A 57671-nucleotide genomic window follows, 5' to 3' on the forward strand; every position below is an offset into this window, starting at 1 on the left:
AGACGATCCAGGCGGCCGTCACGAACAGGAACACGGCGACCCCGGGCTGCTCCGCGAACCCGGTCCAGGTGGCCCACCCGGTGACCGCCGTCACGGCCAGGATGCCCAGGAAGACCGGGCTGATCCTCCGGTCGCTGCGACGGGTGGCGGCGGTGGTCATGGGGCTCCTCGGACGGTCGGGCGCACGCGGCGACGCGCGGGGACTGCCCGACGGTACCGGGCGCACGGTGAAAACGTCTCGCACGCGCCGCCGGTTCCGTGCAGGGTGGGAGCGCCCCCCGCAGCCCTTCGGCCCCGGTGACCGTCGCGACCGTCGCCGGAGAGAATGGACCCCGTGCGCTACCGCATCCTCGGCACCACCCAGGCACTCCGTCCCGACGGCACCGTCGTCCCGGTCGGCGGGGCGCGGCTGCGCGCCCTGCTGACCGTGCTCGCCCTGCGGGCCGGGCGCACCGTGCCCGTGGGCCTGCTGGTCGACGAGGTCTGGGGGGACGGCGATCCGCCGGCCGACGCGACCGGGGCCCTCCAGGCGCTGGTGGGGCGGCTGCGCCGGGCGCTCGGCGCGGACGAGATCGCCTCCGTCGACGGCGGCTACCGGCTGACCGCCGCGCCCGACGACGTCGACCTGCACCGTTTCGAGCGGCTGGCCGGCGACGGCCTGCGCGCCCTGGCCGACGGCGACCCGGCGAAGGCGGCCGCCGTACTGGACGACGCCCTCGCCCTGTGGCGCGGCCCCGCCCTCACCGGCCTGCCCGACCGCACCGCCGACGCGGCCCGCCTGCGGACCCGGCACCTGGACGTGCTGCGCGCCCGGCACGCCGCCGCCCTCGACCTCGGCGGCGCCGAGCAGTCCCTGCCCGAGCTGACCGCGCTGTGCGACGGACACCCCCTCGACGAACCCCTCCAGGCGCTGCGGCTGCGCGCCCTGCGCGACACGGGCCGCACCGCCGAGGCCCTGGCCGCCTTCGAGGACGTACGACGCCTGCTCGCGGACCGCCTCGGCTCCGACCCCGGCCCCGAACTGCGCGCACTGCACGCCGAGTTGCTGAGACCCGGGCCGGTGCCCGCCGGCCGGGCAGGCGCGCCGCCCGGCAACCTGCGGGCCCGGCTGACCTCGTTCGTCGGCCGGGAGGCCGACATCGAGACCATCCGCGCGGACCTCGCCGCCGCCCGCCTGGTGACCCTGCTCGGACCGGGCGGGGCCGGCAAGACCCGGCTGTCGCAGGAGGCCGCCGAGACCGTGCGGCAGAGCATCCCCGACGGCGTGTGGCTCGCCGAGCTCGCCCCGGTCGACGACCCCGACGCCGTGCCCGAGGCCGTCCTCACCGCCGTCGGCGCCCGCGAGACCGTGCTGTACGGCGCCGGCGCCGAGAGCATGCGGGCCGTCACCGACCGGCACGACGACCCGGTGGAACGCCTCGCCGAGCACTGCGGCCCGCGCCGCATGCTGCTGATCCTGGACAACTGCGAACACGTCGTCGAGGCCGCCGCCCACCTCGTCCAGGCGCTGCTGGAACGCTGCCCCCGGCTCACCGTCCTCGCCACCAGCCGCGAACCGCTCGGTGTGCGCGGGGAGTTGCTGCGGCCGGTGGAGCCGCTGCCCGAACCGGTCGCCCTGCGCCTGCTCGCCGACCGGGGGGCCGCCGCCCGCCCCGGCTTCCGCACCGACGCCGACGACGACACCGCGGCGGCCTGCGCGGAGATCTGCCGCCGCCTCGACGGACTGCCGCTGGCCATCGAACTCGCCGCCGCCCGGCTGCGGATGCTCACCCCGCGCCAGATCGCCGACCGGCTCGACGACCGCTTCCGGCTGCTCACCTCCGGCAGCCGCACCGTGCTCCCCCGGCAGCAGACCCTGCGGGCCGTCGTCGACTGGTCCTGGGACCTGCTCGACGAGGACGAACGCGACGTGCTGGGCCGGCTGTCGGTCTTCGCGGGCGGCTGCGGCCTCGCCGCCGCCGAGGCCGTGTGCGGACCGGCCGCGCTCGACGCGCTCGGCTCCCTCGTCGACAAGTCCCTGGTGGTGGCCGCCCCTTCGGGCGACGGCGAGATGCGCTACCGCCTCCTGGAGACCGTCGCCGAGTACGCCGGTGAACGCCTCGACGAGTCCGGCCGGCGCCCGGAGGCCGAGCGGGCGCACCTGACGTACTTCCGTGAAGTGGCCCGCACCACCGAGCCGATGCTGCGCGGCCCGCACCAGGTGGCCGCCATCGCCCTGCTGGAGCGGGAGTACGAGAACGTGCGCACGGCGCTGCGCCACGCCCTCGCCCTGCGCGACGAGCAGGAGGCGCTCTGCATCACCCTGTCGCTCGTCTGGTACTGGCAGATGCGCGATCTGCGCATCGAGGCCCGCAACTGGTGCGCCGAGGTCATGGCCCTCGCCCCCGACCCGTTCACCGAACCGGTGCGGCCCGCCGCCCCGCTGTGGCAGCGCTGCACCGACGCCCCGCCCCCGATGACCGGCGAGGTCCTCGCCGAGGCCCGCCGCGGGGTGCACCTGGCCCATCTGGCCCACATGGACACCGAACTCGACGACTGGCAGACCCCGCAGGCGCAGCACAAGCTGCGCCTCGTCGGCGCGACGTACGAGCCGGGCCTGCCGCAGGTCTGCCGGACGCCCGGCCTGCTCTGGGTGTTCGCCGTGATGCTGACCGGCGACATGGAGCGGCTGCGCCACGTGGTCGACGCGGCGATCCGCACCTGCCGGGCGAACCCCGGATTCGAGTGGGAGCTGGCCTCCAACCTCCAGCTGCGCGCCAACTTCCTGGCCAACCGCAGTGACTGGGCCGGCGACGCGCGCCGTGACGCCGACGAGGCCCTGGAGATCCACCGCCGGCTCGGCGACACCTGGGGCACCGCCGAGGCGCTCTCCGCGCGCGGCGAGGCCCGCGAACGCGCCGGCGCGTACCGGGAAGCCGCCGCGGACTACGAGGCGGCGATCGAGCACGCCGACCGCCTCGGCGCCCGTGCCCACACGGCCGTGCTCACCGCCCGGCTGGGCAGCGTGCTGCTGGAGGCGGGTGAGGCGGAGCGCGGTGAGCGGCTGCTGCGCGAGGTCATCGACGACACGAGGGGCCGGCACACCGAGGCCCTGCCCGCCGCCCGGCTCTTCCTGACCGGCTGGCTCTGCGCGACCGGGCGCACGGCGGAGGCGCGGGAGCACCTGCGGGCCCTGCGCCAGGAGTTCCGCATCGCGCACTACGTCGTCTTCGACGCGTTCATCCTCGGAGCCGAGGGCTGGCTGGAAGTGGCCGACGGCAACGACGAGCAGGCCCTGGTGGTCATCCGCGAGGCGCTCCGGCAGGCGGGCGACCCGCTCTCCGCCGCCATGGCGCCCCACATGCGCTCGGCGTACCTCACCCTGGGCGCCGTCGCCCTCGCCGGCGTCGACGGCGGGCGGCGGGCCCGGCAAGCGGCCCGCTGCCTCGGCGCGGCCGACTCCTGGCTGCCGCCCGAGCACCACGCCGGACTCGTGGAGCGCGAGGTGCGCGAACGGGCCGAGGCGCGCATCCGGGCGGCCCTCGGCGACCCGGCGTACGAGACCGCGTACGCCGAGGGCGCCGGCCTCCCCCAGGAGAACGCCGACGCCCTGCTCGGACCGGAGTGATCAGCTCTTCGTACGGAACTTGTGGATCGCGACCGGTGCCATCACCGCCGTGATCCCCACCGACCAGGCCAGCGTCAGCCACAGGTCGTGAGCGACCGGGCCACCCACCATCAGCCCGCGCGCGGCGTCCGCCAGCGCGGACAGCGGGTTGACCCGGGTGAAGGATTCCAGCCAGCCCGGCATCGACTCGGTCGGCGCGAAGATCGACGAGCCGAACTGCAGCGGCATCAGCACCAGGAAGCCCATCGCCTGCACCGACTGCGCGTTCTTCATCACCACACCCAGCGTGAGGAAGATCCACATCAGCGCCGAGCCGAACACGGCGGACAGTCCCACGGCGGCGAACAGCCCGGGCCAGTGGGTGATGTCGAAGCCGACGAGGACACCGACGACCATGAGGATGGCGGTGGCGATCAGCATCCGCATCATCTCGACCGAGATCTTCGCGAACAGCACCGAGCCACGCCCGATCGGCAGCGACCGGAAGCGGTCCATGACCCCGGTGTTGAAGTCCTGGTTGAACCCGGTGCCCACCCCCTGGGCCATGTTCATGCCCATCATGGCCATCAGGCCGGGCACGATGTACTGCACGTACGCCTCCTGTCCGCCGCCCAGCGACTGCCCGATCGAGCCGCCGAAGACGTACACGAACAGCAGGGTGAAGACGATCGGGAACAGCACGGCGTCGAACATCGACTCCGGGTCCTGCCGTATCCACAGCAGGTTGCGGCGCACCAGGGCACCGGTGTGGCGCAGATGCCCGCGCAGCGGGATACGGGCGTCCGCGCGGAGGTCGGTGGCGGTGGTGGTGGCGCTCATACGGCGACGGCCTCCTCGTGGGTCCCGGCGGGCACGGTGTCCTGCGGGGCGCCGGCGCGGTGACCGGTGAGGGACAGGAACACCTCGTCCAGGCTGGGCAGTTCGGTGGTGATGGAGCTGAGGGTGACACCGCGCGCGGTGACCGCGCCGACCACGGCGGTCAGTTGCTCGTCACTGAGCACGGGGACGAGCACGGCACCCCGCTCGGCGTCCACGGTGGTCGTGGCGAGTCCGGTGATGCCCAGCGCGTCGAGGTCGTCCGCCAGCGGGCGCAGCCGCAGCGGATCGGCCGGGCGGATGCGCAGCGTACGGCCGCCGACCTTGGCCTTCAGCTCCTCGATGCCGCCGCTCGCGATGACCTTGCCCCGGTCCACGACGGTCAGCTCGGAGGCGAGCTGCTCGGCCTCCTCCATGTACTGGGTGGTCAGCAGCACGGTCACCCCGTCCCCGACCAGCCGCTTGACCTCGTCCCACACCTCGTTGCGGGTGCGGGGGTCCAGTCCCGTGGTCGGCTCGTCCAGGTACAGCACGGCCGGCCGGCCGATCATCGAGGCGGCCAGGTCCAGGCGCCGCCGCATACCGCCGGAGTACGTGGCCGCCGGCCGCCGGGCCGCGTCGGTGAGCGAGAACCGCTCCAGCAGCTCGTCGGCGCGGGACCGGGCCTCCTTGCGGGACAGGTCGAGCAGCCGCCCGATCAGGTACAGGTTCTCCCAGCCCGGAAGCTTCTCGTCCACGGAGGCGTACTGCCCGGTCAGCCCGATCACCCGGCGCAGCTGCCTAGGCTGGCGGACCACGTCGTACCCGGCGACGGTGGCGTGCCCGGCGGTCGGCGTGAGAAGGGTGGACAGGATCCGTACCAGCGTGGTCTTCCCGGCCCCGTTCGGCCCGAGCACCCCCATCACGGTGCCCTCGCGCACATCCAGGTCGACCCCGTCCAGCGCCTTGGTCTCCCCGTAGTGCTTGACCAGCCCCCGCACGGTCACGGCGCTCCCCGCGCCCCCCAGGTCTTCGTCGTTTCGCGTCATGCCGAGGACTGTGCCAACCCCCACCGACAAACCCCCGACATCCCACCGACAAGCCAGCCGACGGCACCGACAACTCCCGCGTGGCCACCGCAACCATCAATTGAGGCACCCCGACGGCGCGCACCACCTCCGCGAGAGCGGCGCCGGTCCAGGCGCACAAAGGTGCCGGCCCCGCCGACGGGGGAAGATCGACGGGGCCGACAGGTGGTGCGGCAGTGGCTCAACGGCAGCAGAGCTGCTCAGTGCACGGAGTGCGCTTCCTGCGGGAACGTCCCGCCGACCACATCCTCGGCGAACGCCCTCGCCGCCCCGGTCATGACCTCACGCAGATCGGCGTACTGCTTCACGAACTTCGGCACCCGCCCCCCGGTCAGCCCCAGCATGTCGGTCCACACCAGCACCTGCGCGTCCGTGTCCGGCCCGGCCCCGATCCCGACGGTCGGAATGTGCAGCACCCGCGTCACCTCCGCCGCCAGCTCCGCCGGCACCAGCTCCAGCACCACCGCGAACGCCCCCGCGTCCTGCACGGCCTTGGCGTCCCGCAGCAGCTGCTGGGCCGCCTCCTCGCCCCGCCCCTGCACCCGGTAGCCCATCGCGTTCACCGACTGCGGCGTCAGCCCGATGTGGGCCATCACCGGAATCCCGGACTCCACCAGCAGCTCGATCTGCCGGTGCGACCGCTCGCCGCCCTCCAGCTTCACGGCGCCGACACCGGCCTCCTTCACCAGCCGGGTCGCCGAGCGCAGCGCCTGCACCGGACCCTCCTGGTAGGAGCCGAAGGGCAGGTCGCCCACGATCAGGGCGCGCGAGGTGCCCCGTACGACCGCGGCGGACAGCATGGTCATCTCGTCGAGGGTGACGGGCACGGTGGTCTCGTACCCCAGGTGGCAGTTGCCCGCGGAGTCGCCGACGAGCATCACCGGGATACCGGCCTCGTCGAACACGGACGCGGTCATCGCGTCGTACGCGGTGAGCATGGGCCACTTCTCGCCGCGCTCCTTGGCGGCTGCGATGTCGCGGACAGTGATACGGCGCGTGCCCTTGCCCCCGTACAGCGTCTTGCCGCCGGCGGAGGAACCGGACGTCGTCCCGGTCTGGGCAGCCGAAAGCTGCGTCATTGATCCGTCTCCCAACACGTCATCTCGAGGCGCCCTGACGGCGTCCCCGGACCATGTCCATGGTGGCACCTCGCCCCGACGAGGGCCAGAGGTCCCCCTGTGAGTTCCGCCCGCCACCCCGCACCTGCGTCCACACCGGGCAATGTCGGGCAAGATTTCGGCAAAACGCTTACGATACGAGACGGTATCGTATCGTAAATGGCTACTCTGGGTCGTATGACTTCTCCTGCCGTCCCTGCCCGCCGGGTCCCGGAAGCCGTGCACCGGCGCCGTTGGGCCATCCTCGGCGTACTGATGCTGAGCCTGCTGATCGTCGTGCTCGACAACTCGATCCTGAACGTCGCCATCAAGACGATCTCCACCCCCGCCCCCACCGGCCTGGGCGCCACACAGGGCGAGCTGGAGTGGGCGATCAACGCCTACACGCTCGTCTTCGCCGGTCTGCTCTTCAGCGCGGGTCTGCTGGGCGACCGGCTCGGCCGCAAGAAGGTGCTGATCGGCGGTCTCGTCGTGTTCGGCACGGGCTCGGCGCTCGCCGCGTTCTCCGGTTCCCCGGCCGGGCTGATCGGCTTCCGCGCGATGATGGGACTGGGCGCGGCCTTCGTCATGCCGGCCACCCTGGCCGTGCTGATGAACGTCTTCGAGCGTAACGAGCAGCCCAAGGCCATCGGCATCTGGACGGGTGGTGTGGGCCTCGCCATCGCCATCGGTCCGATCACCGGCGGAGTCCTCCTGGACCACTTCTGGTGGGGCTCGGTCTTCCTCGTCAACGTGCCCATCGTCGTCCTCGCCGTCGCCCTGATGCTGTGGCTGGTCCCCGACTCCCGCGACCCGGACCCGGGCCGGATCGACCCCGTCGGTGTCGTCCTGTCCGTGGCCGGACTGGTCCTGCTCGTCTACGGCATCATCGAGGGCGGCCGGCTCGCCGACTTCACCGACGTCACCGTGGTGTCGGCCGTCGGCGCCGGTCTCGCCGTGCTCGCCGCGTTCGTGGTGTTCGAGAAGCGCAGCGACCATCCGTCCGTCGACGTCACCCACTTCAGGAACAAGGTGTTCTCCGCCGCGATCACCGCGGTCGCGCTGGTCTTCTTCGCGCTGATGGGCGTGACGTTCTTCGCGGTGTTCTACACCCAGAGCGTGCGCGGCTACTCGCCGCTGGAGACCGGGCTGCTGCTGCTGCCGCTGGCCGCCACACAGATGCTCTTCGCGCCCCAGGCCCGCTTCCTGGTCGACCGCTTCGGCAACAGGGCCACCACCGCCGCCGGCCTGGTGGTGCTCGCGGCGACGCTGGCCGCGTTCGCCCTCCTGGACGGGGACACGCCGATCTGGCTGCTGGAAGTCGTCTTCTTCCTCATGGGCACCGCCATGGCGTGCGTCATGACGCCGGTCAGCGTCGTCATCATGCAGGCCCTGCCCCGCGAGAAGGCCGGCTCCGCCTCCGCCCTCAGCAACACCTTCCGCCAGGTCGGCGGCGCCCTCGGCATCGCCGTGCTCGGCTCGGTGCTCTCCACCGCCTACCGCAACGGCATCGAGGACGAACTCGGCCTGCTGCCGCCCGCCGCCCGGCACGCCGCCGGCGAGTCCATCGAGGCCACGCTGGCCGTGGCGGACCGGCTGGGCGCGCGCGGCGAGCCCCTGGTCGGCGCGGCCGACGCCGCGTTCCTGCACGCCATGCACGTCACGGCGCTGTGCGGAGCGGTCGTCGCGGTGCTGGGCGCGGTCGTCGCCGCCGTGTTCCTGCCCGGCCGTGCGCCGGCGTCCGAGGAGGACGAAGGGAAGCGGGAGCTGGTACCGGCGGCGGACCGATAAGCCCCGGGGCGGTGGACCGTTGCCACCGCCCACCGGGGAGAATCGTCCCAGCCCACCGAAAGGACCCGACGACGTGAGCCCGGACGGCACCGATCCCCGGCAGGGCGGCCCCGCACGGGGCCGTCCCCGCAGCGAGGCGGCCGAACGCGCCATCGGCGAGGGGGTGATGAAGCTCCTGGAGGACGGCGTGCCCCTCGCGGAGCTCTCCATCGAGCGCATCGCCCGCACCGCCGGCGTCGGCAAGGCCACCATCTACCGCCGCTGGAGCGGCAAGGAGCAGCTCCTCGCCGACGTCCTGCGCGCCGCCGAGCCCCCGGACCCCGAACTCCCCGGCACCTCCATGCGCGACGACCTGGTCGTCCTGCTGGAGTCGATGCGCCTGCGCGGCCTGGCCGGCCGGACCTCGGCGATCCTGCACAACGTGCGCGCCCAGATGAAGAGCAGCCCCCACCTCTGGGCCGCCTACCACGACAACGTCATCCTGCCGCGCCGCAGACTCGGCCTGGAGGTGCTGCGCCGGGGCCGGGAGAACGGCGAGCTGCGCGCCGACGTCGACCTGGAGATCCTCCACGACATCGTCGTGGGCCCCCTCCTCGTCCGCACCGTCCTGCGCCCCGACGCCGACCTCCCGGACGACCTCGCCGAACGCGTCGTGGACACGCTCCTCGAAGGCCTGCGCCCGCCCGGCGACTGAAAGCCCACCGGCCTCCCGCCGCGCAGAGCGCGATCACCCGCGGCCGGGGTCCGCCCCGAGCGACGGGTCGCGCCCCCTGCGGACGACCGTCGGCCACGGCATGCCGTACGTGTACGCGCAGTGCGGCGGCCCCGCCGACGGGCTCGTCCCACCGGCCGGGCCGGGGCGGCGAACGGCCGGCGGGAACCGGCGTCCACGAGTCGCCGGTCCACGACGGCCACCCGCGGCACGCCCACCTGACCCCGCGTCATCACCGTGCGCGTTTCGTCACAGAGGGCGCTTTCACCACCCCCGCCCGGAACTCCCCGGGCACCCCCGCGCGTCCTCGCCCCCGTACGGCCGTCGCGGGACGGCGGGAACGGAACCGATCATCCCCTAGGGTCTTACGGACACGGGGTGACGGTGTGCACGGCAGGTTGTGAGGCGACGGTATGGCGCAGCAGGCGTACATGACGGAGACGGACGACGACGGTTCGGGGCCCGAGCCGCGGCCAACCCGGCTCCGGCGCCTGCGCGAGCGCCTCACCAGGGGCTGGCGCGGCGACCGCCGCATCTGGCGCCGCGGCCTCGTCCTGGCCGCCTGCGCGGTCCTGACCGCCCTGGTCATGCTGGCCCACACCCACATCCCGAACGCGATCGGCAACCTGGGCAGCCTGGTGGACACCTTCCTCCCCTGGGTGGGCCTGATGATCCCCGTGCTGCTCGTCCTCGGCCTGATCCGCAAGTCGGCGACGGCGCTGATCGCGACGATCCTGCCGGCGGCCGTCTGGCTGAACCTCTTCGGCGGCCTGCTCACCGACAAGACCGGCACCGGCGGCGGCGACCTCACGGTGGCCACGCACAACGTCAACGCCGACAACCCGGACCCGTCCGCCACCGCCCGCGGCGTGGCCGCCTCGGGCGCGGACGTGCTGGCCCTCGAGGAGCTGAAGGCGTCGGAGGTCCCGACGTACGAGCGGGCGCTGGAGCCGACGTACAAGTACCACGAGGTGGTCGGCACCGTCGGCCTGTGGAGCAAGTACCCCCTGAGCGAGGTGAAGGCGGTCGACATCCGCCTCGGCTGGAAGCGCGCGATGCGTGCCACGGTGGCCGCTCCCGCCGGCCGGGTCGCGGTCTACGTCGCCCATCTCCCCTCGGTCCGGGTGAAGCTGGAGGCCGGTTTCACGGCCCGTCAGCGGGACAAGAGCGCCGACGCGCTGGGCGAGGCCATCGCCGATGAACCCCTGCCGAACGTCGTCCTGCTCGGCGACCTCAACGGCACGATGAACGACCGCGCCCTGAACGCGGTGACCTCCCAGATGCGCTCCACCCAGGGAGCCGTGGGCAGCGGCTTCGGTTTCAGCTGGCCGGCGTCGTTCCCGATGGCGCGGATCGACCAGATCCTGGTCAAGGGTGCGGAGCCGGAGAGCTCCTGGACCCTTCCGGCGACGGCGAGCGACCACCTCCCCATCGCGGCCCGGGTGAGAGTCACCGCACAGGGCGACTGAAAACCGCCTGGTGCGGTCAGGTGGGTGGCTCCGCGCGGCCCGGCGTCATGCGGGGCCCGCGGTGGTACCGGCCGGGGGTCGGCTTGCGTGGCCCGGTGCTGCGTGGGTGCGAGCCGGGGGGTGTTCACGCAGCCCGGCGTTTGCGGGGTGCCTCCCCCAGAGGGGGTACCCCCAGCGCCCACCCTCCCCCACTCTCGGCTCCTCCCCCACTCTCGGCTCCTCCCCCACTCTCGGCTTCGCTCGAGCGGGGGGACCCCCATGAGCGGGGGGACCCCCATCGCCCCAGCGGCACGACTGCCCGCGGGAGCGGCGGGGTGGCGGCGGGTGGCCGCGTACGGCGCGGAGGGGTCGGGGCGGGGGTGGCCGCCCGCAGTGGCCGGCGCGTCCGCGCCCCGCACCCCCTCCAGCAAGCCGATTCCGCGCCGGTCCGAGGACGGACACCCCCGACCCGGCCCCGCCCCACCCACCGACCGCAGGCGCTACGCCCGCACCCACCGGCCCGAACGCCGCGCCGCAGGCGTTCAACAGACGCGCGTCAGACGCGCGTCAGACGCGCATCCCCTCGCGCCAGCCGTTGGTGATCGGCAGCCGGCGGTCCTTGCCGAAGCCCTTCGGGGAGATCTTCGTACCCGGCGGGTACTGCCGCCGCTTGTACTCCGCCCGGTCCACCATCCGCAGCGTCTTCGTCACCAGCTCCGCGTCGAACCCGGCCGCGACGATCTCGTCCGCCCCCCGGTCCCGGTCCACGTACAGCGACAGGATCGCGTCCAGCACCGGATAGTCCGGCAGCGAGTCCGTGTCCACCTGCCCCGGCCGCAGCTCCGCGCTCGGCGGCTTCGAGATCGAGTTCTCCGGAATCGGCGGCGTCTGCCCCCGCTCCACCGCCGCCCGGTTGCGCCACTCCGCCAGCCGGAACACCGACGTCTTGTACACGTCCTTGATCGGCCCGTACGCCCCCACGGAGTCCCCGTACAGCGTCGAGTACCCCACCGCCAGCTCCGACTTGTTCCCCGGCGCCAGCACGATGTGCCCCTCCTGGTTGGAGATCGCCATCAGCAGCGTCCCCCGCAGCCGCGACTGCAGGTTCTCCTCCGCCAGCCCGGTCAGCCCCAGCGCCCCCATGTACGCATCGAACATCGGCTCGATCGCAACGGTCCGATAGTTCAGCCCGGTCCGCCGCGCCAGCTCCGCCGCGTCGTCCTTCGAGTGCTCGGACGAGTACTTCGACGGCATGGACACGCCGTACACGTTCTCCGCGCCCACCGCGTCGCAGGCGATCGCGGCGACCAGCGCCGAGTCGATCCCCCCGGACAACCCGATCAGCACCGACCGGAACCCGTTCTTCGCGACGTACGCCCGCAGCCCGACCACCAGCGCGGAGTACACCTCCTCGTCGTCGTCGAGCCGCTCGGCGTACCCCCCGGGCGACGAGGCCTCGTACGCGGGCACGGGCGCCTCCGACAGCACGACCCGGTCGATCCGCAGCCCGTCGTCGACGACCCCCGTCGGCGCGTCCGCCTCCGCCGCTGGAAGCTCGAGATCGACCACGACACACGCCTCGGCGAACTGCGGCGCACGCGTCACGACGCCGCCGTCACGGTCCACGACGATCGAGTCCCCGTCGAAGACCAACTCGTCCTGCCCGCCCATCATCGCGAGGTACGCGGTCGTGCACCCGGCCTCCTGCGCCCGCTTGCGCACCAGCTCCAGCCGGGTGTCGTCCTTGTCCCGCTCGTACGGCGAGGCGTTGATCGACAGGAGCAGCCCGGCCCGGGCCGACCGCGCCGCCGGTACCCGCCCCCCGTCCTGCCACAGGTCCTCACAGATGGCGAGGGCGACGTCGACGCCCCGCACCCGCACCACCGGCATGGTGTCACCGGGCACGAAGTACCGGAACTCGTCGAAGACGCCGTAGTTCGGCAGGTGGTGCTTGGCGAAGCTCAGCGCCACCTCACCCCCGTACAGCACGGCGCCCGCGTTCTGCGGCGCACCGGCCGGCTGCCCGTACCTCGGCTGGGCGGCGGCACTGCGGTCGAGGTACCCGACGATCACCGGGAGGTCCCCGAACCCCTCCTCGGCGAGCCGCGCGGCCAGCGAGCGCAGGGCCGCCCGCGACGCCTCCACGAAGGACGACCGCAGGGCGAGGTCCTCGACGGGATACCCGGTCAGCGCCATCTCGGGGAACGCCACGAGGTGCGCTCCCTGCTCGGCGGAGTGCCGGGTCCAGCGGACCACCGTTTCGGCGTTGCCGGCGAGGTCACCGACGCGCGAGTCGATCTGATTCAGGGCGAGACGTAGTTGAGGCACGGGCCCAGTGTAATCGTCAGAGCGACGCGATGTCCTGGAGCCCCGTCCGCCGCCCCCCGTCCGCCGCCCCCCGTCCGCCGCCCCCCGGCCACCGCCACCCCCGGCCACCGCACGCTAAGGCCTGGCCGCCGCCCCCCGCTCCTCCAGCATCCCCGCCATCAGCGCGATCTCCGACTCCTGCCCCTCCACCATCCCCCGCGCGAGCCGCTTCTCGACCCCCACCTCGCACGCCCGGACGCACGCCTGCGCCATGTGGACCCCGCCCTTGTGGTGGTCCGTCATGAGCTGCAGGTAGAAGACCTCCGCCCGCTCCCCGCTCAGCGACCCCAGCCGCTTCATCTCGGTGTTGGTCGCCATCCCCGGCATCAGCGCCCCGTCCTCGCCGGAGACCGTGTCCCCCATGCCCATCCAGGTCATCGGCGGATCCGCGGACACCTTGGGCAGCTCCCACAGGTCGAGCCAGCCCAGCAGCATGCCCCGCTGGTTGGCCTGCGTCTGGGCGATGTCGTAGGCGAGCCGCCGGACCTCCTCGTCGTCCGTGCGGTCCCGCACGACGTACGACATCTCGACGGCCTGCTGATGGTGCACGGCCATGTCCCGGGCGAACCCGGCGTCCGCGGACCCCGCGGACGGCACCGCGCCCGAGGAGCCGTCGTCCCCGGCCACCGCGTAGGTGATCGCCCCGGCCGCGATCAGCGCCGTGGCCGCGGCCCCCGCGATCAGCCCCGCCTGCCTCACTCGGAGAGCCCGTTGGTGCAGGCGGCCCCCGGCTCGGGCGTCTGCTCTCCCTGGACGAACTTCTCGAAGAACGCGTCCACGTTCGGGTCCTCCGCGCCGGTCACCGTGCGCTGGTGCCCCCAGGCGGACAGCATGATCGGGTCCTTCTGCCCGTCCACCGGGCTCATCAGCGTGTACGGCGTCTTCTTCACCTTCGCCGCGAGCGCGTCGACGTCCGCCTTGTCGGCCGAGGCGTTGTACGTCACCCACACGGCACCGTGCTCCAGCGAGTGCACGGCGTTGGTGTTGTCGATCTCGTCGGTGTAGACGTCCCCGTTGCAGTTCATCCACACCGGGTCGTGGTCGCCGCCGACCGGGGGCGAGACGGAGTACTTCACCGCCTTGGTCACGTGGTTGCGCCCCAGTTCGCCCTCCCACTTCCGTACGCCGTCGTCGCCCGTGACGAACTTGCCGGAGTTCTTCGCGTCGGCGGCCGCGCCGTCGTCGTCCGACTGGGACTGGACGAGCACCACACTGCCGGCGACGAGCCCGGCGACGACCACCACACTGGCGGCGATGACGAGGAGCCGGTTGCGGCGCTCGCGGGCCTTCTCGGCGCGCCGCATCTCCTCTATGCGTGCCGAACGTGCCGCGCTGCTCTTCTTGGCGGAGCCCATGGGAATGTCCTTCGGGAGAGGAGGAGTGGGACGAACGGATCAGCTGATCGTAATGGGGAAGGCGGGACGAGCCGTAGAGGGCCTGCGAACCCAGCCTGACACCCCCGCACGTCCCCCGCACACATCCTTCACGCCGGATAATTTGAACCCCGGATGCACATTACCTACCCTGCATGGTATGCGGCTCCTCCGCTCCACCGACCTTGCCCTGCGGGTCCTCATGCGCCTCGCCGTGGCCGGCGACTCCAACCCGACGACGCGCGACGTCTCGGAGGCCATGGGCGTGCCCTACACGCACGCCGCGAAGGTCGTCGCCGAGCTCCAGCACATGGGCCTGCTCACGGCCCGCCGCGGCCGGGGCGGCGGTCTGGGCCTCACGGAAGAGGGCCGTACCGCCTCGGTGGGCGCGGTGGTCCGGGCCTTCGAGGGCGAGGGGGACGTCGTCGACTGCGAGGGCACCCCCACCTCGTCCCCCTGTCCGCTGAGCCCGGCCTGCCGGCTGCGCGGAGCCCTGCGCGGAGCCCAGGAGGCGTTCTTCGCCTCGCTGGACCCGGTCACGGTGGCGGACATCGTCAGGGCCCCCACGGGTCCCCTCCTGCTGGGCATCTCCCCGAGTCCGTGAGCCGCCCGTTACGGATACCGGCCCGAACGGGCAAGATGGGCCCCGGAGCGGTACACCTGTCGTGTGCGAGGCGTTCAGGCCACGGCAAGCCGGCCGACCGAGGTCGGCAACGCGTGTGAAACGCTGGTGTGGTGGGATGCTCGGGATGCCCGACCGTCTCCCCGGGAGTGGGAGCGGACGGGCGGCCTGACCGGCAAGGATGGGGAAGCGGAAGATGGACAAGCAGCAGGAGTTCGTGCTCCGGACGTTGGAGGAGCGCGACATCCGGTTCGTGCGCCTGTGGTTCACCGACGTGCTGGGCTTCCTCAAGTCCGTGGCCGTCGCCCCCGCCGAGCTCGAGCAGGCGTTCGACGAGGGGATCGGCTTCGACGGCTCCGCCATCGAGGGCTTCGCCCGGGTCTACGAGTCCGACATGATCGCCAAGCCGGACCCGTCGACCTTCCAGATCCTCCCCTGGCGCGCCGAGGCCCCCGGCACGGCCCGCATGTTCTGCGACATCCTCATGCCGGACGGCTCCCCGTCCTTCGCGGACCCGCGCTTCGTCCTCAAGCGCGCCCTGGCCCGCACCTCCGACCTGGGCTTCACCTTCTACACCCACCCGGAGATCGAGTTCTTCCTGCTGAAGGACCGGCCGCTGGACGGCAGCCGCCCGACGCCCGCGGACAACTCCGGCTACTTCGACCACACCCCGCAGAACGTCGGCATGGACTTCCGCCGCCAGGCGATCACCATGCTGGAGTCGATGGGCATCTCGGTGGAGTTCTCCCACCACGAGGGCGCCCCCGGCCAGCAGGAGATCGACCTGCGCTACGCGGACGCGCTCTCCACGGCGGACAACATCATGACGTTCCGCCTGGTCATGAAGCAGGTGGCCCTCGAACAGGGCGTCCAGGCGACCTTCATGCCGAAGCCGTTCTCCGAATACCCGGGCTCCGGCATGCACACCCACCTCTCCCTCTTCGAGGGCGACCGCAACGCGTTCTATGAGTCCGGCGCGGAGTTCCAGCTCTCCAAGGTCGGCCGTTCCTTCATCGCGGGCCTGCTGCGGCACGCGGCGGAGGTCTCCGCGGTCACCAACCAGTGGGTCAACTCCTACAAGCGCATCTGGGGCGGCACGGAGCGCACGGCGGGCGCCGGCGGCGAGGCCCCGTCGTACATCTGCTGGGGCCACAACAACCGCTCGGCGCTGGTCCGCGTGCCCATGTACAAGCCCGGCAAGACCGGCTCGGCGCGCGTGGAGGTCCGCTCCATCGACTCCGGCGCCAACCCGTACCTGACCTACGCCGTCCTGCTGGCCGCCGGCCTGAAGGGCATCGAGGAGGGCTACGAGCTCCCGCCGGGCGCCGAGGACGACGTGTGGGCCCTGTCCGACGCGGAGCGCCGCGCGCTGGGCATCGAACCGCTGCCGCAGAACCTGGGCGAGGCGCTGACCCTGATGGAGCGCAGCGATCTGGTCGCCGAGACCCTCGGCGAGCACGTCTTCGACTTCTTCCTGCGCAACAAGCGCCAGGAGTGGGAGGAGTACCGCAGCGAGGTCACCGCCTTCGAGCTGCGCAAGAACCTGCCGGTGCTGTAGGCGCGGGCCGGAGCGGGTGCCCGGTCGAGCGGGCGCACGGGGCCGATGGCCGTGGACCTCGGCCCCGTCCGAGGGGTCGCCCGGCGGTCAGCCCATGCTCTTCGCGCCGTCCAGCGATTCGCGGATGATGTCGGCGTGGCCGGCGTGCTGGGCGGTCTCGGCGATGATGTGCAGCAGCGTCCTGCGGGCCGTCCACCGCGCGCCGGACTCGAACCACGGGGCCTTCGGCAGGGGCCATGCGGCGTCGAGGTCGGGCAGGGCCGCGACCAGGTCGTCGGTCCGGGCGGCCACGTCGGTGTAGTCGGCCAGCACGCCGGCCAGCGTCTCACCGGGCAGCATCCGGAACTCGTCGGCCCGCCGGGCCCAGTCGTCCTCGGTCATGGCCGTGAAGTCCCCCATCGCCGAGGGGCCGTTCAGGATGAAGTCCACCCAGTTCCGCTCGACCGAGGTGACGTGCTTGATCAGGCCGCCCAGGCAGAGCTCGCCGGCGGTCGTCCGCAGCCCGGCCTGCTCGTCGGTCAGATCACGGGTGGTGAAGCGCAGGAAGTGCCGGTGCTTGGCGAGCGTCTCCAGCAGATCGGCGCGCTCACCGGTCGTCGTCGGGCCCTCGGCAGGGTCGCTGGTGGTCGGATCGTTCACGGTCATGGTCTTTCGCCTTCCGCTGTTCCTGTTCCGCGGTCGAGGACCACGCTAGGAGCCGTCTAGGTCAGATCGTGACCTAGATCACGCGTCGCCCTCGCGGAGCCAGAAGCGGAAGTGGACATTCCGTAACTGCGCGGAACCTTGCCAGCCCCTCGGGCGTGGCCCTACTGTCGCGATGAACATACGGAAAGCGCTTTCTCACCCGATGGGTCCGGCCCGCCCCGCCCTCCCTCATCGGTTCTAGTGACATGCCCATGACATAAACCGGAACGACGAAAGGCGAGACGAGAATGAGGCGATCAGTCGCCGTGCGACTCTCCGCGTTACTGGCCACGGGGGCCCTCGCGGCCGCGACCGGCATGGCCCTGTCCACGTCCACGGCATCCGCCGCGACCGGCGGTGTCACCGGCTACGCCACCCAGAACGGCGGGACCACCGGCGGCGCGGGCGGCCAGACGGTCCGCGCCACCACCGGCACCGCGATCCACCAGGCCCTGTGCGGCCGGGCCAGCAGCTCCACCCCGATCGTCATCCAGGTCGAGGGCACCATCAACCACGGCAACACCGCCAAGGTGTCGGGCAGCAGCTGCAACACCGCGGCCGGCGTGATCGAGCTCAAGCAGATCAGCAACGTCACGATCGTCGGTGTCGGCAACGGCGCCGTCTTCGACCAGCTGGGCATCCACATCCGGGAGTCCAGCAACATCGTCATCCAGAACGTGACGATCCGGAACGTCAAGAAGTCGGGCTCGCCCACGTCGAACGGCGGAGACGCCATCGGCATGGAAAGCGGTGTCCGCAACGTCTGGGTCGACCACACCACGCTGGAGGCGTCCGGCGGCGAGTCGGAGGGCTACGACGGCCTCTTCGACATGAAGGACAACACCCAGTACGTGACGCTGTCCTACAGCATCCTGCGCAACTCCGGCCGCGGCGGCCTCATCGGCTCCAGCGAGAGCGACACCTCGAACGGGTACGTCACCTTCCACCACAACCTGTACGAGAACATCGACTCCCGCACGCCCCTGCTGCGCGGCGGCATCTCGCACATCTACAACAACCACTACAAGAGCCTGAACGAGTCCGGGATCAACTCCCGGGCCGGCGCCCGCGCGAAGGTGGACAACAACTACTTCGAGGACTCCAAGGACGTCCTCGGCACCTTCTACACCGACGCGGCCGGCTACTGGCAGGTCAGCGGCAACATCTTCGACAACGTGACCTGGTCCTCACGCAGCAGCGACCACAACCCGGCGGGTCCCGACCCCACGTCGAACACGTCGGTGAGCATCCCGTACGCGTACACCCTCGACGCGGCCACCTGCGTGCCGAGCGTGGTGAGCCAGACGGCGGGCGCCAACAAGGGCCTGAAGGTCTCGGACGGCAGCTGCACCCCGCAGACCCCGGACCCAACCGACCCCGACCCGACGGACCCGGACCCGACGGATCCGGACCCCACCGACCCGCCCACCGGCACCAACCTCAGCCTCGGCGCGGGCGCGGACGGCTCCTCCAAGGCCTCCGGGACGAGCTACGGCAACGTCGTCGACGGCAGCGCGAGCACGTACTGGTCGCCGTCCGGCTCGACCGGCTCCGTCTCGGTCAAGTGGGGCTCGGCCACCACGGTCTCCAAGATCAACATTCAGCAGGCGTCGGGCTCCGGCACCATCGGCTCCTACCGCGTCCTCAACCACGACACGGGCGCGGTCCTGGCCTCCGGCAGCGGAGCGGGCGTCATCAGCTTCTCCGCGACCTCCCTGAAGAAGATCACCTTCGAGATCACCAGCGCCTCGGGCACCCCGAGGATCGCCGAGTTCGAGACGTACGCGAGCTGACGCCTACCGGGGGCCGTCCTCGCGACGGCCCCCGGCCTCAGCCGGCGTGACGCGTCACGGAGCGGGCCCACGCCGCCGCCGTGAGGGTGAGACGGGGACCGTCGGGGGTCCTGGAGTCCCGGACGTGGACGGAGCACTGCCTCCGGCCCCGTCCGGGCGCCGGAGGCAGTGCGGCCGCGTCCCTCACGCGGGCCCGGAGCGGCCGCGGGTCTCGTCCTTGAGGCTGCGGCCGGAGTCGCGGGCCTGGTCGGTGACCTGGCCGGCCTGGTCGCGGGCCTCGTCCTGGGTGGTGCGGGCCGCCTGCTGGGCGGTGTCCTTCACCTCCGCGGCCGCGCTCTGCGCGGCCTCCTTGGCGTCTTCCTTCAGGTGCTGCGCGGACTCGGTGGCGGCCTGCTTGACCGGCTCCAGCGCCTCGGCGCCGCGTTCCATCAGCTCGGACGCCTTCTGCTGTTCCTTCTCGGAGGCGGGCAGCATCGAGGCGGCGAGCAGGCCGACGCCGAAGGCGACCAGGCCGGCGGCGATCGGGTTGCCCTCGGTCTGGCGGCGGGCCATCTCGGGCGCCTGCTGGACGGCCTGTCCCGCCTGGCCGGCGATCTCGCGCGCCGAGTCGGCCGCCTGTCCGGTGCCCTCCTGCACCGAGCCGACCGCCGAACCGGCCGCCGACTGCACCGAGCCGGCCGCCGAACCGGCCGCCGACTGCACCGAGCCGGCCGCCGACCGGGCGGTGTCGGCCATGCCGTGCGCCGTCTGCGAGGCGGTGCCCATGACGCGGTCCCGGACGCCCGACACCGTGCGGCGCATCCGCGCCCCGCGGCGGCGGACCATGCGGCGCGGGCTGGCCCGGTCGGCGAGCCGGTCCACGTCCGCGGACAGCTGGCTCCGCGTGGCCGCGATCTCGGCCCTCATGTGGTCGGGTGACGTGCCCATTCCGCATCCTCCTTCAGGCTCTGAACGGTCTGCTCGGGCTTCGGCGAGACGGTGCGCATCTTCGCGCGGCCCTTCTGGTACAGCACGGCCGCGGCGACGGCCCACAGCGCGGCGACGATCAGCGCGGCCCAGCCGCCGTCCATCACGTTGGCCAGGCCGAACACGGCCGCCAGCGACAGGAACAGCAGGACCATGTAGCCGGCGAAGCCGGCACCGCCGTACATCCCTGCCGCCTTGCCCGCCTTGGTGCCCTCCTCCTTGATCTCGGCCTTGGCCAGCTCCACCTCCTGACGGAAGAGGACCTGGAGGTCGGAGGCCACCTGCGACAGCAACTCGCCGGTGGAACGCTCCTCCTCGTACGGCTCGGTCGAACGGGCCCGGGGCCGCGGTGACATCGTGGCCATCTCACACCTCCGGGAACGGGCGGCCCGGCGTGCCGATGCTCGGCGGAGCGGACGGTGCGGGCGGCGCCGTACCCGGCGGGGGAGCGGCCGGCAGGGCCTCGGCGGCCGGGGCCGCGGTGACCTGCCGCTGTCCGTTCCCGCCGGCCCCGGCCGCCGTCTTCGTCACCTTCGCCAGGCGTCCGACGGCCAGTCCGGCCAGCAGCGCGCCGCCGAGGAAGGCGCCGGGGCGTCGGCGGGCGAAGCCCTGGAGGTCGGCGACGAGACCTTCGACCCCCTGCCGCTCCAGATAGTCGGCCGCCCGCTGCCCCTTGTCGCCGGCCCGGGCCGCCAGGCTGCGGGCGGGCGAGTCGCCCTCCGCGCGCGCGGCCAGGTCGGAGAAGTCGTTCGCCCACTGCCGCAGCGTGCCGGCCGCCCGCTTCGTCTGCCCGTCCGCCTCGTCGATCGCGCGGCCCCGCAGGTCCTCGATGACCGTGCCGGCCTGCTGCCGCGCCTCGCCCACGACGGTCCGGGCCTGTTCCGCCGCGGTGCCCGCGACCTGGCCGGCGGCCTGCCTGGCCTGGCCGGCCGTCGCGGAGGTCTCTGCCTTGACCTTCTCTCCGGTGCTCCCGGATCCGGTTCGTACGGACTCACTCATCGGCGACTTCCCCTCATCGGATGTGCTGGATGCGGCTCCTGCTCCCTGTGGGCCGACACACGCCGGAGGTCTGAATGCCGACCGTCACACGAAGCCGCTCGCGACATGACGAGTCGCCATTTGTCCAGCATTGACACATGATGACGAGATCGGATGTCGGGGTGGAACGAGCGCGGCGGATCGCCCGTCCGCCGTCATGTCTGCTCGGTGTGCGAGTCGTACCATGCGGACATGGCTCTGAGGCGTATCACCCTCTACGTCGACGACGGTGACCTGCTCCTGGCCAAGGAAGCCGCCGCCCGCCTGGGCGTGTCGGAGGCGGAAGTGATCCGCGAAGGCGTCCACCGGATCGCCGCGGCGCACTGTGCGGCACACCGTGTCGGGGACGAGCCGTTCGTGTCCGATGACGAGACCTTCGACCTCGGCGACGGCCGGGACGGGATCGGCTCGGCGGTGCCCGAGGGGTGTGCGGGGGGCGCTACAGATCGCCGGGCAGGAGCCGGAACGCCGGGTGTGCGGTGAGTGGGCGGATGGCGCGGAAGTCCTTCCGGTCGAGCGTAAGTACAGCGTCCGTCGCGTACTCGCGGGCCATGACCGCGATCACCGAGTCGGTCAGGTCGAGCGCGAGTTCCCGGTACCTGTGCTGAACGTGCCTGGCGTCCGCGAGGAGATCGGCGTGCGCGTCACCGAAGACGTAGCGCCCCCTCCTGGCCTGTGCCACGAGTGAGTCCATGACCTGCCCTGCGGCATCCTTGTTGAACCGGCGACTCAACAGATGGTCCAGTTCGGCGAGGACGAGTTGGGGGATCACCAGAAGGCCGGCCGTGTCCATCACGTGACGGGCGGTCCTGTGCTCGGGGCAGCTGTGATCGACGGAGGCGATGACCCCCGACGTGTCGGCGATGGCGATCACTTATGAGGCCTCGTTCCAGCGGCCGAAGCCCGTCTCACCCAGTATCTCGTCACCTCGCTCCGCGAAGGTGGGGTCGCCGCTGTCGAAGACGGGAAGCCCTGCGGGCTCGTCCCAGACGCGATTGCGGGCGATGGCGAGGCGGACCCCTTCGCGAATCAGTTCGGCTTCGCTGATTCCTCTCCGCGCGGCCGTGTCCTTGAGGTCATGGAGATCGTCTTCCTCGAGGTAGACCGTCGTTCTCTTGAGGCTCATGGTTGTATGGTACTCCTGCCATATGTTGCCCTATCCCCCCGCCCGGTCCCCCAGCACCTTGTGCAGCGGCTCCGTGGCCCGCCGCCGGTACTCCTGCACCGCCCAGCCGTTGCCGTCCGGGTCCGTGAAGTGCATGAAGGTGGCGCCGTCGGAGTCGGCGTACCGGACCGGTTCGGAGACGTCCAGGCCGCGGGCGGTCAGTTCCGCGCGGGCCGCCCCGATGTCGGCGACGCAGAGCTGGAGCCCCTGGTAGGAGCCGGGGGCCGGGGCGGGGCCGGGGGTCATCCTCCAGATGCTCTCGCCGAGGGCGATCGAGCAGCCGGAGCCGGGCGGGGTCAGCTGGACGATGCGCATGCCCGGCACGACCTCCTGGTCGATGTCGACGTGGAAGCCGACCTTGTCCCGGTAGAAGTCCCTGGCGCGGTCGATGTCGCTCACCGGCAGCGGGATCACTTCGAGGGTCATGTCCATGGAAATCCGGCTCCTCCGTCGGCGTGTCCGCTTCGCGCCGGCCGGACCGTCCCCGGTCCGGCCGAACGGCTCCCCCTCACCGAATCCGAAAACCGGCCGCCGCGCCACCGACATGCCCACAGCGGCATGTCACCGTGCCCCGGGCCGCGGGCCCGTACTCCGGATAGGCTCATGGCCGTACGACTCCGATCCGAGGCATGTGCACCAGGCACAGGCGCGAGGCACGAGGGAGGCCGGGGATGACGTCGGCGCCGGGGCGCAGGAGCAGTACCTTCACGCGGCTGCTGCGGCACGGCTTCACCGATCCGTCCGCCGCCGAGCGGCTGCTCGACAGCGCCGGACTCACGCTCGTGCGCAACGACCCCGTCCTGCTGGAAGCCCTCGGCCAGGCCGCCGACCCCGATCTCGCGCTGCGGGGGCTGGTGCGGCTGCTGGAGGCGCAGGACGGGACCACCGCCCGCCAGGAACTGCTGGACACGCTGATAGCCGCCAAGCCGCTGCGGGACCGGCTGCTCGGGGTGCTCGGCGCGTCCGAGGCGCTCGCCGACCACCTGGCCCGGCACCCGAGCGACTGGCAGGCCCTCGTCACCTACGAACCGCGCGACCTGCACCCGGGCGTCGAGGAGTTCGAGCGGGGCCTCGCCGGGGCCACCGACCCGGTCTCGCTCCGCGTGGCCTACCGGCGCTGTCTGCTCTCCATCGCCGCCCGTGACGTCTGCGGCACCATCGAGGTCGCCCAGACCGCCGCCGAGCTCGCCGACCTCGCCACCGCCACCCTGCGCGCCGCCCTCGCCCTCGCCGCGGCCGCCGCACCCGAGGACGCCGCCCTGTGCCGGCTCGCGGTGATCGCGATGGGCAAGTGCGGGGGACACGAGCTGAACTACGTCTCCGACGTCGACGTCATCTTCGTGGGCGAGGCGGCCGACGGGGCCGACGAGGACAAGGCGCTGCGCGCCGCGACCCGGCTCGCCTCGCACCTGATGCGGATCTGCTCCGAGACCACCGTCGAGGGCTCCATCTGGCCCGTCGACGCCAATCTGCGCCCCGAGGGCCGCAACGGGCCGCTCGTGCGCACCCTCGCCTCCCACCTCGCCTACTACCAGCGCTGGGCCAAGACCTGGGAGTTCCAGGCGCTGCTCAAGGCCCGCCCGGTCGCCGGCGACCCCGCGCTCGGCGAGGAGTACGCCGCCGCGCTCCAGCCGCTGGTGTGGCAGGCCGCCGAGCGGGAGAACTTCGTCGCCGACGTGCAGAAGATGCGCCGCCGGGTGGTGGAGAACATCCCCGCCGCCGAGATCGACCGCCAGCTGAAGCTGGGTCCGGGGGGCCTGCGGGACGTCGAGTTCGCGGTGCAGCTGCTCCAGCTGGTGCACGGCCGCTCCGACGCCTCGCTGCGCAGTGGCACCACCCTCGACGCGCTGAAGGCCCTCGCCGCCGGGGGCTACGTCGGCCGCGCGGACGCCGCCCAGCTCGACGACGCCTACCGCTTCCTGCGCTCCATGGAGCACCGCATCCAGCTCCACCGGCTGCGCCGCACCCACCTCGTCCCCGAGGACGAGGCCGACCTGCGCCGCCTGGGCCGCTCCCTCGGCCTGCGCACCGACCCGGTCGCCACCCTGAACCGCGAGTGGAAGCGGCACGCCTCCGTCGTACGGCGGCTGCACGAGAAGCTGTTCTACCGGCCGCTGCTGGACGCCGTCGCCGCGCTCGCCCCCGGCGAGGCCCGGCTCAGCGCCGAGGCCGCCCGGGAGCGGCTGATCGCGCTCGGGTACGCCGATCCGGCCGCCGCGCTGCGCCACCTGGAGGCGCTGGCGTCCGGCGTCACCCGCAAGGCCGCCATCCAGCGCACCCTGCTGCCGGTGCTGCTCGGCTGGTTCGCGGACTCCGCCGACCCGGACGCCGGGCTGCTCACCTTCCGCAACGTCTCCGACGCGCTCGGCAAGACGCCCTGGTACCTGCGGCTGCTGCGCGACGAGGGCGCCGCCGCCGAGAACCTGGCCCGCGTGCTGTCCGCCGGCCGGCTCGCCCCCGACCTGCTGATGCGCGCCCCCGAGGCGGTGGCGCTGCTCGGCGACGGCGGCGGGGGACTCGAGCCGCGCCCGCGCGCCCATCTGGAGCAGGAGATCCTCGCCGCCGTCCGCCGCGCCGACAACGCCCTCCAGGGCGTCACGGCCGCCCGCGGGGTGCGCCGCCGCGAGCTGTTCCGCACGTCCGCCGCCGACATCATCGGCTCCTACGGCACCGAGTCGCAGCCCGCCGAGGCCGACCAGGGCGCCCTGGTGGACCTGGTGGGCGGCGCGGTGTCCGACCTGACGGCCGCCACCCTCGCCGGCACGCTCCGCGCGGTGGTCCGGGAGGGCTGGGGGGACACCCTCCCCACCCGGTTCGCGATCATCGGCATGGGCCGCTTCGGCGGGCACGAGCTGGGCTACGGCTCCGACGCGGACGTCCTGTTCGTCCACGAACCGCGGGACGGCGTGGACGAGCGGGAGGCCGCCGAGGCGGCGGGCAAGGTGGTCGCCGAGATGCGCCGCCTGCTGCAGGCGCCCAGCGCCGACCCGCCCCTGCTCATCGACGCCGACCTGCGCCCGGAGGGCAAGTCGGGGCCGCTGGTGCGCACGCTCGGGTCGTACGAGGCGTACTACCGCCGCTGGTCGCTGGTGTGGGAGCGGCACGCGCTGCTGCGCGCCGAGCACGTCGCCGGGGACGAGGACCTGGGCCGCCGTTTCATCGGGCTGATCGACCCGCTGCGCTACCCGGCCGGCGGGCTCGACGAGGAGGCCGTCCGCGAGATCCGGCGGCTGAAGGCCCGTATGGAGTCGGAGCGGCTGCCGCGCGGCGCCGACCCCAAGCTGCACGCCAAGCTCGGGCCGGGCGGGCTGTCCGACGTGGAGTGGACCGTGCAGCTGCTCCAGCTGCGGCACGGCGCCGAGGAGCCGGGCCTGCGCACGACCCGCACCCGGCAGGCGCTGGCCGCCGCCCGCGAGGCCGGGCTGATCTCCGCGGAGGACGCCGGCACCCTCGACGAGGCCTGGGTGCTCGCCACCCGCGTGCGCAACGCGGTGATGCTGGTCCGGGGCCGGGCCGGGGACACCTTCCCCACCGTGCCCCGGGAGCTGGGCGCCGTCGGCCGCTACCTGGGCTACGGCCCCGGTCACGCCGGCGACATGCTCGACGCGTACCGGCGTACGGCGCGGCGGGCGCGGGGCGTGGTGGAGGAGCTGTTCTACGGGGGATCGTAGAAGCCCCCGCGGTCACTTCTGCTTCGGCACCGGGAGCCGCTCCGGCTCCCGTTTCCCCCGCTCGGGCACCTGCCTCGGCAGGGCGTACGGCCGGTGGCCGTACCAGACCAGGGCGATGCCGTAGCCGAAGGCCAGGCAGAGGACGCCGCCCACCGCGTCCAGCCAGAAGTGGTTGGCGGTGGCGACGATGACCACCAGCGTGGCCGCCGGGTAGACCAGGCCCAGCACCCGCACCCAGGGGACACTGGCCAGCGCGAAGATCGTCAGACCGCACCAGACCGACCAGCCGATGTGCATCGAGGGCATCGCGGCGTACTGGTTCGACATGTTCTTCAGGTCGCCGGAGGCCATCGAGCCCCACGTCTCGTGGACCAGGACGGTGTCGACGAAGTCCTGGCCGTTCATCAGCCGGGGCGGGGCGAGCGGATACAGGTAGTAACCGACGAGGGCGATGCCGGTGGTGGTGAAGAGGACCAGGCGGGCCGCCGCGTAGCGGCCGGGATGACCACGGTAGAGCCACACCAGGACACCCAGCGTCACCACGAAGTGCAGGGTGGCGTAGTAGTAGTTCATGCCGACGACGAGCCAGGTCACCGAGTTCACGGCCTGGTTGACGGACTCCTCGACGGCGAGTCCCAGCTGCTGCTCCAGCCGCCAGATCCAGTCGGCGTTGCGCAGCGCCTCGGACCGCTGCTCCGGCACGGCGTTGCGGACGAGCGAGTACGTCCAGTAACTCACCGCGATCAGCAGGATCTCGAACCACAGCCGGGGGCGGCGGGGTACGCGCAGAGCGCGCAGGCGACGCGGCCCCGTCTCCTCCGCGACGGGGTGCGCTGCGGCCTCTTCCCGGCCTTCCAGCGTTGTCACCGTCGTGTCACCCATGGGCCAGAGTCTGCCAGAAAAGACCCCCTCCTCAGATCATCCCCCGGTCGGGTCCGGCCCGCACGTCCTCTCCGCCGGAAGCAGGTCCGTCCCGTCCTCCCCCGGCAGTGCGCCGCAGGTCCCGTCCTCCGCCTCAGGGACGATTCCGGTCCCCGGGGGCGGAAGCGGTCGAACCGCGCACCACCAGCTCCGGCATGAACACGAACTCGCTGTGCGGCGCGGGCGTCCCGCCGATCTCCTCCAGCAGCGTGCGCACCGCGGCCTGGCCCATCGCCGGGACCGGCTTGCGGACCGTGGTCAGCGGCGGGTCGGTGAAGGCGATCAGCGGGGAGTCGTCGAAGCCGACCACCGAGATGTCCTTCGGCACGTCCAGACCGCGCTGCCGGGCCGCCCGTATCGCGCCCAGCGCCATCATGTCGCTCGCGCACACCACCGCCGTGCAGTCGCGGTCCATCAGCGCGCTGGCGGCGGCCTGGCCGCCCTCCAGCGTGTACAGCGAGTGCTGGACCAGCTCCGTCTCGACCGTCTCGGCGCTCAGTCCCAGCTGCTCCTGCATGGTGCGCACGAAGCCCTCGATCTTGCGCTGCACCGGCACGAACCGCTTCGGCCCGAGCGCGAGGCCGATACGGGTGTGGCCGAGGGAGGCGAGGTGGGTGACGGCGAGCGCCATCGCGGCCCGGTCGTCGGGGGAGATGAACGGCGCCTGCACCTTCGGCGAGAAGCCGTCCACGAGCACGAACGGCACGCCCTGCGCCCGCAGCCGCTCGTAGCGCTGGGTGTCGGCGGTGGTGTCGGCGTGCAGTCCGGAGACGTAGATGATGCCGGCCACCCCGCGGTCCACGAGCATCTCCGTCAGCTCGTCCTCCGTCGACCCGCCCGGGGTCTGGGTGGCGAGCACCGGCGTGTAGCCCTGGCGGGTCAGCGCCTGCCCGATGACCTGGGCCAGCGCGGGGAAGATCGGGTTCTCCAGCTCCGGGGTGATCAGACCGACCAGGCCCTCACTGCGCTGCCGCAGCCGCACCGGCCGCTCGTAGCCGAGGACGTCGAGGGCGGCGAGCACGGACTGGCGGGTGGTGGCGGCGACGCCCGGCTTGCCGTTGAGGACGCGGCTGACGGTCGCCTCGCTCACCCCCGCCTGAGCAGCGATGTCGGCAAGGCGTGTGGTCACAGGACTGGACTGTAGCCGCCGCTTCTCGCCTTGCACACCGATGGGACGCCTGGTGCGCGCCGTCGAACGGCCCGCTGCGGGCTGCTGGGTCATCGCGGTCCCTCACGTCGTGGTCGGCGTCCGTCCGCAAGGGATGATTCCCCCGGCGGCAACGGATGGCAAGTGCTTGCAGAGTCTTGCACAACAGTCCGAACCCCTGTCGTACGGGCGGAAACCCGAGTCTCCGAGCGGTCGGGAAGAGGTCACGGCGGGGTAACTCCCGGCGCCGCTTGCAAAACTTTTCTGCAAGGTCTTTCGAAACGGTTCCATCGCTGTTACGTTCACGTCGCCCGGCCGCCGCAACGGCGCAGTCGGCACTTCGCAGGACGGCAGACGGGGCCGCTCCTGCACTCACGGGCTTAACCCTCAAGGAGAACTCATGCGGCGTGGCATAGCGGCCACCGCGCTGGTGGCGTCCCTCGCCCTCGCGGCGACGGCCTGCGGCGGAGACAGCGACAGCGGCGACTCGGCCGGCGGCCCGGTCACCATCACCTGGTGGGACACCTCCAACGCGACCAACGAGGCGCCGACGTACCAGGCCCTGGTCAAGGAGTTCGAGGCCGCCAACAAGGACATCAAGGTCGAGTTCGTCAACGTCCCCTTCGACCAGGCGCAGAACAAGTTCGACACCGCCGCCGGTTCCAAGGGCGCCCCGGACGTGCTGCGCTCCGAGGTCGGCTGGACCCCCGCCTTCGCCAAGAAGGGCTTCTTCCTGCCGCTGGACGGCACCGAGGCCCTCGCCGAGCAGGACAAGTTCAAGCCCAACCTGATCGAGCAGGCCACGTACGAGGGCAAGACCTACGGCGTCCCGTTCACCACGGACACCCTCGCCTTCGTCTACAACAAGGAACTGTTCGCGAAGGCCGGCGTCGAGGCCCCCAAGACCTGGGACGACCTGAAGAAGGCCGCCGCCACCGTCAAGGAGAAGACGGGCGTCGACGGCTACTGGGGCTCCACCGCCGGCTACTACGCCCAGCCGTTCCTCTACGGCGAGGGCACCGACATGGTCGACGCCGACGCCAAGAAGATCACCGTGAAGTCGGCCGAGGCCGAGAAGGCCTACGGCACCTGGCTGGACCTCTTCGACGGCAAGGGCCTGCACAAGGCCGACGTCACCGCCGACGCCTACGCCCACATCCAGGACGCGTTCGTCAACGGCAAGGTCGCCTCGATCATCCAGGGCCCGTGGGAGATCACCAACTTCTACAAGGGCTCCGCCTTCAAGGACAAGAACAACCTCGGCATCGCCACCGTCCCGGCCGGCTCCGCCGGCACGGCGGGCGCCCCGACCGGCGGCCACAACCTCTCCGTCTACGCCGGCTCCAGCAAGGAGAAGCAGGAGGCCGCGCTGAAGTTCGTGAACTTCATGACCTCGGCCAAGGCGCAGGAGACCATCGCGCTGAAGAACTCCACGCTGCCCACGCGCGACGACGCCTACACCGACCAGGTCAAGGCCGACCCGGGCATCGCCGGCTACCAGACGGTCCTCTCCGCCGCCCAGCCGCGCCCGGCCCTGCCCGAGTACAGCTCGCTGTGGGCTCCGCTGGACGACGAGCTCCCGCAGATCGCGAGCGGCAAGGAGTCCCTGGACAAGGGCCTGGGTGACGCGGAGACCGCGATCGCCAAGCTGGTGCCGGACTTCAGCAAGTAATGCCCGCGTGGCCGCCGGACCCGCTTCCAGGAGGGGAGGGTCCGGCGGCCGCCGGCCTGTGTGCCGTACTCCTTGATCATCCAGAAGGTGCCGAACCATGACAGTCGCCATCGACCGCGCGACCGGCAAGCGCCGCGGTGACCGCGCGCCCCGCCCCGGGCCGGTCAGCCGCCTGAAGCGCAGTTTCCAGAAGCACTGGTACGCCTACGCCATGATCGCGCCGGTGGCCCTGGTGCTCGGCGTCATCGTGCTGTACCCCCTCGTGTACGGCTTCTACCTCACCCTCACCGACGCGGACAGCCTGAACTCGGCCCGCACCATCGGCGTCAACGAGATCGAGGCCACCTACAAGTTCATCGGCATCGACAACTACGCCGACATCCTGTGGGGCGAGACCGCCTACGACCGCTTCTGGTCGCACTTCATCTGGACGATCGTGTGGACGGCCGCCTGTGTCGCCCTGCACTACGGCATCGGCCTGGGCCTGGCCCTGCTGCTCAACCAGAAGCTGCGCGGCCGCACCCTCTACCGGCTGGTCCTCATCCTGCCGTGGGCCGTGCCGACCTTCGTCACCGTCTTCGGCTGGCGCTTCATGCTCGCCGACGCCGGCATCATCAACACCGCCCTGGACTCCCTCGGCCTGCCGACCCCGGCGTGGCTGGAGGACACCTTCTGGCAGCGGTTCGCCGCGATCATGGTCAACACTTGGTGCGGTGTGCCGTTCATGATGATCTCCCTGCTCGGCGGACTGCAGTCCATCGACGCCAGCCTGTACGAGGCGGCCGAGATGGACGGCGCGAACGCCTGGCAGCGGTTCCGCCACGTCACCCTGCCCGGCCTCCGGTCGGTCAGCTCCACCGTGGTCCTGCTCGGCGTGATCTGGACCTTCAACCAGTTCGCCGTCATCTTCCTGCTGTTCGGCAACACCGCCCCGGAGGCACAGATCCTCGTGACCTGGGCCTACCAGCTCGGCTTCGGACAGCAGCCGCGCGAGTTCGCCGAGTCCGCGGCCTACGGCATGCTGCTGCTGGCCATCCTGATCGTCTTCACCTCCTTCTACCGCCGCTGGCTGAACCGCAATGAGCAGCAGCTCGCGATCTGAGGCAGGAGTCCCCATGAGCACCCCGACCGTCACCCCCACTGCTCCGGCGGACCGGCCTGCCGACGACAGGACCCCGGCCCGCGGGTCGCGCCGGCGCGGCGAGAGCAGCCCGCTGGCCCGCCTCACCACGCACGGCGTGCTGACCGTGGCCGGTCTGATCGCGCTGTTCCCGGTCGCCTGGCTGGTCTTCCTGTCCCTCGGCCCCGACAAGGACGACTATCTGCGTCCCGGCGGCATCTGGGGCAAGATGACGCTCGACAACTACACGTTCGTCCTGCAGCACACGAACTTCTTCGACTGGCTGAAGAGCTCGCTGATCGTCTCGCTCGGCACCACGGTCATCGGCGTGCTGGTCGCCGCCACCACCGGCTACGCGGTCTCCCGCATGCGCTTCCCCGGCTACCGGAAGTTCATGTGGGTCCTGCTGGTCACCCAGATGTTCCCGGTCGCCGTCCTGATGGTCCCGATGTACCAGATCCTCTCGGACCTGCAGCTCGTCGACAGTTACCTTGGACTCGTCCTCGTCTACTGCTCGACGGCGGTGCCGTACTGCGCCTGGCTGATGAAGGGCTACTTCGACACCATCCCGTTCGAGATCGACGAGGCGGGACGCGTCGACGGGCTGACCCCCTTCGGCACGTTCGCGCGGCTGATCCTGCCGCTCGCCAAGCCCGGGCTGGCGGTCGCCGCGTTCTACAGCTTCATCACCGCGTTCGGCGAGGTCGCCTTCGCCACGACGTTCATGCTCGACGACGAGAAGTACACCCTCGCCGTCGGTCTGCAGAGCTTCGTCAGCGAGCACGACGCGCAGCGCAACCTCATGGCCGCCACCGCGGTCCTGATCGCGATACCGGTCTCCGCGTTCTTCTACCTCGTGCAGAGGAACCTCGTCACCGGCCTCACCGCCGGCGGCACGAAGGGCTGACCTCCTTCGTACGACGACTCCCGCGCGCGCCCGCCGCGCGCGGGTGGGCGGCCGCGGTGTCCATCCGACCCCGCCGTCACCGCGGCCGCCCCGTCTCCCGCCTCCCCGACCGAAACTCGTATCAAGGACGACATGAGCCAGCAGCACTCCGCCGCCCCGGCCCCGACCTCCACGACCGACGCGGCCGTCGCCACCGTCGCACGGCGCCGCGACTGGTGGCGGGACGCGGTGATCTACCAGGTGTACCCGCGCAGCTTCGCCGACAGCAACGGCGACGGCATGGGCGACCTGGAAGGCATCCGCTCCCGTCTGCCGTACCTGCGCGACCTCGGCGTGGACGCCGTGTGGCTCAGCCCCTTCTACGCCTCCCCGCAGGCCGACGCAGGCTACGACGTCGCCGACTACCGCGCCGTCGACCCCATGTTCGGCACCCTGCTCGACGCGGACGCGCTGATCCGGGACGCCCACGGCCTCGGCCTCAGGATCATCGTCGACCTGGTCCCGAACCACTCCTCCGACCAGCACGAATGGTTCAAGCGGGCCCTCGCCGAGGGCCCCGGCTCGCCCTCGCGCGACCGCTACCACTTCCGCCCCGGCAAGGGCGCGAACGGCGAGCTGCCGCCCAACGACTGGGAGTCGATCTTCGGCGGCCCGGCCTGGACCCGCGTCACCGAGCCCGACGGCACGCCCGGCGAGTGGTACCTGCACCTGTTCGCGCCCGAGCAGCCCGACTTCAACTGGGAGCACCCGGCGGTCGGCGACGAGTTCCGCTCCATCCTGCGGTTCTGGCTCGACATGGGCGTGGACGGCTTCCGCATCGACGTCGCCCACGGCATGGTGAAGGCCGAAGGCCTGCCGGACCTGGGAAACCACGAGCAGTTGAAGCTGCTGGGCAACGATGTCATGCCGTTCTTCGACCAGGACGGTGTGCACGACATCTACCGGCAGTGGCGGCTCATCCTCGACGAGTATTCCGGCGAGCGGATCTTCGTCGCGGAGGCCTGGACGCCGACCGTCGAGCGCACCGCCAACTACGTCCGCCCCGACGAACTGCACCAGGCGTTCAACTTCCAGTACCTGGGCACCCACTGGGACGCCGGGGAGCTGCGCACGGTCATCGACCGCACGCTGGACGCCATGCGCCCGGTCGGCGCCCCCGCCACCTGGGTGCTCTCCAACCACGACGTCACCCGGCACGCCACCCGCTTCGCCAACCCGGCCGGCCTCGGCACCCAGATCCGCCTGGCCGGCGACCGCGAGCTGGGACTGCGCCGGGCGCGTGCGGCGACGCTGCTGATGCTGGCGCTGCCCGGTTCGGCGTACGTCTACCAGGGCGAGGAGCTCGGGCTGCCGGACGTGGTGGACCTGCCGGACGAGGTGCGCCAGGACCCGGCGTACTTCCGGGGCGCCGGCCAGGACGGCTTCCGGGACGGCTGCCGGGTGCCGATCCCGTGGACCCGCGAGGGCTCCTCGTACGGCTTCGGCGACGGCGGCAGCTGGCTGCCGCAGCCGGCGGGCTGGGGCGAGCTGAGCATCGAGGCGCAGACCGGCGTGCCCGGCTCGACCCTGGAGCTGTACCGGTCCGCGCTCGCCGTGCGCCGGGAGCAGGCCGACCTGGGCGCGGGCGACGCGGTGGAGTGGCTGCGGGCCCCCGAGGGCGTCCTCGCCTTCCGGCGCGGGCGGTTCGTGTGCGTCGCCAACACCACGGGGGAGCCGGTGACCACCCCCGTGTACGGCCGTGTCCTGCTCGCCAGCGGTGAGGTGGAGGAGACGGCCGGCGAGGCGAAGGTGCCCGCCGACACCACCGTGTGGTGGACCACGGACTGAGGTCCGTCCCGCAACTTTTTTCGTTCAAGTCGGTACGGCCCGCTGCCCTTTCGGGTGGCGGGCCTCTAACATCTGCGTTGCCGCAAGGTTGCTGAAGTTTTCTGCAAGAAGCTTCAGCCGGCTTCGGCGGTTTCCCCACACCCTTCGACGAAGAAGGAAAACCCCACATGGCACGCAGAACCCTCGCCGCGGCCGCCGCGCTCGCGGCCGCCACGGTTGTCATGACCCCGACCGGGGCGCAGGCCTCCCCGCCCGGCGGCAAGGACGTCACCGCCGTCCTCTTCGAGTGGAACTTCGCCTCCGTCGCCCGCGAGTGCACCACCACCCTCGGCCCCGCCGGATACGGGTACGTCCAGGTCTCCCCGCCCGCCGAGCACATACAGGGCGCGCAGTGGTGGACGTCGTACCAGCCGGTCAGCTACCGGATCGCCGGGCGGCTCGGCGACCGGACCGCGTTCAAGAACATGGTCGACACGTGTCACGCGGCCGGCGTCAAGGTCGTCGCCGACACGGTCGTCAACCACATGTCGGCGGGCAGCGGCACCGGCACCGGCGGCTCGTCGTACACCAAGTACGACTACCCCGGCCTGTACTCCTCGTACGACTTCGACAACTGCACCGCGCAGATCAGCAACTACGGCGACCGCGGGAACGTCCAGAACTGCGAACTGGTCGGCCTCGCCGACCTCGACACCGGCGAGGAGTACGTCCGCAGGACCATCGCCGGGTACCTGAACGACCTGCTCTCGCTCGGCGTGGACGGCTTCCGCATCGACGCCGCCAAGCACATGCCGGCCGCCGACCTGGCCAACATCAAGTCCCGGCTGAGCAACCCGAGCGCGTACTGGAAGCAGGAGGTCATATACGGCGCCGGCGAGGCCGTCCAGCCCACCGAGTACACGGGCAACGGCGACGTCCAGGAGTTCCGCTACGCCTACGACCTCAAGCGGGTCTTCAACAACGAGAACCTCGCCTACCTGAAGAACTACGGCGAGGGCTGGGGCTACATGAACAGCTCCGTCTCCGGCGTCTTCGTCGACAACCACGACACCGAGCGCAACGGCTCCACGCTGTCCTACAAGGACAACGCCACCTACACCCTGGCCAACGTCTTCATGCTGGCCTGGCCCTACGGCGCCCCGGACATCAACTCCGGGTACGAGTTCACCGACCACGACGCCGGACCGCCGAACGGCGGCCGGGTCGACGCCTGCTGGCAGAGCGGCTGGAAGTGCCAGCACGCCTGGCCGGAGATCAAGTCCATGGTCGCCTTCCGCAACGCCACCCGCGGCCAGGCGGTCACCGACTGGTGGGACAACGGAGGCGACGCCATCGCCTTCGGCCGGGGCGCCAAGGGCTTCGTGGCCGTCAACCACGAGTCCGGCTCCCTGACCCGCACCTACCAGACCTCCCTCCCCGCGGGCACGTACTGCAACGTCCAGAACAACACCACGGTGACGGTGAACGGTTCCGGACAGCTGACCGCCACCCTGGGCGCGAACACGGCCCTCGCGGTGTACGCCGGCAAGTCGTCCTGCTGAACGCGCGCGGGCCGCGCCGCCGTTCACGGGGCGGCGGCGCGGCCCGCGTCCGCATGCAAGTCCTTACCGTTACTTTCACAACCCTTGCTGTAAGGCTTTCAGCGGCGATACGGTCACGCCGACGCTCCGGTGACGTGGCCGAAACAGGCCGTCGCCGTGGCGTGGGGTCGGACCCAATGAGCCGTAAGCGCAAGGAGTTCACGCCTTGATACCCAGATGGCCCGCGCCCCCGGGGCGCCGCACCGCACGCGGCGGACGCGTCGCCGCCGTCACCGTGGCCGCGCTCGCCGCCGCCCTGGTGCAGCCGGTCGCCGCCGGCGCCGCCACCCCGCCCGCACCACCCTCGGACGCGAAGCTCGCCACGTCGCCCGCGCGGCACGACCTGACCCGCGAGCAGTTCTACTTCGTCCTGCCGGACCGTTTCGCCAACGGTGACGCGAAGAACGACCGCGGCGGACTGACCGGTTCGCGCCTCACCACCGGGTACGACCCCACCGACAAGGGCTTCTACCAGGGCGGCGACCTCAAGGGCCTGACGGAGAGGCTCGACTACATCAAGGGGCTCGGCACCACCGCCATCTGGATGGCGCCCATCTTCAAGAACCAGCCCGTGCAGGGGACGGGGGAGAACGCCTCCGCCGGCTACCACGGCTACTGGATCACCGACTTCACCCGGGTCGACCCGCACTTCGGCACCAACGAGGACCTCGAGACCCTCATCGACAAGGCCCACGCCAAGGGCATGAAGGTCTTCTTCGACGTCATCACCAACCACACCGCCGACGTCGTCGACTACGAGGAGAAGTCCTACGGGTACCTGTCCAAGGGCGCCTTCCCGTACCTGACGAAGGACGGCGAGCCCTTCGACGACGCCGACTACGCGGACGGCTCGCGCCGGTTCCCGCACGTGGACGGCGGTTCCTTCCCGCGCACCCCCGTCGTGCCCGACGACAGGAAGCGGGTCAAGGTCCCGTCCTGGCTCAACGACCCGGACATGTACCACAACCGGGGCGACTCCACCTTCGCCGGCGAGTCCGCCGAGTACGGCGACTTCTCCGGGCTCGACGACCTGTGGACCGAGCGTCCCGAGGTCGTCGACGGCATGGAGAAGATCTACCAGCGGTGGGTGAGGGACTTCGACATCGACGGCTTCCGGATCGACACCGTGAAGCACGTCAACATGGAGTTCTGGACCCAGTGGGCCACCGCCCTGGACGCCTACGCGGCCAGGAAGGGCCGGGACGACTTCTTCATGTTCGGCGAGGTCTACTCCGCCGACACGAACGTCACCGCCCCGTACGTCACCCGGGGCCGCCTCGACGCCACGCTCGACTTCCCCTTCCAGGAGGCGGCCCGCCAGTACGCCTCGCAGGGCGGCAGCGCGCGGAAGCTGGCCGCGGTCTTCGGCGACGACTACAAGTACGCCACCGACAAGGCCAACGCCTACGAGCAGGTCACCTTCCTCGGCAACCACGACATGGGCCGCTTCGGGACGTTCCTGAAGCAGGACGCCCCGCAGGCGTCCGACGCGGAGCTGCTGAGGAAGGACATGCTCGCCAACGAGCTGATGTTCCTCAGCCGCGGCAACCCGGTCGTCTACTACGGCGACGAGCAGGGCTTCACCGGCGCCGGCGGCGACAAGGACGCCCGCCAGACCCTGTTCGCCTCGCGCACGGCCGACTACCTCGACGACGACCTGATCGGCACCGACCGCACCCACGCCGAGGACGCCTACGACACGCGAGCACCGCTCTACCGGCAGATCAGTGCTCTCGCCAAGCTGCGCAAGGCCCACCCGGCCCTGACCGACGGCATCCAGCAGGAGCGGTACGCGGCCGACGGCGCGGGCGTCTACGCCTTCTCCCGCACCGGCACCGGCAAGGACACCACCGAGTACGTCGTCGCCTTCAACAACGCCGGAGAGGCGAAGAAGGCCACCTTCGCGGCCGGCTCCGCCCGGATGGCGTACAAGGGCATCCACGGCACCGACGCCACCGTCACCAGCGACGCCGACAAGAAGATCACCGTCACCGTCCCGGCGGGCTCGGCGATCGTCCTCAAGGCCTCCGGCCCGCTCGCGAAGCCCGCCGCCAGGCCCACGGTCACCCTCAAGGCCCCCGAGGCGGGCGCCACCGGCACCGTCGAGCTCACCGCCGACGCCGAGGGCGGGCAGCTCAACCGGGTCGTCTTCGCCGCCCAGACGGGCAACGGCACGTGGCGGACGCTCGGCTCCGCCGACCACGCCCCCTACAAGGTCACCCACACCATCGGCGAGGACGTCCCCGCCGGCACCGCCCTGCGCTACAAGGCCGTCGTGATCGACTCGGCCGGCCGCACCGCGAGCGCCCTGGCCGCCTCCACCACCGGCACCCCGCCCGTCGAGGAGCCGCCCACCGCCGCCTCCCGCGACTACGCGGTCGTCCACTACCAGCGCGCCGACGGCGACTACGACGACTGGGGCCTGTACGCCTGGGGCGACCTCGCCGACGGCGAGGCCACCGAGTGGCCGGACAGCCACCCCTTCACCGGCCGCGACGCCTACGGCGCCTTCGCGTACGTCAAGCTCAAGCCGGGCGCGTCCGACCTCGGCTTCCTCGTCATCGACAAGGAGGGCAACAAGGACGTCTCCACCGACCGCACGATCGACCTCACCAGGACGGGCGAGGTCTGGATCGAGCAGGGCGAGGAGACCGTCACCACCGAACGGCCCGAGTACCCGGCCCAGGACACGAGCAAGGCGATCCTGCACTACCACCGCGCGGACGGGAACTACGACGGCTGGGGCCTGCACACCTGGACCGGCGCCGCGCACCCCACCGACTGGTCGAACCCCCTGGAGCCGGTGGAGACTGACGCCTATGGCGCTGTCTTCGAGGTGCCGCTCGCCGAGGGTGCCACCAGCCTCAGCTACATCCTCCACAAGGGCGACGAGAAGGACCTGCCCACCGACCAGTCGCTGGACCTCAAGGCCAACGGCCACGAGGTGTGGCTGGTGAGCGGCCAGGAGAAGTATCTGCTGCCGCAGCCGGCCGGCTCCGCGGCCGCCCTCGACCTCACCACCTCCAAGGCGATCTGGATCGACCGGGACACCGTCGTCTGGGACGGCTCCGAGGCCGCCGCCTCCACCCAGCTGATCGCCTCCCGCACCGGTTCCATCAAGGTGCAGGACGGTGCGCTGACCGGCGACGACGCGCGCTGGCTCCGCCTGACGAGGGCGACGCTCACCGACGCCCAGAAGGCGAGGTTCCCGCACCTGAAGGACGGCACCGCCTGGTCCGTCGACCCGCGCGACCGGGACCGGGTGCGCGAGGCCGTGCGCGGCCAGGTCGTCGCCGCCCAGCGCGCCGCGGGCGGCGCCGTGCTCGCGGCGACCGGCGTGCAGATCGCGGGCGTGCTCGACGACCTCTACGCCGCCGGAGCCACGAAGACGGACCTCGGCCCGGTCTTCCGCAACGGCCGCCCCACCCTCTCCGTCTGGGCGCCGACCGCGCAGGACGTCTCCCTGGAGATCGGCGACCGCACCGTCCGGATGCGGCGCGACGACGACACCGGCGTCTGGTCCGTCACCGGCCCCCGCTCCTGGGAGGGCGAGGAGTACCGGTACAAGGTGAAGGTGTGGGCGCCGAGCACCCGCGAGATCGTCACCAACGAGGTCACCGACCCCTACTCGGTGGCCCTGACCACCGACTCCGAGCGCAGCCTCGTCGTCGACCTGGCCGACCGGTCCCTGAAGCCGCGTGAGTGGTCGACGTACGACAAGCCGAAGGCCGTGCCGCTCAAGGACGCCCAGATCCAGGAGCTGCACATCCGCGACTTCTCCGTCGCGGACCGCACGGCGGAGAACCCCGGCACCTACCTCGCCTTCACCGACGAGGACAGCGACGGCAGCAGGCACCTGCGCGAGCTGGCGAAGTCCGGCACCTCGTACGTGCACCTGCTGCCCGCGTTCGACATCGCCACCATCCCCGAGAGGAGGTCCGGGCAGGCGACCGTCGACTGCGACCTCGCCTCCTACCCGGCCGACTCGGACAAGCAGCAGGAGTGCGTGGCGAAGGCGGCCGCCAAGGACGCCTACAACTGGGGTTACGACCCGTACCACTACACGGTCCCCGAGGGCTCCTACGCCACCGACCCGGACGGCACCGCCCGCACGGTCGAGTTCCGCGAGATGGTCAAGGCCCTCAACGAGGACGGCCTGCGCGTCGTGATGGACGTGGTCTACAACCACACCGCCGCGAGCGGCCAGGCGAAGACCTCCGTCCTGGACCGGATCGTGCCCGGCTACTACCAGCGGCTCCTCGCCGACGGCTCGGTCGCCGACAGCACCTGCTGCGCGGGCACGGCCCCCGAGAACGCCATGATGGGCAAGCTCGTCGTCGACTCGGTCGTCACCTGGGCCAAGGAGTACAAGGTCGACGGCTTCCGCTTCGACCTCATGGGCCACCACCCGAAGGCCAACATCCTCGCGGTCCGCGAGGCCCTCGACGCGCTGACCCCCGCGAAGGACGGCGTCGACGGCAAGAGGATCATCCTGTACGGCGAGGGCTGGAACTTCGGCGAGATCGCCGACGACGCCCGCTTCGAGCAGGCCACGCAGCGGAACATGGCCGGCACCGGCATCGCCACCTTCTCCGACCGGGCCCGCGACGCCGTGCGCGGCGGCGGCCCCTTCGACGAGGACCCCGGCGTGCAGGGCTTCGCCTCCGGTCTCTACACCGACCCCAACTCCGCGGCGGACAACGGCACCGAGGCCGAGCAGAAGGCCCGCCTGCTGCACTACCAGGACCTGATCAAGGTGGGCCTGAGCGGCAACCTCGCCGACTACACCTTCACCGACACCAGCGGCAAGGAGGTCAAGGGCTCCCAGGTCGACTACAACGGCGCCCCCGCCGGATACGCGGACGCGCCCGGCGACGCCCTCGCCTACGCGGACGCGCACGACAACGAGTCGCTGTTCGACGCGCTCGCCTTCAAGCTGCCCAAGGAGACGTCCGCGGACGACCGGGCCCGTATGCAGGTCCTCGCCATGGCGACGGCCACCCTCTCGCAGGGCCCGGCGCTCTCCCAGGCGGGCACCGACCTGCTGCGCTCCAAGTCCCTGGACCGCAACTCCTACGACAGCGGCGACTGGTTCAACGCCATCCACTGGAACTGCGCGGACGGCAACGGCTTCGGCCGGGGCCTGCCGCCGGCCGCCGACAACGAGGCCAAGTGGCCGTACGCGAAGCCGCTCCTCGGCACGGTGCGGGTGGGCTGCCCGCAGATCGAGGGCGCCTCGGCCGCGTACCGGGACCTGCTGAGCATCCGTACGACGGAGAAGGCGTTCTCCCTCGACACGGCCGCGCAGGTGCAGTCCCGGCTCTCCTTCCCGCTGTCCGGGAAGGACGAGACGCCCGGCGTGATCACGATGACCCTCGGTGACCTGGTCGTGGTCTTCAACGCCACGCCGGAACAGCAGGAGCAGCGCGTCACCGCGCTCGCCGGGACCGGCTACCGGCTGCACCCGGTGCAGGCGGCGGGCGGGGACGCGGTCGTGAAGACCTCGGCGTACGCGAAGGGGTCCGGCACGTTCACCGTTCCGGCGCGCACGGTCGCCGTGTTCACCACCGCCGGCTGACCCCGGGGGCGGCTGCGGCTAGTGTGAGCCCTCCTGACCAGGAACAGGAGGGCTCATGCCGCAGATCACCGTCGACTACTCCGGGCCGCTGGCGGACGGTTTCGACCGGCCCGCCTTCGCGCGGGACCTGCACGGCGCCGTCGTGGAGATCGCGGCCGCCAAGCCGCCGGCGTGCAAGACACGGTTCCGGCGGACCGAGGACGTCGTGGTCGGCCCCGACACCGACGGGCACGCCCTCGTGCACGTCCACATCGCCATGCTGCCCGGCCGCAGCGACGAGACCAAGGCCCGGCTCACCGAGGCCGTCCTGGAACTGCTGCGGCAGTACGTCAAGCCGGCCGGGGGACTGGTGCTGCACGCCTCCGCCGAGGTGCGCGACCTCGACGCCTCCTACCGGAAGTTCGAGGAGTAGGGGCCGCTAGGGAGCGGCCAGTGAGATCAGCCGGGCGGCGAGGCCGGTGAACGGCCCGTCGCCCGGCTCGTCCTTGAGCAGCCCGCGCAGCAGCGTGGCCAGCTCCTCGTCGCCGGCGGCGGCCACCGCGGCGAGCGCGGCGAAGTCGTGCACCAGCTGCGCCTCCAGCTCGGCGCGCGGGATGCGCCGCCCGTCCAGCCAGATCAGCGCCGTCGACTCGACGAGCGAGATCCAGGACCTCACGACCAGTTCCAGCCGCGCCGGCACCGGTCCCACCACGCCCATGTGCGACAACATCTGGTCATACGCGGCCTGCCGCACGGAGTCGATCAGCGCGTTGGTGGTCGAGGCGCCGACTGCCGGGCCGCCGCGCATCAGGGCGGCGAAACCGGGCCCGTGCTCGTCGACGAAGTCGAAGAAGCGGGCCATCGCCCGCCGCAGCCGCGACCCCAGCGGGCCCTCGTGCGGCTCCGTGAACCGGGACGCCAGGTCATCCGCCGCCCGCCTCAACGCGGCCTCGTACAGGCTGAGTTTGCCGGGGAAGTAGTGATAGACCAGCGGGCGGGAGATGCCCGCCCGCGACGCTATCTCGTCGATGGAGACCTCGTCGGGGGAACGCCGGCTGAACAGTTCGAGGGCCACGCCGATCAACTGCTGCCGCCGCTCCTCCACTCCCATCCTGCGCCGTGCCCCGGTAGTCATGCGAACACCTTACCGATTGTTTCCGGCCTCGAACGGTCCGGGCCGGACGGCGGTGTTCATCCGGCTAGCGCAGTCCGCTGATCGCCCGTCCGTCCTCCAGCCTGCCCTCGAGGTCCGCCCGGGCGCCCTCCTCGGCGCGAACGGTCAGCAGGTTGCCCCGTGCCGAGCCCTCGACGCCGCCGCTCGCCCTGACGGACGCCGTGTCGCCGCTGCCGGCGGCCAGCAGGTACCAGTCGCCCGCCCCGGACTTCCACAGCACCCCGGCGAGCACCCGCGGCTCGCGCTCCCCGCAGGCCGGCACCGACTCGGCCTTCGCCGCCACCGCCCCGAACCGCGCGCCCGGCGTGCGGAACTGCGCCAGCACCCGGGCCCCGCCGCCCCGCCAGGTCTCGGCCCGCGTGCACACCCACTCGGCGTCCCGGTCCACCCCGGGCAGCGGCTGCTCGGCGAACGCCCAGACGTTCACGCTCCGCACGCCCGCCGAGCGCACCGCGCCCAGCGAGCAGGCGTACGGCGCCCAGGTGCGCAGCGCCTTCGCGCCGGAGGCCGCACGCGCCTCACCGGGACGCCCGGCGGTGAGGTGGGCCGGGACCAGTTCGCCGAGGTCGGTCACCAGCCGGGTGCCGGTGCCGTCGGTCAGCTCCAGCACGTTCCAGGAGGTGCACGGCCCCGGCCGCGGGGCGGGGCCGGCCAGCGGCGGGGTCACCCCGTCGGTGAGGTCGAGGCCCGTCGCGCCGGAGCCCGGCCTGCGCAGGTCCCGCTCGCCCGCCCCGCGCACCCACGGAGCGGTCAGGTAGCGCACGTTGCCGTCGGTCCGGCTCAGCACCACCGCGCCCGACCCGGCCCGGCCGGCGCCGTCGACGCGGGCGAAGTCGAGCACGGCGCCCCGCGTGCCGTCCCCGGGCTCGGCGTACCGGGCGAGGCGCAGACCGTCGTACAGGACCACCACCCGCGCGGTGTCGACCGTCCCCGCGTACAGCAACTGGGGCGGTCCGGCGGGGCCGCCGGACGGGGTGCCCGGGGTCGCCGACACCCGGACGCCCTTCCCCGGCCGGGCCCAGACCGCGAGGGCACGGCGCAGCAGGGCCCGGTCCCCGGTGCGGTCGCCGCGCGCCGGCCACACGGAGAAGTCGGTGCGCGCGGAGGTCCTCCACGCGGTGGGGGAGACCCGGGTCAGCCTCCCCGGGTCCAGCGCGGCCTGCGCGGCCGGGTTGCGCGCGTACGGGGGCGCGGCGGCGCCGTCCGGGCCCCAGCCGTCGCCCGGCAGCCCGAGCAGCGTCCCGCACACCGCCAGCGCCGCCCCGGCGACCAGCGCGGCCCGCAGACGCCGGCGCCGGCGCAGCAGGTCGGTCGGCCGGACCTGCAGCGCGCAGGGGTCGAACCCGGGGGAGCCGAGCAGCCGGTACGGGTCGGGGATCCGGTCGGCCTCCTCCAGCGCGGCGTCCGCGTCGGCGACGCCCGCGGCGGTGAGCACCTCGCGCACGTCCCCGTCCGGGAGCCGCTCCAGGCCGCGCAGGGCGTGGGCGGCGCGGGCCGGTCCGGAGAGTGCGGACAGCCGCTGGTCCAGGGCGAGTTCGTCGGCGCCGCCGGAGTGCGGGAACAGTTTCAGCCCCCACACCCGCGGAAGCGGCGACGGCAGCCGCGTCCCGCGGCTCAGCGCCGCGCGCAGCACCCGGAGGCGGATCAGCGCGTACCCGGGGTCGCCGTCACGGCCGGCCGGCTGGGCGGGGATCAACGGCGCGGGGGTGCGGTCGCGGGGCAGGGCCCGCTGGACCAGGGAGTGCGCGGTGAGCACCCGCCTGCTCCGGCCCCTGCCGGACGGCAGCACCAGGTAGGCGAGCCGGACGAGCCGCGGATAGTGCTCGACGAGCGCGGCCTCGGCCTGCTCGACGCCCACGACCGGACCGGCCGCGGAGAAGGGCGGGACGACATCCTGTGACTGCACGTCCAGCGCAACGAGCGAACCGGTTGATGGTCACCTGACCCGCACGGCCGTTGAGCAGCGCGGCCGTCGCGGCCGTATCCAAGGCCGAGGGCCCCCGAGCCGGGGCCCCGTACGGCGTGCCGCCGTCACGATGTCGCCGTCGACGACCGGAGGAACACATGAGGGTGACCCGACCGATGCTCGCGCTGACCGGCGCGGTGGCGGTCCTGGCGCTGGCGGGCTGCGGAACCGGCGGCGACGGCGCGGACCGGGTGCCGCCCACCGCGACCGGCAGCCTGGAGCACCTGGCCGCCGAGGCGAAGTGCGAGCCGAACATGCAGACCGACGCCGACACCATCCGCCAGGCGCTGTGCGGGAAGGGCGACGAGAAGTACGTCCTCGCCACCTTCGCCACCGACCGGGGCCAGCGCGAGTGGCTGAACACCGCGAAGGACTACGGCGGTTACTACCTGGTCGGCCGCAAGTGGGTGGCCGTCGGCGAGGAACGGACCGTCACGGCCCTGCGGAGCACGCTCGGCGGGACCATGGAGGAGGGGTCGGAACACATGAACCCCGGTGGCAGTCACAACCGGGGCGGTCACCACGGCTGACCCGGCGGCCCGGGGCGGACGAAGGGGCCGCCGGTGGGATCCCCCCACCGGCGGCCCCTTCCCGCTGCCGGACTACTGGCAGTCCTGGCCGCTGTTGATGCAGTCGACCATCTCGTTCATCAGGTCCTCGTCGAAGAAGTTGATGAAGTCGTTGTGGTCGGTGATCGGCTTGTGCAGCTGCTCCGGGAAGGAGTCCACCGCGAACGGGTTCACCACCTGCCCGTTCTCGATCCGCGGGGCCGGGATGTTGTCGTAGACCAGGCGGACCTGGAGCTGGGGGATGGCCTGGAAGCCGTTCGAGCAGGTGCCGTCCGTCTCGACGAAGTCGACGTGCGTGCGGTGGTTGGCGCTGTCGATGTTCTGGCCGTCCCAGCAGCTCTGGAAGGCGGACGTCCGCACCACGCTGCTGCCCTCGGGGCAGATCGGGTACTTGTCCGTCACCTGCCGGTCCTCGAAGCCGGTGCAGCTCCAGGCGGTGTTGGCGTTGTTCAGGCCGTTGGTGAAGGCCTTCGCGTCACCGGTGATGATGCGCAGGGCCGTCGGCATCGCGACGACGTCGCCCGTCCGGTTGCCGACGAACTTCAGCTCCACGTCGGTGGGCGCGACGATCTTGCCGACGTTGCCGTCCCGACCACCGCCCGGCCGGTCCTGGTCGATGTCCTGCGTGCCGTCCTGGATCCGCAGGACCGGCCAGAAGTACGTCGACCGGTCGCCCTGGTTCCGGCAGGTCGTCTCGCCGTTCGCCAGGTCCTCGTCGCTCGCGAAGGCGGTGTTGGCCTGGTTGCCGACGTAGTCGTGCTGGTGCTGCGCACCGTTGCTGACACCGGGGGCGACGATCACGTTGTCCGAGTTGCGGAGCTCGTTCTCGTTGGTGCCGCACTCGGTGGTGAAGCTGCCCGTCGAACCGCCGTCGCCGTTCGCGGCCAGGCCGTTCGGCAGGTTGCGGGAGTTCGGCCGGACGTCCTCGATGGCGATGAAGTCCTCCGCCACGGGGCCGTTGGCGGCCTGGCCGCCGTTGCCCTGGTCCTGGCCGCCGCCCTGGTCACCGCCGCCCTGGTCCTGGCCGCCGCCGTCGTCCGGCTGCTCGACGGGGACGCCCTGGCACCGGGCGAACCGGCCGAGGTCGCGCGGCGCCTTGCCGCCCGCCCGGTTGATGTTGATGCCGATCCGGTCCAGGGTGGCCGTCCGCTTGGACTTCAGCGGTCCGAGGATGGCGTTGTCGACGTAGCCGGCGTCTCCCGCCTGGGCCTGGCGCGTCTCCGCGAGACGCGTGTAGGCGTCCGTGATCTGCCGGTCGAGCAGCGCCAGTTCCCTCGCGACGCCCTTGCGCGCGTTCCGCGGCACCCGGGTCAGCTTCTGGCCGACGTCCGGGCAGTTGATCGTCGCGATCTGCGCCCCCCTCGACTTCGTGCGGTTGTGGCCTCCGTCCTCCTCGTGCGCCGAGGCGTAGAAGTTCGCCCAGACCAGCCCGCCCCCACCGAGCGCCAGGGCCGCCGCCCCGGCTGTCACCTTCGTGGCCAGCGGCATACGGCGTTTTCTTGTGTTGCGCGTCATGGAACTCCTCTGACTTCCTTGCGGGGCATCCCCTTTGCGGGGCATCGAGGCGCCCGACAGGAGTGAAGCGGCTCCCTTGAGTACGGGAGCCGCCCCGCGGGTGTTCACCCGTCCCGGAAATCGACGAGAAGTCAGTACGACCGCACTGGTTTCAACAACCCCTGAAGTACCGGGAGTTGTCGATCGCCCGCTCGGGGTGAAGGGGCGGTGGCGGTTTCACCGGCCGTGGTCGAGATACGCGAGTACCGCCAGCACGCGCCGGTTGTCGTCGTCCGAGACCTCCAGTCCCAGTTTGGCGAAGATGTTCGCGGTGTGCTTCGCGATCGCCCGTTCCGTCACCACCAGCCTGGCCGCGATCGCCGCGTTGGTCCGCCCCTGCGCCATCAGCTCCAGCACCTCCAGCTCCCGGGGCGTCAGCCGCGCCAGCGGCCGGTCGTCGCCCGACTGCCGCGCCAGCAGCTGCTGGATCACCTGCGGGTCCATCGCCGTACCTCCCCTCGCCACCCGGCGTACGGCGTCCGCGAACTGCTCCGCGTCGAACACCCGGTCCTTCAGCAGGTACCCCACCCCGCCGCTGCCGTCCGCCAGCAACTCCCGTGCGTACAGCTGCTCCACGTGCTGCGAGAGCACCAGCACCGGGAGGCCCGGCCGCCTGCGGCGGGCCTCCAGCGCGCACTGCAGCCCCTCGTCGGTGTGCGTCGGCGGCAGCCGTACGTCGACCACGGCGACGTCCGGCTCCAGCTCGGCCAGCGCCCGGGCCAGCTCGGGCCCGGACTCCACGGCCGCCGCGATCTCGAAGTCGTGTGCCTCCAGCAGCCGGACGAGTCCGTCGCGCAGCAGGAAGAGGTCTTCGGCTAGGACAACGCGCAAGGGATCTCCACGGTGGCCAGGGTGGGGCCGCCCGCGGGGCTGCTGACGGCCAGGACGCCGTCGAATGTACCCAGCCGCCGCTCCACCCCGGTCAGTCCGGAGCCGGCCCCGATCACCGCGCCGCCCTTGCCGTTGTCGGTGACCGTCACCCGCAGACGGCCCTCGGCGTGGTGCAGGTCGACCCAGATCCGGTCCGCTCCGGAGTGCTTGACCGCGTTGGTGAGGATCTCGCTCACCGCGAAGTACGCGGCCGACTCCACGGGCGCCTCCGCCCGCCCGGGCAGCTCCACGTTCACCTCGGTGGCCACCGGCAGCCGCAGCGCCAGCGCCCGCACCGCGTCCCCGAGCCCGCGCTCGGCCAGCACCGGCGGGTGGATGCCGCGCACCAGCTCCCGCAGTTCGGTCAGCGCCTCGGCGGAGGACCGCCGGGCGTGCGCGAGCAGTTCCCGCGCCTTCGCCGGGTCCTTCTCGATCAGCGTCTCGATCGTCCCCAGGTCCATGCCCACGGCGACCAGCCGCGCCTGCGCCCCGTCGTGCAGGTCCCGCTCGATGCGCCGCAGTTCGGCGGCGGAGGTGTCCACGGCGTCCCGCCGGGTCTCGGTCAGCACCCGCACCCGCTCGGCCAGTTCGGTCTGGCGCGAGCCGAGGACGGCCCGGGTGAGGCGGAAGTGGAGCTGGAGCGCCGGCACGGCGTAGCGGTGGGCGACCACGAGGAGGACGGCGCCCAGCGCTCCGGCGCCCAGCGCGGACGTCTGGTCGCCGACCGGCACGAAGCCGTACCAGTACGGTCCGTACGCGCCGTACGGGCCCGCGGTCATGGTCCGCCACAGCCCGGCGGCCAGCGCGAAGCCCTCCAGGGGGTAGAGCACCAGCACGGCCGGGAGCAGGGCGGTCACGAAGCCCGCCGTCATGTCCACCGGCAGCCACCGCAGGTCCCGCTGGACCGCCGGGTCCCGCAGCATGGCGAAGGTGCGCGTCCACGGGTTGGCGTCCTCGGGGACCGGCCGGTAGGCCGGGAGAATGCTCACCCCGCCCCATGCGGCCGACAGCGCCCTGCGCCAGTCCGCGAAGGCACGCACACCGGTCAGCACCCAGGGCGTGGTGACGAGCCCGATCCCGAGGGGGACGAGGGCCAGTGACACGGCGGACAGGGCGAAGCACAGCACGGCCAGGGGCAGCGAGACGACCGCCAGGACCAGTCCCCGTCCGGCGGCGCGCACCATGCCCCGTGCCCTCGACGGGGTGCCGTCGCTCTTGGTTGTGGTGTTCATGGACGTCAGTCTGGCCGAGCGGCCCGGTGCGGTCACTGGGCCGGGCCCCCCGGCCGGGGGGTGGTGCTGCCTACACCCCCGGGCCCGCCAGCACCCTCGCCTCCACCTCCGGATCGAGCCCCTTCACCGTCCGGTCCGGGCGCTGCGGCGCGCTGCCGCCGATCTCCCGCAGCCAGGCCCAGGTGTCGGCCACGGTCTCGGCGACCGGGCGGCAGCGCAGTCCCGCCGCGACCGCCCGGGAGACGTCCGCCGCGTGCAGCGCGTCGTGCAGGTCGCTGCCCGGCGGCACCCACACCGGCAGCTGCGTCCACGGCTCGATCCCCGCCCCGAGGATCACCTCCGGAGCGGTCCACCGCAGCTCGGCCGCGCCCCCGGTCACCCGGACGCAGGCGTCGAGGAGTTCGCCCATCGTGGCGTGGCCCTGCGGGGACATGAGGTTGTACGGCCCGCTCAGCCCCTGCCCGGCGGCGTCGAGGATCCACTGCGCGAGGTCGCGGACGTCGACGTACTGCAGCGGCAGATCACGCGGACCCGGCGCGAGGACCTGACCGCCGCGCGCCGTCCGGTTCAGCCACCAGGGCAGCCGGCCCACGTTCTCGTACGGCCCGAGGATCAGTCCCGCCCGCACCAGCAGCGACCGGTCCGCGCCGAAGGCGTCCACGGCGGCCAGCTCACCGCCCCGCTTGTCCCGCGCGTAGTCCGTGGGACCGGCGTCGGCAGAGGCGCCCCCCACCACGGGCGCCCGCTCGGTGTACCCGGCGGGCGGGGCCCAGTCGTACACCGAGCAGCTCGACACGTACACGTACCGGCCGGCGCGGCCCCGCAGCAGCCGCGCCGTGTCCCGCACCGCGCGCGGTGCGCCCGACCAGGAGTCGACGACGACGTCCCACTCCCCGGGGTCCTCGTCGAGCGCGGCCGGACCGCCCGGCGCGGTGCGGTCGCCCAGCAGCGTCCGCGCGCCCTTGGGGGCCGGGTGCCGTCCCCGGTGGAAGACGGTCACCTCCCAGCCCCGTCCGAGGGCCGCCTCGACGACGGCCCGGCCCGCGAACTCCGTACCACCCAGCATCAGAAGCCTCATACCGGTGACTCTGCCCGGCCGGGTGGCGCGGGGGAACGGTGATCTGCTGTCGGCAGACCGGCCGTACGGGGCTCAGCGCCCGGCCCGCGGCACGTACTTGTAGCCGACCCGGCGCACCGTGCGGATCGCGTCCCGGTGTCCGGCGCCCAGTTTGCGGCGCAGCCGGGCGATGTGGACGTCGACGGTACGGCCGTCGCCGACATGGCCGTACCCCCACACCGTGCCGACCAGGTGGTCTCGGGTGTGCACCCGGTTCGGGTGCGTCACGAGATGGGCGAGCAGCTCGAACTCCAGGTAGGTGAGGTCGAGTAGACGTCCGTCGACATGGGCGGTGCGCTGCGCGGTGTCGACCCGGATCAGCGGGTCGCCGTCGGTTCCGGTACCGGGGGAGCCGGCCGGGTCCGGCACCGCGACCGGGAACGGCGGCTGCTGGTCGGCGGGGACCAGCACCAGGTAGCCGACCATCGGGGGACGGCCGGGCAGGACGGGCAGGGCGTTCTGCGGCGCGGGTAGCCAGGTGGCGCCCGGCGGCAGCAGATCCGCGACGGTCACCACCTCGTCCCGGTCGACGGCACGCAGCCGGGGGTGGCCGGGGGCGGCGGGGGAGACGGAGGACAGGGGGGACAGGGAACGGGGGGTCGCCATGAGACGTCAGCTCTTTCGCGCGAAGGGGGTCGTCGAGGACGTACGCGGTTCGCGCCGGCCGAAGGCCGGGAGGAGATCCGGGCGTTAGAGGGCCGGCGCGTTCGTCGCGCGACAACACACCCGGTCGAAGTCGTGGTGCTGACGGGAAGGCCAGAACGGCTCGAGGTCACGGCGACCCGTCGCGTCGTACTTCCGGAAGCTGGCCATGGGTCCATTGAAGCAGACACCCGTGGTCCGCAGGAGCCCCTTTCCACTGCTCGGACAACGCGAAGGGGCGCCCACCCGGCGGTGGACGCCCCTCACGCGGACTGCGGTGCGGATCAGACCTGGCCGGCCTTCTCCAGCGCGGTGCAGCACGTGTCGACCAGCAGACGGGTCACCACGTACGGGTCGACGTTGGCGTTCGGACGGCGGTCCTCGATGTAGCCCTTGCCGTCCTGCTCGACCTGCCACGGGATGCGGACCGAGGCGCCGCGGTTCGAGACGCCGTAGGAGTACTCGTTCCACGGGGCGGTCTCGTGCAGACCGGTGAGGCGGTCGTCGATGCCGGCGCCGTAGTTCTTGACGTGGTCCAGCGGCTTGGAGCCCTCACCGAGCGACTCGCACGCGGTGATGATCGCGTCGTAGCCCTCGCGCATCGCCTTGGTGGAGAAGTTGGTGTGTGCGCCCGCACCGTTCCAGTCGCCCTTGACCGGCTTGGGGTCGAGGGTGGCGGAGATGTCGAAGTCCTCGGCCGTGCGGTAGAGCAGCCAGCGGGCGATCCACAGCTGGTCGGAGACCTCCAGCGGGGCCAGCGGGCCGACCTGGAACTCCCACTGGCCGGGCATGACCTCGGCGTTGATGCCGGAGATGCCGAGGCCCGCCTTCAGGCAGTTCTCCAGGTGCGCCTCGACGACGTCGCGGCCGAAGATCTCGTCCGAGCCGACACCGCAGTAGTAGCCGCCCTGCGCGGCCGGGAAGCCGCCCTCGGGGAAGCCGAGCGGACGGGCGCCCTTGAAGAAGGTGTACTCCTGCTCGATGCCGAAGATCGGCTCCTGCGCGGTGAACTTCTCGGCGACCTCGGCCAGCGCGGCACGGGTGTTGGTCGGGTGCGGCGTCATGTCCGTGTTCAGGACCTCGCACAGCACCAGGACGTCGTCACCGCCGCGGATGGGGTCCGGGCAGACGAAGACCGGCTTGAGGACGCAGTCGGAGGCGTGGCCCTCGGCCTGGTTGGTGGAGGAGCCGTCGAAGCCCCAGATCGGCAGCTCCGCGCCCTTGGCGTCGTCGGCCAGGATCTTCGTCTTGGAACGCAGCTTGGCGGTCGGCTCGGTGCCGTCGATCCAGATGTACTCGGCCTTGAAGCTCACGGTCCACATCCTTCGGGGGTGGGTCTGGGCGCTTGTGCGGGTGCTGCGGCGCTGCGGCACTGGGGCGCCGCCGTCGATGGCAGGCAGCCTGTCAACAGGCGATTTCCCGGCCATTGCCCGAATGTGAACCCCGTGTTACCTGACACTGCCGTGTCCCGCCTCACCGTGTGAGTGGGCGCGGGGAGGGGCGCTCTGTATGCGATGGGACGGGACGAAGCGATGCCGGGACGACACGATGCCGGGACGCGGAAGGGCCCGCCGACCCGGTGGGGGAGCGGCGGGCCCCGGCGATCCCGGGCGTCAGCCCACCTTCTCGATCACCGCCCGGCGGATCAGGAACCTGCCGGCCTCGCGGACCTGCTCGAAGGCCGCGTCGTTGAGCAGCACGCAACTGCCGGACACCGAGGTGACCTCCACCGTCGTGGACTTGCCGTTGTCCAGGTTGGTGACCTTCAGCCTCGTGCCGGCCGGGAACCGGTCGCTGGACGCGGCCGGGGCGCCGCCCTCGCCGGAGAGGGTGACGGTCGACCCGTTGCACACCTGCTCACCGGAGGCCTGGCCGGCTTGTCCGCCCTGGTCGCCCGCGGCCGGCTGCGAGGGAGCGGGCTGCTGCGGCTGCGCGGCCCGGGAGTCCTGAGCCGACTCCCCCACCGTGCACCCGGACGCCTCCTGCTGGCGCCGGATCTGGGCGATGACCGCCTCGCGGTTGGCGATCCGCGCCTCGGACTGCGCGTCCGGGGCGGCCCGCTGGCCCTCGATGAACCTCTGGTTGTTGCCGATCGCGGTGGCGAGACCCTGACAGACGGTCGAGTCCGCCGCCGACCTGGTGGTGGCCGGCGGCGTGGCGTTCGACGTGTTCGCCATGACGAAGGCGCCGCCTCCCGCCACCGCGGCGGCGCTCAGCAGCAGCGCGAGCTTCTTCTTCGGGCCGGGAGTTCTCCTGCGCGACATGCGCGCCTCCTGAAGAGGTAGGGGAGCGTACGCCGCTATGTACGAGATGCCGAACGGGGCTGCTCAGTGGCCGGGCCGACTCGTCGAAGTGGCCTGCGTCACACGGCCGTCAGCGGGAGAGGGCGTCCCGTACGGCGTCCTCCGTGCGGCCCACGACCGCCGTGCCGTCGTCCGCCGTGATGATCGGCCGCTGGATCAGCTCGGGGTGCGAGGCGAGCGCCGTGATCCAGCGGTCGCGCGCGCCGGCGTCCCGCGCCCACTCCCCGAGCCCCAGCTCCGTCGCGACGGCCTCCCGGGTCCGGGTGATGTCCCACGGCTCCAGCCCGAGCCGCTCCAGCACCGCCCGGATCTCGTCCTCGCCCGGCACGTCCTCCAGGTACCGGCGCACGGTGTACTCGGCCCCCTCGGCGTCGAGCAGGCTGAGGGCGCTGCGGCACTTGGAACAGGCGGGATTGATCCAGATCTCCATGCCGCCCACGGTACGCCGCCCTGCTGTTGTTCGATTTTACGGCCCCCTCCCGCGTGCCTCGCGGGACCGGTGTGACACCACGCCAAAACCCTTGCCCACCAGGGCATTTATTGGCTCTTTCGGGCCTGCTGATTGTCAGTGGGGGGCAGTAGACTGGAAGCAGTGTTCGAGGGTGGTGCCGGGGTCGTCGTGGGCCCCGGCGGGCCGCCCCGACCGCGACAGGAGGATGCCGTGCCCGCTGCCGCACTGAAGCCGAAGCCCCTGCCCACCCAGTCCACCGCGAAGCGTCCCGTACTGCTCGAACTGCCCTGCGCCCCGGTGGAGAAGCACCCGCTCCCGGCGGGCCGCCCGCGCGAGTGGTACGTCACGCACAACCGCCGGCTCAAGGCGATGCGGCTCGCCATCGCCCTGCTCGACTCCGGCGTCTACCTGCCCCGGCAGGCCCGCAACGAGAAGATCCGCACCACGGCGGAGCTGATCGGCGTCCACCCGCCGTCGGACACCACGTGTCACATGGTGCGCGCGTTCATGCGCCACAACCGCTGAGTCCCGGACCGGTGCCGGGCGGACTCCGTGTGCGGGGCGCCCGGCACCGGTACGCCGGGCGCTGAGGCAGTATGGGCGGGTGAGGGCGCTGCCCTCGCCCCGAAGTCGCCGCGGTCCGGCGGCACTTGTGCCGACAGGTCGCGCGGTCGCGGCCCTGCCGGAGGAGAAAGGTACGACGGTTGGCTGAGGAGAGGACGGTCCCGGTCCCGTCGGCCTGGATGACGCCGTCCGGCCGGTACGGACGCGCCGTCGCCCGGGCGTGCGACATCGGTGTCGCGCTGGTGGTCCTGGTGGCGGCGGAGTACTACGACGGCGAGTACGACCTGCTCCTGGGCGGGCTGATGGCGCTGTGCCTGCTGGCCCGCAGACGGTTCCCCGGCACGGTGCTGGCGGCCGTCCTGGCGCTGGGCGTCGTCCAGTTCGTCCTGTACGACCTGCCCGAACTGCCGTTGGCGTCGGCGCCCGCCTCGTACGACGTGGCCGTGCTGTTCGCCATGGTGTCGGTCGTCCACCACTCCCGGACCCCCTGGATGCCGTATCTCGCGGGCGCCGTGGTGCTGCTGGCCACGGCGGCCGGGACGGTGGGAATGCCGGCCCTCGGCATCGAGCCGTTCGTCGAGCCCGAATCGCTCCTGATCTTCTGGGGGCTGACGCTGACGGTCTGGCTGACGGCCTTCGTCCTGCACACGCGGCGCCTCTACGCCGAGAGTCAGACGGCCCGCGCCCGGCACGCCGAGCGGGAACAGGAGCAGCGCGTCCGGCTGGCCGCGGCCAGGGAGCGGGCCGAGATCGCCCGTGAACTGCACGACGTGGTGGCGCACAGCCTGGCCGTGATGATCCTCCAGGCCGACGGCGCCGAGGCCGTGCTGCGGAAGTCGCCGGACATGGCGGAGTCCGCACTGAAGACGATCGCCGCCACGGGCCGGGACGCGATCGACGACATGCACCGCATCGTCCGGGTGCTGCGCGAGGGGAACCCGGACCCCGGCGACCCGGACTCCGCCGACGGCGGCCCGCCACGGCGCCTGGTCACCCTCGACGAGATCGAGGTCGTCGCCGAACGCGCCCGGGCCGCCGGGCTCACCGTGGACGTGTCGGTCGAGGTCGGCGAGGGACGGCTGTCGCCGGCGGAGGAGATGACGGCCTTCCGCATCGTCCAGGAGTGCCTCACCAACGTGCTCCGCCACGCCGGAGCCGGGGCCGGGGTCGACATCCGGCTCCATGAGGAACAGGGCACCCTGCTGATCGGTGTGGTCGACGACGGAGCGGGCGCCCTCGCCGGCCGCGGCGCCGGCGGGCGTTCCGGGGGGAACGGACTCGTGGGGATGCGGGAGCGGGTGGAGCTCGCCGGCGGCAGCTTCGAGGCCGGCCCCCGGCTCGGCAGCGGATGGCACGTACGTGCCTCGATTCCGACAAGGACGAAATGATGACGCGGACGGACAGGCCGATCAGGGTGGCCGTGGTGGACGACCAGCCGCTGATCCGGGCCGGTTTCTCCATGGTGCTGGCCGGTCAGGACGACATCGAGGTCGTCGGTGAGGCGGAGAACGGGGCGGACGTCCTCGACCTGCTGGAAAAGGTCGAGGCGGACGTCGTCATCATGGACATCCGCATGCCCGTCATGGACGGCATCCAGGCCACGGAGCGGCTGATGCGGCGGGACGACCCGCCCGGCGTGCTGGTGCTGACCACCTTCGACAACGACGAGGACGCGTTCGCGGCCCTGCGCGCCGGAGCCGGCGGCTTCCTGCTGAAGAACGCTCCCGCCACGGAGGTCGTGAACGCCATCCGGGTCCTGGCCGCGGGGGAGTCGGTGGTGGCGCCGCGCATCACCCGGCTGCTGCTCGACCGGGTCTCGGACCGGCTGGCACCGGCGAACGGACAGGCCGAACGGCTGGACGCCCTCACCGCGCGTGAGCGGGACGTGCTCACCCTGGTCGCCCGGGGGCTGTCCAACGCCGAGATCGCGGCGGAGTTGTATGTCGCGGGGGCCACGGTGAAGACGCACCTGGGCAACCTCATGGCCAAACTGCACCTGCGGGACCGTGCCCAGGCCGTCGCGTTCGCCTATGAGTCCGGACTGGTCCGTCCCTCCCCCTGAGGGTGCAGAAGCGCCCCCGGGTTCTGCCCCCGGAGGCGCAGGGACCACCCCGTCCGGTGTGCCAGATCCGCCGCCTCCGATCTCGGATCCGTGGCCGATGTCCGGGGAACCGCCGAACTCCAGACTTCTCACCGTCGCCGAACGCGACCGAGAAGACACCTGGAGGACCCGATGAACACCACGCCCACCACGCCCGCCACGTCCACCGCCCCCGCCACGAAGAACCGCAAGCGGAACCGTCTCGTCGTCGGCGCGGCCGCGGCCGCGATCGCCGCGGCCCTGGCCGCCGGAGCGGGCTACTGGTGGCTGGACCGCGACGAGCTCAGCCAGGCCTCCGCCGAGGACTGCCGGCTGGCGCAGCGCATCGTCACCGAGGCCGAGGAGATCTCCACCGGCCCCGCGCCGGAGGCGGAGAAGTGGTGGCAGGAGACCGGCGACGAGCGCCGCGCGAAGATGAAGGACGGTTACCTCGGAGCCAAGATCTCCCAGTACGAGGGCTGGGCGCTCGCGACCGCCCAGAAGTCCCCCGAAGCGCCGTCCGCGAAGGACGTGAAGAACCTCCAGGAAGAGGCGCGGGGACACTGCTCGGACTCCGGCGTCACCCTCACCATGCCGCCGCTCGGCGCCTGACCCGGATCGCGAGAACCGTCCCCATGGCTGTCCACACCGCCGCCCGCGACCGCGCACCGGACGACGTCATCACCGCCACCGACCTGGTGAAGACCTACCGCCAGGGCACCGCCGAGGTACGGGCCCTCGACGAGGTGTCCGTCGGTATCCGGCGCGCCCGGTTCACCGCCGTCGTCGGCCCCTCCGGGTCGGGCAAGTCGACCCTGATGCACTGCGTCGCCGGACTCGACACCGTCACCTCCGGCAGCATCGTCCTGGACGGGACGGAGATCACCGGACTGTCCGACCGGCAGCTGACCCGGGTGCGCCGGGAGCGGATCGGGTTCGTCTTCCAGTCGTTCAACCTGCTGCCGCAGCTGACGGCGTACGAGAACATCGTGCTGCCCGTCGCGATGTCCGGCGGGCGCCCGGACCGCGCCCTGGTGGACCACCTCTGCGAGGTCCTCGGCATCGCCCACCGGCTCTCGCACCGCCCCGCCGAGCTGTCCGGGGGCCAGCAGCAGCGGGTCGCCGTGGCCCGGGCGCTGGTGGCCCGGCCGGCCGTGCTCTTCGCCGACGAACCCACCGGCAACCTCGACTCCCGGGCCGGCACCGAAGTCCTCACCATGCTGCGCCGGTCCGTCGACGACCTCGGCCAGACGGTCGTGATGGTCACCCACGACCCCGCGGCGGCGCGGTACGCGGACCGGGTGCTGACCCTCGCGGACGGACGCGTCGTCGAGGACGAGCACACCGCCCCCGTCGGCGACGTCGTGGGGAGTCGGCGATGAGCACCCCGTGGCGCGCGACCGTCCTGGGTTCCCAGGTGGCGGAACTCCTGCGGCGGCCCGGACGGTTCGCGGCGACCGGACTGTCGCTGCTGATCGCGGCGTTCGTCGTCTTCGGGACCGTCATGGCCCAGCAGATCATCACCGCGACCGTCGTCGAGAAGTTCCGTGGCACGCCCGAAGCGGTGTCGCTGGTGGTCACGCCCGGCGACGGGGAGGACATCGGCGAGGACCGCCTGAGCGAGATCCTGAAGACGCCCGGAGTCACCGAGGCCGTCGGCCGGCTCGACGGCGGCAGCCCGCTGGACGGCAGCGCCGTCGAACGCTACCTCGCCCTGTCCGCGGACCCCGGCACCGGCGCCCTGGCGGAAGTCCGGCTGATCGACGGCACGTACCCCTCCGGACCGGGCCGGCTCGCCGTCGACACCCGGGCCGCGCGGGAGTACGGTCTCGCTCCGGGATCGTCGCTCACCCTGCTCCGGCCCGAACCCGACGGCGAGGGCACCCGACGGGTGACGGTCGAGGTCAGCGGCATCGTCCGCGGCACCGCCACGGACGACGCGGAGCCCACCGGGTACGCCCCCGGCCCCCAGCTCGGCGAACTGCTCGGAGTGTCGGGCTACTCCCGCATCGACATCCGCACCGACACCGCGTCCTCCGCGTCCGGCTCCGTGGATCCGGCGGAGCGGATCCGGCGGGCGGTGCCCGGAGCGCGGGTGCGGTCCGGGGACGAGGTGCGGGCGGAGGAGGCCCGCGAGGCGGTGGCGGAGGCGGAGGACACCCTGGAACTGGTCACCGTCTTCCTCGCCGTCGCCGTCGGCGCGGCCGTCCTCGTCGCGACCTCCACCTTCCGCATCGTCTTCGCACGGCGCGTACGCCAGCTGGCGCTGCTGCGCGCCATCGGGGCGACCCCGCGACGGCTCGCCGCCGCGCTCGTCGCCGAAGGGGCGGTGGTCGGCCTGCTGGCCGGCGCGACCGGTGTGCTGGCGGCCTGGGGCTGCGGGCGGCTCGTCCCCCCGGTCGCCGGGCGGTTCGGGCACGACCTGTCCGCCCCCTCCCACCTTCCGCTGACGGAGGTCGTCCTCACCGTTCTCGGCACCGGCCTCCTCGCGGTCCTGGCGGTCCTGGCCCCGTCCCTGAGCGCCTCGCGGGTCTCCCCGCTGCAGGCCCTGCGCAGCGCGGCGTCCGGGGAGGGCACGGTGAGCGGCGTCGGCCGGACCCTGCTGGGCCTGCTGTGCGCGGCGGGCGCCGCGCTCCTCGCATG

At 72.2% G+C, this 57671-nt stretch carries 49 protein-coding genes and 1 pseudogene (2 of these 50 cut by a window edge); 23 read left to right on the forward strand and 27 right to left on the reverse strand.

From position 1 onward, the window contains the following. Positions 1-160, reverse strand: partial view of a site-2 protease family protein gene (locus ACFY3N_RS28260; RefSeq protein WP_390819575.1) — the 5' portion only. Its footprint begins 641 nt before the window's first position; only the first 160 of its 801 coding nucleotides appear in the window; it begins with the start codon at positions 158-160; its stop codon lies beyond the left edge, outside the window. 165 nt (positions 161-325) lie between these two features. On the opposite strand from ACFY3N_RS28260, the pseudogene ACFY3N_RS28265 reads away from it, so the two are divergent. After that, a pseudogene (locus ACFY3N_RS28265) lies at positions 326-1507 on the forward strand (BTAD domain-containing putative transcriptional regulator); the annotation flags it as partial. 2100 nt (positions 1508-3607) lie between these two features. Here the strand turns inward: ACFY3N_RS28265 and ACFY3N_RS28270 are convergent. The 3 genes from ACFY3N_RS28270 to panB all read right to left on the reverse strand — a co-directional run bounded on the left by ACFY3N_RS28270 (position 3608) and on the right by panB (position 6569). Further along, positions 3608-4426: an ABC transporter permease gene (locus ACFY3N_RS28270; protein ID WP_390819576.1), complete on the reverse strand. Its 819-nt coding sequence runs from the start codon at positions 4424-4426 to the stop codon at positions 3608-3610. Then, entirely contained in the window at positions 4423-5451 is a 1029-nt protein-coding gene (locus tag ACFY3N_RS28275) for an ATP-binding cassette domain-containing protein (protein WP_390819577.1), read from the reverse strand. The genes ACFY3N_RS28270 and ACFY3N_RS28275 overlap by 4 nt, the downstream gene beginning before the upstream one ends. Before the next feature lie 239 nt (positions 5452-5690). Continuing rightward, complete coding sequence (gene panB / locus ACFY3N_RS28280) at positions 5691-6569, reverse strand: 3-methyl-2-oxobutanoate hydroxymethyltransferase (RefSeq protein ID WP_390819578.1); 879 nt, start codon at positions 6567-6569, stop codon at positions 5691-5693. 216 nt (positions 6570-6785) lie between these two features. Between panB and ACFY3N_RS28285 the strand changes: the two genes are divergently transcribed. The 3 genes from ACFY3N_RS28285 (at position 6786) to ACFY3N_RS28295 (ending at position 10559) form a co-directional block, all read left to right on the forward strand. Next, entirely contained in the window at positions 6786-8378 is a 1593-nt protein-coding gene (locus ACFY3N_RS28285) for an MFS transporter (RefSeq protein WP_390819579.1), read from the forward strand. 73 nt (positions 8379-8451) lie between these two features. Beyond that, positions 8452-9072 carry a TetR/AcrR family transcriptional regulator gene (locus ACFY3N_RS28290; protein WP_390819580.1) on the forward strand — a complete coding sequence of 207 codons (621 nt, stop codon included), beginning with the start codon at positions 8452-8454 and terminating at the stop codon, positions 9070-9072. A 431-nt stretch (positions 9073-9503) separates the two neighbouring features. After that, a complete protein-coding gene (locus ACFY3N_RS28295) occupies positions 9504-10559 on the forward strand; it encodes an endonuclease/exonuclease/phosphatase family protein (protein ID WP_390819581.1) in 1056 nt (351 codons plus the stop codon). Between the two features lie 546 nt (positions 10560-11105). Here the strand turns inward: ACFY3N_RS28295 and ACFY3N_RS28300 are convergent. The 3 genes from ACFY3N_RS28300 to ACFY3N_RS28310 all read right to left on the reverse strand — a co-directional run bounded on the left by ACFY3N_RS28300 (position 11106) and on the right by ACFY3N_RS28310 (position 14260). Beyond that, on the reverse strand, positions 11106-12866 hold the full coding sequence (locus ACFY3N_RS28300) for an NAD+ synthase (RefSeq protein ID WP_390819582.1): 1761 nt from the start codon (positions 12864-12866) through the stop codon (positions 11106-11108). 114 nt (positions 12867-12980) lie between these two features. After that, positions 12981-13604, reverse strand: coding sequence for a DUF305 domain-containing protein (locus ACFY3N_RS28305; RefSeq protein ID WP_390819583.1), 624 nt, complete (start codon positions 13602-13604; stop codon positions 12981-12983). After that, a complete protein-coding gene (locus ACFY3N_RS28310; protein WP_390819584.1) occupies positions 13601-14260 on the reverse strand; it encodes a DUF3105 domain-containing protein in 660 nt (219 codons plus the stop codon). The genes ACFY3N_RS28305 and ACFY3N_RS28310 overlap by 4 nt, the downstream gene beginning before the upstream one ends. 178 nt (positions 14261-14438) lie before the next feature. Between ACFY3N_RS28310 and ACFY3N_RS28315 the strand changes: the two genes are divergently transcribed. Beyond that, positions 14439-14882 carry an RrF2 family transcriptional regulator gene (locus tag ACFY3N_RS28315; RefSeq protein WP_390819585.1) on the forward strand — a complete coding sequence of 148 codons (444 nt, stop codon included), beginning with the start codon at positions 14439-14441 and terminating at the stop codon, positions 14880-14882. A gap of 214 nt (positions 14883-15096) precedes the next feature. Further along, positions 15097-16458 carry a type I glutamate--ammonia ligase gene (glnA, locus tag ACFY3N_RS28320; RefSeq protein WP_390819586.1) on the forward strand — a complete coding sequence of 454 codons (1362 nt, stop codon included), beginning with the start codon at positions 15097-15099 and terminating at the stop codon, positions 16456-16458. An 87-nt stretch (positions 16459-16545) separates the two neighbouring features. Here the strand turns inward: glnA and ACFY3N_RS28325 are convergent, their stop codons facing one another. Beyond that, positions 16546-17103, reverse strand: coding sequence for a DinB family protein (locus ACFY3N_RS28325; RefSeq protein ID WP_390819587.1), 558 nt, complete (start codon positions 17101-17103; stop codon positions 16546-16548). Positions 17104-17390: 287 nt separating this feature from the next. On the opposite strand from ACFY3N_RS28325, the gene ACFY3N_RS28330 reads away from it, so the two are divergent. After that, positions 17391-18935: a polysaccharide lyase family 1 protein gene (locus tag ACFY3N_RS28330; RefSeq protein ID WP_390819588.1), complete on the forward strand. Its 1545-nt coding sequence runs from the start codon at positions 17391-17393 to the stop codon at positions 18933-18935. Positions 18936-18972: 37 nt separating this feature from the next. Here ACFY3N_RS28330 and ACFY3N_RS28335 read toward each other — a convergent pair whose 3' ends face one another. The 4 genes from ACFY3N_RS28335 to ACFY3N_RS28350 are packed head-to-tail and all read right to left on the reverse strand — an operon-like array spanning position 18973 to position 20900. After that, a complete protein-coding gene (locus ACFY3N_RS28335; RefSeq protein ID WP_390819589.1) occupies positions 18973-19122 on the reverse strand; it encodes a DUF397 domain-containing protein in 150 nt (49 codons plus the stop codon). Next, entirely contained in the window at positions 19119-19862 is a 744-nt protein-coding gene (locus tag ACFY3N_RS28340) for a DUF3618 domain-containing protein (protein ID WP_390819590.1), read from the reverse strand. The genes ACFY3N_RS28335 and ACFY3N_RS28340 overlap by 4 nt, the downstream gene beginning before the upstream one ends. Beyond that, complete coding sequence (locus tag ACFY3N_RS28345) at positions 19838-20266, reverse strand: phage holin family protein (protein WP_390819591.1); 429 nt, start codon at positions 20264-20266, stop codon at positions 19838-19840. Before ACFY3N_RS28345 ends, ACFY3N_RS28340 begins: the two co-directional genes overlap by 25 nt. 1 nt (position 20267) lies before the next feature. Next, a complete protein-coding gene (locus tag ACFY3N_RS28350) occupies positions 20268-20900 on the reverse strand; it encodes a hypothetical protein (RefSeq protein ID WP_390819592.1) in 633 nt (210 codons plus the stop codon). 231 nt (positions 20901-21131) lie between these two features. Here ACFY3N_RS28350 and ACFY3N_RS28355 point away from each other — a divergent pair, with 231 nt between their 5' ends. Beyond that, positions 21132-21422, forward strand: coding sequence for a hypothetical protein (locus ACFY3N_RS28355; RefSeq protein WP_390819593.1), 291 nt, complete (start codon positions 21132-21134; stop codon positions 21420-21422). Here the strand turns inward: ACFY3N_RS28355 and ACFY3N_RS28360 are convergent. The 3 genes from ACFY3N_RS28360 to ACFY3N_RS28370 are packed head-to-tail and all read right to left on the reverse strand — an operon-like array spanning position 21379 to position 22536. Beyond that, positions 21379-21813, reverse strand: coding sequence for a type II toxin-antitoxin system VapC family toxin (locus tag ACFY3N_RS28360; protein WP_390819594.1), 435 nt, complete (start codon positions 21811-21813; stop codon positions 21379-21381). The two genes, ACFY3N_RS28355 and ACFY3N_RS28360, sit on opposite strands and share 44 nt — an antisense overlap. After that, a complete protein-coding gene (locus ACFY3N_RS28365; RefSeq protein ID WP_390819595.1) occupies positions 21814-22065 on the reverse strand; it encodes a CopG family transcriptional regulator in 252 nt (83 codons plus the stop codon). It lies immediately after the preceding gene. Positions 22066-22095: 30 nt separating this feature from the next. Continuing rightward, positions 22096-22536, reverse strand: a complete 441-nt coding sequence (locus ACFY3N_RS28370) for a VOC family protein (RefSeq protein WP_390819596.1) — start codon at positions 22534-22536, stop codon at positions 22096-22098. Between the two features lie 239 nt (positions 22537-22775). Between ACFY3N_RS28370 and ACFY3N_RS28375 the strand changes: the two genes are divergently transcribed. Then, complete coding sequence (locus ACFY3N_RS28375; protein ID WP_390819597.1) at positions 22776-25775, forward strand: bifunctional [glutamine synthetase] adenylyltransferase/[glutamine synthetase]-adenylyl-L-tyrosine phosphorylase; 3000 nt, start codon at positions 22776-22778, stop codon at positions 25773-25775. A 12-nt stretch (positions 25776-25787) separates the two neighbouring features. Here ACFY3N_RS28375 and ACFY3N_RS28380 read toward each other — a convergent pair whose 3' ends face one another. Further along, a complete protein-coding gene (locus ACFY3N_RS28380) occupies positions 25788-26657 on the reverse strand; it encodes a phosphatase PAP2 family protein (protein WP_390819598.1) in 870 nt (289 codons plus the stop codon). Positions 26658-26790: 133 nt separating this feature from the next. Beyond that, positions 26791-27825: a LacI family DNA-binding transcriptional regulator gene (locus tag ACFY3N_RS28385; RefSeq protein WP_390819599.1), complete on the reverse strand. Its 1035-nt coding sequence runs from the start codon at positions 27823-27825 to the stop codon at positions 26791-26793. A gap of 418 nt (positions 27826-28243) precedes the next feature. On the opposite strand from ACFY3N_RS28385, the gene ACFY3N_RS28390 reads away from it, so the two are divergent. The 7 genes from ACFY3N_RS28390 (at position 28244) to ACFY3N_RS28420 (ending at position 40939) form a co-directional block, all read left to right on the forward strand. Continuing rightward, positions 28244-29515, forward strand: a complete 1272-nt coding sequence (locus ACFY3N_RS28390; protein ID WP_390819600.1) for an extracellular solute-binding protein — start codon at positions 28244-28246, stop codon at positions 29513-29515. Positions 29516-29612: 97 nt separating this feature from the next. Beyond that, entirely contained in the window at positions 29613-30617 is a 1005-nt protein-coding gene (locus ACFY3N_RS28395) for a carbohydrate ABC transporter permease (RefSeq protein WP_390819601.1), read from the forward strand. Positions 30618-30630: 13 nt separating this feature from the next. Further along, a complete protein-coding gene (locus ACFY3N_RS28400; RefSeq protein WP_390819602.1) occupies positions 30631-31542 on the forward strand; it encodes a sugar ABC transporter permease in 912 nt (303 codons plus the stop codon). Between the two features lie 132 nt (positions 31543-31674). Further along, positions 31675-33369 (forward strand): glycoside hydrolase family 13 protein, encoded by a 1695-nt coding sequence (locus tag ACFY3N_RS28405; RefSeq protein WP_390819603.1) that lies wholly within the window; start codon positions 31675-31677, stop codon positions 33367-33369. A gap of 167 nt (positions 33370-33536) precedes the next feature. Continuing rightward, a complete protein-coding gene (locus tag ACFY3N_RS28410) occupies positions 33537-34910 on the forward strand; it encodes an alpha-amylase family protein (RefSeq protein WP_390819604.1) in 1374 nt (457 codons plus the stop codon). A 205-nt stretch (positions 34911-35115) separates the two neighbouring features. Continuing rightward, complete coding sequence (gene pulA / locus ACFY3N_RS28415; RefSeq protein ID WP_390819605.1) at positions 35116-40527, forward strand: pullulanase-type alpha-1,6-glucosidase; 5412 nt, start codon at positions 35116-35118, stop codon at positions 40525-40527. Between the two features lie 55 nt (positions 40528-40582). Beyond that, a complete protein-coding gene (locus ACFY3N_RS28420; RefSeq protein WP_390819606.1) occupies positions 40583-40939 on the forward strand; it encodes a 5-carboxymethyl-2-hydroxymuconate Delta-isomerase in 357 nt (118 codons plus the stop codon). 6 nt (positions 40940-40945) lie between these two features. Here ACFY3N_RS28420 and ACFY3N_RS28425 read toward each other — a convergent pair whose 3' ends face one another. Both ACFY3N_RS28425 and ACFY3N_RS28430 read right to left on the reverse strand, forming a co-directional pair. Further along, on the reverse strand, positions 40946-41641 hold the full coding sequence (locus ACFY3N_RS28425; protein ID WP_390819607.1) for a TetR/AcrR family transcriptional regulator: 696 nt from the start codon (positions 41639-41641) through the stop codon (positions 40946-40948). Between the two features lie 64 nt (positions 41642-41705). Further along, complete coding sequence (locus ACFY3N_RS28430; protein ID WP_390819608.1) at positions 41706-43586, reverse strand: hypothetical protein; 1881 nt, start codon at positions 43584-43586, stop codon at positions 41706-41708. 158 nt (positions 43587-43744) lie between these two features. Between ACFY3N_RS28430 and ACFY3N_RS28435 the strand changes: the two genes are divergently transcribed. Then, entirely contained in the window at positions 43745-44176 is a 432-nt protein-coding gene (locus ACFY3N_RS28435; protein ID WP_390819609.1) for a hypothetical protein, read from the forward strand. Positions 44177-44248: 72 nt separating this feature from the next. Here the strand turns inward: ACFY3N_RS28435 and ACFY3N_RS28440 are convergent, their stop codons facing one another. The 8 genes from ACFY3N_RS28440 to ACFY3N_RS28475 all read right to left on the reverse strand — a co-directional run bounded on the left by ACFY3N_RS28440 (position 44249) and on the right by ACFY3N_RS28475 (position 52363). Beyond that, positions 44249-45730 (reverse strand): DUF1996 domain-containing protein, encoded by a 1482-nt coding sequence (locus ACFY3N_RS28440; protein WP_390819610.1) that lies wholly within the window; start codon positions 45728-45730, stop codon positions 44249-44251. Positions 45731-45946: 216 nt separating this feature from the next. Further along, a complete protein-coding gene (locus ACFY3N_RS28445; protein ID WP_390819611.1) occupies positions 45947-46600 on the reverse strand; it encodes a LuxR C-terminal-related transcriptional regulator in 654 nt (217 codons plus the stop codon). Then, positions 46585-47871, reverse strand: a complete 1287-nt coding sequence (locus ACFY3N_RS28450; RefSeq protein ID WP_390819612.1) for a sensor histidine kinase — start codon at positions 47869-47871, stop codon at positions 46585-46587. The genes ACFY3N_RS28445 and ACFY3N_RS28450 overlap by 16 nt, the downstream gene beginning before the upstream one ends. A gap of 70 nt (positions 47872-47941) precedes the next feature. Continuing rightward, positions 47942-48949: an NAD-dependent epimerase/dehydratase family protein gene (locus ACFY3N_RS28455; protein WP_390819613.1), complete on the reverse strand. Its 1008-nt coding sequence runs from the start codon at positions 48947-48949 to the stop codon at positions 47942-47944. Between the two features lie 72 nt (positions 48950-49021). Further along, the gene (locus ACFY3N_RS28460) at positions 49022-49594 is read right to left on the reverse strand and encodes a winged helix-turn-helix domain-containing protein (RefSeq protein WP_390819614.1); all 573 of its coding nucleotides are present in this window, start codon (positions 49592-49594) and stop codon (positions 49022-49024) included. Between the two features lie 320 nt (positions 49595-49914). Beyond that, positions 49915-50943, reverse strand: a complete 1029-nt coding sequence (glnII, locus tag ACFY3N_RS28465; RefSeq protein ID WP_390819615.1) for a glutamine synthetase — start codon at positions 50941-50943, stop codon at positions 49915-49917. A gap of 300 nt (positions 50944-51243) precedes the next feature. Further along, entirely contained in the window at positions 51244-51894 is a 651-nt protein-coding gene (locus ACFY3N_RS28470) for a hypothetical protein (RefSeq protein ID WP_390819616.1), read from the reverse strand. A gap of 109 nt (positions 51895-52003) precedes the next feature. Further along, complete coding sequence (locus ACFY3N_RS28475) at positions 52004-52363, reverse strand: ArsC/Spx/MgsR family protein (protein ID WP_390819617.1); 360 nt, start codon at positions 52361-52363, stop codon at positions 52004-52006. Positions 52364-52594: 231 nt separating this feature from the next. Here ACFY3N_RS28475 and ACFY3N_RS28480 point away from each other — a divergent pair, with 231 nt between their 5' ends. From ACFY3N_RS28480 to ACFY3N_RS28505, 6 genes are all read left to right on the forward strand, one after another. Further along, the gene (locus ACFY3N_RS28480) at positions 52595-52909 is read left to right on the forward strand and encodes a hypothetical protein (RefSeq protein ID WP_390819618.1); all 315 of its coding nucleotides are present in this window, start codon (positions 52595-52597) and stop codon (positions 52907-52909) included. A 179-nt stretch (positions 52910-53088) separates the two neighbouring features. Further along, positions 53089-54336: a sensor histidine kinase gene (locus tag ACFY3N_RS28485; RefSeq protein WP_390819619.1), complete on the forward strand. Its 1248-nt coding sequence runs from the start codon at positions 53089-53091 to the stop codon at positions 54334-54336. Beyond that, positions 54336-55010 (forward strand): response regulator, encoded by a 675-nt coding sequence (locus tag ACFY3N_RS28490; protein WP_390819620.1) that lies wholly within the window; start codon positions 54336-54338, stop codon positions 55008-55010. The genes ACFY3N_RS28485 and ACFY3N_RS28490 overlap by 1 nt, the downstream gene beginning before the upstream one ends. A gap of 171 nt (positions 55011-55181) precedes the next feature. Continuing rightward, a complete protein-coding gene (locus ACFY3N_RS28495) occupies positions 55182-55640 on the forward strand; it encodes a hypothetical protein (protein ID WP_390819621.1) in 459 nt (152 codons plus the stop codon). Positions 55641-55726: 86 nt separating this feature from the next. Beyond that, positions 55727-56410, forward strand: a complete 684-nt coding sequence (locus ACFY3N_RS28500; RefSeq protein WP_390819636.1) for an ABC transporter ATP-binding protein — start codon at positions 55727-55729, stop codon at positions 56408-56410. Next, positions 56407-57671, forward strand: the start of a protein-coding gene (locus tag ACFY3N_RS28505; RefSeq protein WP_390819622.1) for an FtsX-like permease family protein. Its footprint extends 1297 nt past the window's final position; the window shows 1265 of its 2562 coding nt (coding positions 1-1265); its start codon is at positions 56407-56409; the stop codon falls past the right edge of the window. The genes ACFY3N_RS28500 and ACFY3N_RS28505 overlap by 4 nt, the downstream gene beginning before the upstream one ends.

The organism is Streptomyces sp. NPDC000348, from assembly GCF_042898795.1.
In the GTDB taxonomy this organism is placed as follows: domain Bacteria; phylum Actinomycetota; class Actinomycetes; order Streptomycetales; family Streptomycetaceae; genus Streptomyces.

Bases quoted from the DNA above. Each gene is read 5' to 3' on its own strand.
- ACFY3N_RS28270 (WP_390819576.1), bottom strand. From the start codon at position 4,426: ATGAGCGCCACCACCACCGCCACCGACCTCCGCGCGGACGCCCGTATC.
- ACFY3N_RS28275 (WP_390819577.1), bottom strand. From the start codon at position 5,451: ATGACGCGAAACGACGAAGACCTGGGGGGCGCGGGGAGCGCCGTGACC.
- panB (WP_390819578.1), bottom strand. From the start codon at position 6,569: ATGACGCAGCTTTCGGCTGCCCAGACCGGGACGACGTCCGGTTCCTCC.
- ACFY3N_RS28285 (WP_390819579.1), top strand. From the start codon at position 6,786: ATGACTTCTCCTGCCGTCCCTGCCCGCCGGGTCCCGGAAGCCGTGCAC.
- ACFY3N_RS28295 (WP_390819581.1), top strand. From the start codon at position 9,504: ATGGCGCAGCAGGCGTACATGACGGAGACGGACGACGACGGTTCGGGG.
- ACFY3N_RS28310 (WP_390819584.1), bottom strand. From the start codon at position 14,260: ATGGGCTCCGCCAAGAAGAGCAGCGCGGCACGTTCGGCACGCATAGAG.
- ACFY3N_RS28315 (WP_390819585.1), top strand. From the start codon at position 14,439: ATGCGGCTCCTCCGCTCCACCGACCTTGCCCTGCGGGTCCTCATGCGC.
- glnA (WP_390819586.1), top strand. From the start codon at position 15,097: ATGGACAAGCAGCAGGAGTTCGTGCTCCGGACGTTGGAGGAGCGCGAC.
- ACFY3N_RS28325 (WP_390819587.1), bottom strand. From the start codon at position 17,103: ATGACCGTGAACGATCCGACCACCAGCGACCCTGCCGAGGGCCCGACG.
- ACFY3N_RS28330 (WP_390819588.1), top strand. From the start codon at position 17,391: ATGAGGCGATCAGTCGCCGTGCGACTCTCCGCGTTACTGGCCACGGGG.
- ACFY3N_RS28340 (WP_390819590.1), bottom strand. From the start codon at position 19,862: ATGGGCACGTCACCCGACCACATGAGGGCCGAGATCGCGGCCACGCGG.
- ACFY3N_RS28345 (WP_390819591.1), bottom strand. From the start codon at position 20,266: ATGGCCACGATGTCACCGCGGCCCCGGGCCCGTTCGACCGAGCCGTAC.
- ACFY3N_RS28350 (WP_390819592.1), bottom strand. From the start codon at position 20,900: ATGAGTGAGTCCGTACGAACCGGATCCGGGAGCACCGGAGAGAAGGTC.
- ACFY3N_RS28355 (WP_390819593.1), top strand. From the start codon at position 21,132: ATGGCTCTGAGGCGTATCACCCTCTACGTCGACGACGGTGACCTGCTC.
- ACFY3N_RS28365 (WP_390819595.1), bottom strand. From the start codon at position 22,065: ATGAGCCTCAAGAGAACGACGGTCTACCTCGAGGAAGACGATCTCCAT.
- ACFY3N_RS28370 (WP_390819596.1), bottom strand. From the start codon at position 22,536: ATGGACATGACCCTCGAAGTGATCCCGCTGCCGGTGAGCGACATCGAC.
- ACFY3N_RS28375 (WP_390819597.1), top strand. From the start codon at position 22,776: ATGACGTCGGCGCCGGGGCGCAGGAGCAGTACCTTCACGCGGCTGCTG.
- ACFY3N_RS28380 (WP_390819598.1), bottom strand. From the start codon at position 26,657: ATGGGTGACACGACGGTGACAACGCTGGAAGGCCGGGAAGAGGCCGCA.
- ACFY3N_RS28390 (WP_390819600.1), top strand. From the start codon at position 28,244: ATGCGGCGTGGCATAGCGGCCACCGCGCTGGTGGCGTCCCTCGCCCTC.
- ACFY3N_RS28395 (WP_390819601.1), top strand. From the start codon at position 29,613: ATGACAGTCGCCATCGACCGCGCGACCGGCAAGCGCCGCGGTGACCGC.
- ACFY3N_RS28400 (WP_390819602.1), top strand. From the start codon at position 30,631: ATGAGCACCCCGACCGTCACCCCCACTGCTCCGGCGGACCGGCCTGCC.
- ACFY3N_RS28405 (WP_390819603.1), top strand. From the start codon at position 31,675: ATGAGCCAGCAGCACTCCGCCGCCCCGGCCCCGACCTCCACGACCGAC.
- ACFY3N_RS28410 (WP_390819604.1), top strand. From the start codon at position 33,537: ATGGCACGCAGAACCCTCGCCGCGGCCGCCGCGCTCGCGGCCGCCACG.
- ACFY3N_RS28420 (WP_390819606.1), top strand. From the start codon at position 40,583: ATGCCGCAGATCACCGTCGACTACTCCGGGCCGCTGGCGGACGGTTTC.
- ACFY3N_RS28425 (WP_390819607.1), bottom strand. From the start codon at position 41,641: ATGACTACCGGGGCACGGCGCAGGATGGGAGTGGAGGAGCGGCGGCAG.
- ACFY3N_RS28435 (WP_390819609.1), top strand. From the start codon at position 43,745: ATGAGGGTGACCCGACCGATGCTCGCGCTGACCGGCGCGGTGGCGGTC.
- ACFY3N_RS28440 (WP_390819610.1), bottom strand. From the start codon at position 45,730: ATGACGCGCAACACAAGAAAACGCCGTATGCCGCTGGCCACGAAGGTG.
- ACFY3N_RS28450 (WP_390819612.1), bottom strand. From the start codon at position 47,871: ATGAACACCACAACCAAGAGCGACGGCACCCCGTCGAGGGCACGGGGC.
- ACFY3N_RS28455 (WP_390819613.1), bottom strand. From the start codon at position 48,949: ATGAGGCTTCTGATGCTGGGTGGTACGGAGTTCGCGGGCCGGGCCGTC.
- ACFY3N_RS28460 (WP_390819614.1), bottom strand. From the start codon at position 49,594: ATGGCGACCCCCCGTTCCCTGTCCCCCCTGTCCTCCGTCTCCCCCGCC.
- ACFY3N_RS28470 (WP_390819616.1), bottom strand. From the start codon at position 51,894: ATGTCGCGCAGGAGAACTCCCGGCCCGAAGAAGAAGCTCGCGCTGCTG.
- ACFY3N_RS28475 (WP_390819617.1), bottom strand. From the start codon at position 52,363: ATGGAGATCTGGATCAATCCCGCCTGTTCCAAGTGCCGCAGCGCCCTC.
- ACFY3N_RS28490 (WP_390819620.1), top strand. From the start codon at position 54,336: ATGACGCGGACGGACAGGCCGATCAGGGTGGCCGTGGTGGACGACCAG.
- ACFY3N_RS28495 (WP_390819621.1), top strand. From the start codon at position 55,182: ATGAACACCACGCCCACCACGCCCGCCACGTCCACCGCCCCCGCCACG.